Raw genomic sequence first — 57,671 nt, 5'->3', positions numbered from 1 at the left:
GCGTTGCTCAGCCATAAAAGAAGCCAGGCCGAACAAACCCAGGCAACTGATAAAAATGGCAAGGCCCGCAAAAACACTCGCCAGATTGCCAATCCGGTCTTCGTCACCAAATTTCTGTGCATACTCATCGCTCGCAAACTGGTAGGTAAATGGTGCACTTGGATTATACTTTCTGAATATAGGCGTTATCTTCTCAATGGCTAAATGGGCATTGACTTCCGGATTAAGCCTAATGGTATAGAAATTCACCCAATTGTAATTCAGTTTAAAGACCGTTTGTTTTACCGGCTCAAAAGGAGAGTTAGTAACCATATCTTTGACAACCCCAATGATCGTATAGGTTTCTCCCGACCACTTTATTCTTTGTCCAACAGGATTGCGCAAACCCATATATTTGATGGCACTTTCGTTCATGATCAAACCAACAGAATCGGTCGGGAAATCACGCGAAAAATCACGACCTTCCTTTATTTGCCAGCCAACAGTTTTGCCAAAATCGTGGGTACAGGCCACTACATCAAAATCGACCTGACGATTAACATCTCTACCGACCCAGTCCAGACTATAATCGCTTGAATAAACACCTGTAACAGGCATAGAGGATTCTGCCATCTGACTAACCATACCAGTCTGAAGCAATTCTTCACGTATCACTTCATAATGTTCAATTAAGTCGGCAGTATTAGTCCGTACACTCAACAAACCATCCCGATTATACCCAATTGGCCGATGCTGCACATACTGAATTTGCTGAAACACAAGCATTGTACCAATAATCAGGGTAATGGAAACGGTGAACTGGAACACAACCAGTACTTTACGTGGCATGGCTGCTAATCTTCCAAGTTCCATTCTAGCTGTTTTCAAGACTTTAATGGGCTGGAAAGAAGACAGATAAAAAGCAGGGTAACTACCGGCAATAAATCCGGTAAGCAGACTGAATCCGATAATTAAGCCTAAAAACCAAATGTTTGTCCAGGGTAGAGTCATTTGTTTATCAGCAATAGTATTGAACCATGGCAATGCCAGCGCTACAATTCCGATTGATAGAACCATAGCTAAGAAAACAACCAGAAATGATTCGATAAAAAACTGTGCGATTAAGTGCTTACGCAGTGAGCCCACTGCTTTACGGATACCCACTTCTTTGGCTCGCTTTTGAGAGCGGGCCGTAGAGAGGTTCATGAAGTTAATGCAGGCCAGCAGCAGTACGAAGACACCAATGCAACCAAATAACCACACAAACTGAACTCTCCCCCTAACCGGCAAGCCGTTTTCCCATTCTGAGTATAAATGCCATTTGCTCATCGGATGAAGAAACACACTGGGATTAAATTTAGCCTCTTCCGGTGCATGTTTTGCTTTGGTTAAAGCAATTCTGGCCGACACCCGTTCGAAATCAGTGTTGGGTGCTAATTTCACCAATATCTCAAAGGCGTTTAAAGTCCAGTTATTCTCAGCCCGTTCTACCCACCCCTGGTCAGAAACAAATTGTTGCCAGGGAAGCAGATAAGCATACTCATGAAACGATGAATTAGCGGGGAAATCCTCATAAACACCTGTTACCTTCACATTCCATTTGTTATTGATTTTTACAATTTGGTTGAGCGGGTCATTTTTCCCAAAAAGGGCTTGCGCCAGCGAATTTGATAGCACAATAGAATTCGGGTCTTTCAGTGCTGTATTACTCCCTCCCATCAGTTTTAGTGGCAACATTTCCAGAAATTCGGGCTCTACATAATTGCCTCTGCGAAGAAGTTGATTTGTGCCATTTACCAGAATTTGTTCACCGGTTTGATGCGCCAGTATAACATGGTTAAAATCACTGCCATATTCATTTTTCAGTGCAACAGCCAGCGGTCGGGGCGTCCATTCACTTGTAGCAATGGCTCCGTTATCCGTTTGGTGCAGTTCAACCCGGGCGATGCGGTCATAATCGGCAAATGATCTATCATAGAAAAGCTCATCATAAATCCACAACCCTATCAGTATAGCTACTGACATGCCAACGGCTAACCCGCCAATATTAATGAAGGAATAGATCTGTTTCTTAGTCAGATTCCGATAGGCAATTTTAAAGTAATTTCTTATCATAATTTTATATGTTTTTTGGTTAATGATGGTAGCAGCAAACGTAAGGCTTTGCATATGCAAAGCTTTACGCAGTAATGTTAACCGCGAATTTTGCAGAGGGTTACACAACTCTTAAAATATTTTTTTTCTGATAAAAAGCTTGGATAATGTTATCCGGAAATGAGCAATTGAGGTATTTATGAGGGCAGCATCTACTTACGTTTAAACACGTAGTACAACAAAAAAGAGATGCCGCGGTATCTCTTTTTTGTTGTATCGGAATCACAATACTATTTTATAACATTCGCTTGATTATATCCTCTACAGATACATGCTCAGCTTCTGCTTTAAAGTTTCTTACTACACGGTGGCGTAAAACAGCGATCGCCACTGCTTTTACATCTTCTATATCAGGTGAATACTTTCCGTTGATAAGCGCATTACACTTAGCAGCCAGAATAAGATTCTGCGAAGCACGCGGGCCTGCCCCCCACTCCAGATATTTATTGGTATCAGCAGATGCCAATTCTGAATTCGGGCGGGTTTTATGAACCAGACTTACTGCATATTCTACCACATTATCAGCAACCGGCACCCGACGCACCAGGTGTTGAAAATAAAGTATTTGATCACCGGTCAATATCTTACTTACTGTCTTTTTGGTATCTGAAGTAGTATTTTTTACAATATCCAACTCTTGTTTATATGACGGATAGTCTAAATGCACCATGAACATAAAGCGGTCTAATTGCGCTTCAGGAAGCGGATAGGTTCCCTCTTGCTCTATCGGGTTTTGCGTAGCCAGTACGAAAAACGGGCGGCTGATATTATGTTTTTGTCCGGCCACAGTTACGGCATATTCCTGCATGGCCTCTAAAAGCGCCGACTGGGTTTTAGGAGGCGTACGGTTAATTTCATCGGCAAGAATAATATTGGCAAATACAGGCCCCTTTATAAATCTGAAGTTACGCTCATTATCCAGGGTTTCCGAACCAACAATATCAGATGGCATGAGATCGGGTGTGAACTGAATCCGATTAAAGTCCAAGTCCAACGCCGAAGCAATCGTTTGAATTAACAATGTTTTTGCCAATCCCGGCACACCCACTAAAAGACAATGTCCCTGGCAAAAAATAGCTGTAAGCAACAGGCGAACTGTGTCATCTTGTCCTACAATTATCTGCCCGATTTCATTTTTTAAATCATTAAAAGAACTTTTGAGGGCATCGGCTGCTTCAACGTCTGAATTAAATTGAACTTTGCTCATTAAGGTATGGATGAAATATAAGTAAAAGAACCTCTGCTAGTTTCCGGTTTTTGCCTGACCAAAAATATTACAGGATTCGTACTCAGGGTCAATCTTTATATAAACATCTGCTATTGCTTTTTTAAACCATGCATCTATCTCTCTGCTTCGTTTTTCCATCATAGCAAATTCCTTTATTTTCTCAAAATCATCTTTCAGGCTGGCTACATGCGGAGCAAATTTCGCCTTATAGTAAATGATTCTGGAGCCGGTCTTGCCATCTTCGCTTCTATAGGGTACAGGTGGAGTAACGGCTCCTACTTTCATGCTATCAATAGTGAAGTAAAGCGTAGGATCCATTGACTGGTCTAATGGCAATTTAGATGCCCCCGTTTGCGGATCTGACAACATGCCACCGGCATCCTGTGTTTGCTTATCTTCAGAAAATTCTTTGGCCGCTTTTTCAAATTTAATACTGTCGCGGGCAATCTCTCTGCGAAGACTATCAAGGAATTTTGTAGGCTCTGCCAAATCTAAGCGATTATAATCCGGGCGCAACAAAATATGACGAGCGTGGAATTCCTGACCACGTATTTCAAGTGTCTGAATCAGGTGCAAACCAAAGTCTGACTCAACAACGTCTGACATTTCATTTGCTTTCAATTTCATGGCTACCGCCTCAAACTGTGGCACCATCTGGCCTCTTTTCGACCAGCCCAAATCACCACCATACTGACGGGAACCCGGGTCTTCAGAATATTCTTTTGCTAAATCTTCAAACTTTTCCCCGGCCAATACTCTCCGTTTATAATCCAATAAGCGCTCCGACAACTCAGTTTTCTGTGCCCGGGTTACTTTTGCAAAGCGTACAATATGCCCAATCTGCACTTCTGTCGGTACTTCAGGAATACTATCTTTAGGTATCTGATTAAAGAATTTCTTCACCTCATTGGGTGTAACTTTCAGGTTCTTTGTAATCTCGCTCTGCATCTTCTGTGCAGTAAGCTGCTCTTTCACCTGCGACCGCACTTCACCTTTCAGTGTCTCAAGAGATTTCCCGAACTGCTCAACAATGTTTTTCTCATTGCCGTAAAGCTGGATCATCTGTTGCATACGCCCTGTCAGTTGGTCATCTACCATTTTGTCATCAACAAGCACTGAATCTATTTCTGCTTTTGCAACTAAAAGCTTATTCACTACCATGCTTTCAAGTGCCTGGCATTTGGTAATGGGCTGCTGTTGCTGTACAGAACGCAGATACAACTGCTCTACTTCCGAACGAAGAACTATATAGTTATCGACTTTGGCAACAATTCTGTCAATGTTAATGGGTTTACTTTCCTGAGCAAATGCCAGCATCGGTAGACAGATAAATAAAATTAATTTCTTAAGCATATAATTGGGCGTCTGTTTTTTCTTTATTAGCAGTATTAAAATTTATTGTTTTCTAGTGTCTAACACTTTTTCTAATTCTTCTCTGTTTAGCTTAGCCGGATACCTTTGCTCCAGTTCTGCGTTTAGTTGATTCTCTAATTGTTTCTGATAGTCAGCTAATACTTGTCCACGGGCTTCACGTAAAGTTTTGTATCGCGAGGGTTCTATTTTCTCAATCGCCAGTTCAATATATTTACCGTCTTTTACAATTGTGTGGCTTCCCATTTCCCGCTTAAATGCATCTGCATACGGGTTATCACCCTTGTTAAAGTAACCTTCTTCAATTGTTACAATATCTGACTCTTTTCTATTGAACCGTTTTTCTACATCCTTTTTCGAATTACTGTAAAAAATAAAGGTTACCCTTTGGTTTTTGGTCCAGTCAAAACGGTCGGCAGGTTTTGTTTTTACGTAATCATTCTCAATAATCCGCTCAATGGGTAATCCGTTCAATATCAGAAAATTCTTTACCTTTTCAATCCTTTCTGCCGAGTTACTATTGTTTTCGTTGTGGTCTGCATAGCCACCTATTTCTACAATGTATCCCTTATTGGCGTGCATAATCTCAAGTAATCCTGCTAATACCTTTTTATGTTCTGCAGTTATATCGCTCGCGAATTTATCATAATACAAGGGAGTTCTCATTGTGCTGTTAAGCGGGTACGGAGTCCCTTTCACAAAAATATCCTTCACCTGACTTAGTGTTCTGGCATCTTTAGCCACTACCAGGCTTCCGTAAATCCGTTCAGGCATTCTGTAATTCCCTCTGTTTTTCTCATAGAATGCTCTTTGTCCCAGTGTATCTGCTATCGATTTTTCAAAAACCAGATCGTTCATCAGTTGAACTCTCAAAAATCCACTGGTATATTCTTGCATCATCGATTTAAAATCCGGGTTAATTTCTTCCAGATGCGTTTCAGCGTATTCCTTTACATTCTTGTCAACAAATTTTTTGTAAAAACTACGCATCCATACCGCAGGTGTATAGCCTGATGGAATTTTCTCGACCAACTGTCTTTCCATCACGTAATCAAAAAAAGCCTTCGCTTTAACCTCTGTATTGTTAAGCACGAAAATAGTACTGTTGGTAAGCGGACTACTCAACGAATACCCCCATCTTCTTTTTGTCAGACTCGAATCAGCTGCTTCAATGGCCCCTTTTACTGTTTCGGCACTTTCAATATAGTGCATGTCTCCTTTAAGCCGGGTCAATGCGTTTTCTCTGACCAAATCACCTCTCGAATCAGTCACTACCTTTTCTTTGAGCTTAGGCAGTAACTCTTCGTACGACTCCAACGTCATTTTTTTAGATAACCTGATTATATGCCACCCGGCCGTTGTACGTACAGGTCTGGAAACATCGCCTTCCTTTAAAGCAAAAGCGGCCTCTTCAAAAGCCGTCTCCTCTCTGGTTCCTATTCCAAATACAGGAAGGAACCCACCATTGTTTCTGGTCTTATAATCATCTGAATGTTTTTCACACAATGCCTCAAATACCGCACCATTGGTTAGAAGATTATACAAAGAATCTATTTCTGTCTTTGAACGCCTAACCAGAGAGTCGCTGGCATTAACAGGTGCCACTTTTAAAATGTGCTGAACTAGAACCTTACCGCTGTTCGGGCGGCGTTCATGTACTTTTATCAGATGATACCCGGCTTTGGTTCTGACCGGTAAGGAAACTTGCCCTACAGGTATATTGAAGGCTGCCTTTTCTAACGGATACACCAATTGCAGGGCAGTAAACCAACCTAATCCTCCGCCTTTTTCACTTGTCTTCTTATCGTCTGAAAACTGTCGGGCCAATACACCAAAGTCTTCGCCTTCAAGCGCTCTTCTACGAATATCCGTTAACCTGTTATAAACAGCAGCCGTGTCAGCAGGGCTGGCAAATTCAGGAATCTGATACATAATGTGTGAAGCCCTAACTTCTTGCAGCAACCAGTCGTAAGTTTCTTTTAAAAGATACTTGATAGTGGTGCTGTCTGTCAGATAAGCACCTGCCAATATGCTCTTGTAAGTCTGCAATTCCTGTTTGAAATCCTCCGACTTCTCGTATCCTCTTCTTTTCGCTTCCTGAATAATTCTCAGATCCTGAATTACTTGTTCCAATGCTTTTTCAACAGTCACAGAATCGCTCACTATCAGTTTTTCTACCTCTTTTTTCAGTTCAGATACCTTTACCTCCTGCCCACCTACAGTTAATCCGATTGGTTCCTGGCTTGCTGTATTAGTCAAGCTCGTCTGATCGGAAGAGGCTTGTACTGTACCCACCGGTCTGGAACCGGCTTTTGTTTCTTTTTCGGCAGGTGCTTTCCTGATAATCTGGCATGCAAACTGCGTTGATATAAGAAATATATATGGAAATATCTTGTAAAATCGCTTCATAAAAAATGCACGTGTCATTCATCTTAGCTGTACCTCAAAGGTGAGCCCTACTACTACAATAACTAAACTCTGAGCGTTTAAAAATTATTGTGATGAATATTAATTTTGTTAGGTTAACTCTTTGCCGGAATCGCTCTTTTCTGGCTCCTCATATACGAAGTACCAAAAATAACAGAAAATTCTGCTTTTTACGAAGTTTCGGCTATTATTTCTTCCACAACTGACTCACCAGAAGATAAATCTCCACTGGTCCATTGCCATTTTTCATACAAACGGATACGTCCGTCTGCCAATACTTCAGGAGTAGAAAGGCATTTTCCTGTCATCAATTCCCCCGATACATTCACATGCTCGTATCTCATATCTAAAGTATTGTTTTCCAATACTTTAGCAATAAGAAACCCTCTTACAACAGCCCCGCCATGGTACTCTGCCCAAACAACATTGCCCTCTTGCTGATAATAGAAAAGGGTTTGTTCTCCGACATCCCCATTAGTGGTGTTATGGCATGACCTGAATATTTTTTTATGAAAATTTAACATTTTACCACCTCAGACAATGGGTTCCTGCTGCGACAGGCAGTGAAAACTACCAAGCCCCCAGATAATCTCGGTGGCATCAATGCCTACTATTTTTCTATAAGGAAAACAGCCTTGTATAATATCCAATGCCACGTCATCTGTATCGCACCTATAGGTAGGTACAATAACCGACCCATTAGTTATCAGGAAATTGGCATAAGAAGCCGGTAAGCGCACGCCGCTGTCATACACTGCTTTGGGCATCGGCAACTCTTTGATGTTCAAAGATTTTCCGTTAAGCAATTGCATCTTACTCAGGTCTTCCAGGTTTTGTTTCAGCGGATGATAATTATCATCAGTTTTATCATGCTCTACAACTGTCAGTACCGAATCTTCATTATAAAACCGGGTGGTATCATCAATGTGGCCGTCTGTGTCATCGCCTACAATTCCATCCGTTACCCACAGTATCTGGTCTACACCATAATAATCCTGAAGATACTGTTCAATTTGCTGCTGATTAAGGTGAGGATTTCTGTTCGGATTCAACAGGCAGGATTTACTGGTTAATACCGTACCTTTACCATTGAATTCAACCGAGCCTCCTTCCATTATAATACCCGGCTCAACATATGGCAAACCAAGATATTGTGCTATTTTAACAGGTATTCGGTCATCATCATCATAAGGAGGATACTTGCCACCCCAGGCATTATAACCCCACTCCACAATCATCCGCTCTTTGGTTTCAGGGTTTATCAAAAACGCGGGGCCATGGTCTCTGCACCAGGAGTCATTCGAAGCATGCACAGGTATTTCAATCTGATTCGGGTCTATCTGATATTGCTCTATCAGTCTGGTAATCAATGCTTTTTGCTGTTCGTTAGTAGCATTGATGCCAACTTTCTCACTCTCCGCAATCGCCTTTATAAACGCCATATACGATGGATATATCCGCTCCAGTCTTTCGCCATAATCCCAGGAATCGGAACTCTGAGGAAAACTTAACCACGTTGCACGATGCGGATGCCATTCTGCAGGGAAGAAAAAACCTTGTTGTTTGGGTGTTTTAATCACTACCTTTCTCGTTTAATATGTGAATTGTTATCGTAAAAATTAAAAGGAGGGCAAAGTTACGGCTATTATTTAATAAAATGAACCCGAATGGAAATGATATTCCATAATTAACCATCGTGCCGCAAAATAATGGATTAATCAGACTCTTTTTAATATTCTGAAAACAAGGCCTTTAGCTTTCATTCAGTAGAAAGAAATGATAACGATCTACAACTGCCTATGAAGAAATATATAGAGAACAGCAATAGACAACTGTGTAGTGAAAACAATACAATATTGAAGCCATTACATTGAAAATCAGGCTTTGTCGATAAAAAAGCCATTCATGGTTGCAAAACTTACCAATCCGTAATTATTAGCTGTCAGGTAATTATATATTTCGTTTTCATTAATATTGGTGAGATCGGTACTGTGAATCTCAACCACGATGAGCTTTGGGCGATACACGTCTAAATCAATAGATTTAATTACATTAAAATCATTGCCCTCTACGTCTACCGTCATTAAATCTATTCTCTGTCCCTGGGGTAAGTGTTGGTCTAAAATTGAGGTTAAAGTCTGAGTTATCAGTTTTCGCTCGCTTCTAAAGTTGAACTTTTGCTTCCATTCCTGCAACATAGCCTCGTCCATCGTATTTACCTCACTCTCCTTAAACTCATAAAAAGTAACTTCTTTTACTTCATCTGATATCGCTGCCACAATTGCTGTATCATTTTTCCGCTTTTTTCTCCACTTCTCAATCAGAACCGGGTTTGCATCAATAGCTATACCCCGCCAGCCATTCAGATACAACTGAAAGGTATTAGAAATTTTGTATGGATGATGGCACCCCACATCTAAATAAAAGCCTTTCCTGATATCTTTCAATATCCACTGAATAATAATTTCTTCTCCGGTCTGTGAGAAAATCACCTTACCGAATTTAAAAATATATCTTCTTACAAATAATAATATACTAAGCCTGGCAGCATCAAAAAGAGGCAATAGCTTAAAGATAGTGCTATACATATAGCTTCAGTGTCTGTTCTTAATTTTTAATAAAATACTGTAACATCAGGAAAATATTCCTCGGGCTCAATTCTGCCAGTCGGCTTTTAAAGTAAATTTTTAAAGCTCCGACTCCCAAAGCCCTGTTGCTGGTGCATACCTTTATCCAACGGTGAGCCAATATGTATCGCAAGTCGCCGGTGTCAAATCTGCCGGTAATTTTATTCTGGTCTTCAATGCATTGCAGCCATTCAGCTACCCATTGCAGGAAATCGGTACTCTTCGCTTTTCTGAACGCAATTTGATAATGTCTATCAATTTCTTCTTTGCTAGCCTCAATCCCCAAACTTTCCAATTGAGTTTTATGGTTAAGTTTCACTCCGTTTTCAGACCTTTGCTGCTGTGTAGAGCTGGTATTTGTGGTATGAATGCGGTAATCAACCAATACCTTTGGCAATATAGCTACCTGATGCCTTGCAGCTATGCGTACCCAAAGCTCATAATCTTCTGCAGGCGGAAACTCGGGTCTGTAGTGCACCTCGGGGAGAAATTCTCTCCTGATCATGACACTTGACTGCACAAAGTAATTAACAAACAAAAGCAGTTCAGAAAGGTATCTGTCAGGAATGTACGACTTTATAAAATCGCCGGTTGCTTTACCGTCCGAATCCACCAGCCTTGCCCAACCGGCCACCAATGCGTGTGCCGGGTTATTCTCTAAAAAGCGGTACTCTTCTTCCAGCCTTGTCGGATACGCTATATCGTCGGCATCCAACCAGGCAATGTATTTACAGCCTGCTTCACTCAGTAACCGATTTCTCGAATAGGCCAGCCCCCGATTTGTCTCGTTCTCAATATACCGGATTCTGGAGTCCTGAATTGAAAGAACAATGCCTTTACTGGTATCAGTAGAGGCATCATTCAGCACAACCAGTTCAAAGTCTTTCAGTGTTTGATTCAAAATGCTTTTAATCGCTTCTTCCACGTACCTTTCTGCATTGAAAACAGGCATTAAAACTGAAACAACGGGCATATCTGATCTATTAAATTATTCTAACCGGCCCAAAACCAATTAAGCTTTTGATTCAGGTACAGTATTATTTTTTCTGTATTCCATTACGAAACCACCAATCACCAACAATACAAATATGATTGATGAGAAGAGGTCAATCTTGGTACCTATTACCACTGATTTCGGCTGAAACTTAAATTCTATTTTATGTTTTCCGGCCGGAACAACCATGGCGCGTAATACATAATTGGCTCTGAAATGCGGCGTTTCCACACCATCCACATACGATTTCCAGTCTTCGTTACCTCTGTAATATACTTCTGAAAATACGGCCACCTGATTGGTATTAGAGTTCGACTCGTACGTAAGCGCATTAGGCTTATACTCCGTCAATTGAATAGTAGCCGTAGTATCCTGCTTCAACGATTTCCCGTTCAGGTAACTGTTATACCGCTGGTCGACAAATGCAACTGTTTTCGGATTGAAATTACCAACCGATTTCAGTTCTTCATCGGCATTTTTTACCACTTTTATTTCATTAACAAACCATGCATTGCCCAGTGCGTCAGGATTACGTTGTGCAATTGGTTCGCCATTCTGACCGGGAGAAATAAAGTACTTTGTATTCAGCATGTTAAAAATTGACAGGTTCAGTCTGCCGTCTTTTATCATGGCGTTTTCGTACAGTTCCTGTGTGCGTTTAAGCTTCGCTCCATGATAACCACCTATTGACTTGTGGAAATACGAAATCTTTGCGTCGGCCCAGAAACCCTGATTGGTATATAAATCCAATACTCTGAAATCAGGGTCTTTATCCTGAAGAATCTGTTCGTCGGCAGGTGTAGCAATATATGACTGACTGAAGATAGACGACTTAGGCTGGAAATCGGCATTGTTAACATAGCGTTTATCAACCAATATCAAATCAAGAATCGTCAGCACACCCAATACAATCACAAATACATTGGCTTTAATTTTTTGGGTTGTAAACGCCCAAATCAGTCCGGCAGAGGCTGCCAGAAGAAACAATGAGCGCAAGATATCACTCAACACAACCGACTGACGGTCGGCAATGAGAGACGCCTGAAACGAATTGGCGAAGTCTTGTCCGTTTGCCTGAGCCATATTTTTTATCAAATCTTCATCACCTGGAGAACGGTAATCGATAATGAAATATCCTGCAATCATTAATGCTACTATTCCGCCCAGAGTATATAAAACCGGTCTCTTTAAGTCTTTAAAAGTGAGATTCGTGTCCACAATTTGTTTGATACCCAACATTGCCCCTGCAACCAGACACAAGTGTAACAGGGTGAGGATCATCTTGCTGTCTCTGAACTTATTGAAATATGGAAAGTACTCAAACATAAAGAAGTTAAATCCACTGAAATACCCACCCCAGGCAATAAATAAATAAATGACAGATGTAGCCAGCAATACATACTTGAGCCCGTCTTTCACAATTAATAAAGCCAGTAAAAAGAAAAACAAGACGATGATACCTGAGTAATTAGCACCCGATGTATACCCTTGCGGCCCGAAATACATAGGCAGACCCGAGCTAAAGTTCAGCGCTGCTGAGGCATCAACACCCTTGCCAATCATCATTTTGTAGGTTTCAGAGCTGGTACCAAGATTAGCAACTGAAGACCCTCCCACAAAATTGGGCGCTAGTAAGGTAAGGGTTTCGGTTTTGCTAAAGGCATAGTTTGCGCCAAAGGCATAGTCTCTGTCTAACCCATCTGACGAGCGGTTAACATTTCCTAAAGTAAGCTCTGATTTCCCGCGAGTAGTTTCTTTTGAATAAACCAGTGTATTCCAGATATACATACCCCGGGTCCCTACACCGATTGTCAAGGCAATCAATATGATTCCATAGGCTTTCAGTAAGCCAGAAAAATTCCCTTTTTTAACATGCAGGTAGCTTTCAAAAATGGTATAAAAACCAAGCAGGAAGAACAGGTAATAGGTTATCTGCGGGTGATTAGCATAAATCTCTAAAGCCATAAACAGCGTAGTAATAGCAACCCCTAACCAGTATCTGCCTCTAAAAATGGCTATAAAGCCAGCCAATACGCCCGGTGCAAATGCAACCGCAATATTTTTTGATATATGGCCTGCTTCCAGAAAAAGCATATTATAAGACCCGAAGGCATAGGCAACGGCTCCAAAAAAACTTAGCCACCGGTTTACTTTCAGTACCCGCATTAACACATAAAAACCTAACATCAAGGCAATGAACACATTGGCCGGTACCGGAAAAACACCTAAGAGCGTAGCTCCCAGCCAGCTCGACCAGCTGTTCGGATACCCGCCTACAATCATATAGCTGGGCATACCTCCAAACATTGAGTTTGTCCACCAGCCCCAATCACCTGTCTGTTTATGAAAATCGTTTAATTCCTTTGCAGCAGCAGATGCCATCTGAATGTCGTGTAATCCGAGTCGTTTTCCTTGCAAAAGCGGAGAAGCATATAAGAAACTGATCACAACAAAGCCGACAATTACAAGAATAGTAGGGATGAATTTTTTAAACATTTTTAAAGCGGATATGATGAAAATGAAATCAGTCAACGGTAGTTTTCATTGCAAAGAACGCAAAGAAAAATCAAACTCGGTAAGAATAAGACCAAATTTCTTTCCGAAATTTGCAAAACATTCTGATTAAATTTAAGATTAAATGCTCCTTTTTAATATCACCTTTAATATTGAAACCGGTATCCATCAACAATGGCTTCAATGGATGAAAAACCATTTTGTGCCGGCTGTTATGCAAACACAACTACCGGTTAAATTATCTATACTGCAGTTGTTAACAGAAATTGATAATGGCGGCAGCACGTATTCTCTCCAATTTCATTTCCGGAACATGGAAGATTTCCTGAACTTTGATTTAAATCACAAAGAACAGCTGCTGGAACGTCACAATATTTTTTTCAGAGGCAAATTTGTGCAGTTCAGTACACTTCTGGAAGAAATTGAGACCATAATCTTATAAATCATGGCCGAATAGCCGCGCAAATTTACCAGGCACTCCGGTCTCGAACCGTAGGTTCTCTTTTGTAACAGGGTGCTTAAAAGCGAGCACCCACGCATGAAGCCCAAGCCTGTCAATAGGGTTAGTTGTAGCCCCGTATTTCACATCACCCACAATAGGATGCTTCATATCCTGCGCATGTACACGTATCTGATTCTTTCGCCCGGTTTCCAGATTAAACTTCACCAATGAATATTTGCTGTTCCGGCGCAGCACTTCATAATGTGTAATTGCTTTCTGCCCTACCGCGGGGTTTGCGCTCGAATATACAATTAAAGCCTTGCTTTCAACCAGATACGAAACTATCGTTCCTTCATCATTTTCAACAGCACCTTCGGTTACTGCCAGATAGGTACGTTCTTCTATGCTATCGTTCCATGATTCCTGCAAAAGTTTCTGAACCTTTTCACTTTTGGCAAATATCATCAGTCCTGAGGTCTCTCGGTCAAGCCTATGCACTACAAAAATTCTGTTGGCAAGGTTCTGCTTTTTTACATAAGCACTTAATGTGCTATACGCATTATTGTCTTTTTGCTTTTCTGTAGCGATAGACAGCACTCCTTCCTGCTTGGCTATCACAATCAGGTGTTGGTCTTCAAAAACGATTGACAAACCTTTAAGCCTTTGTTCTTCAGGTGCTTTTTTCCATTTCACCTCTACAGTCTCTCCCACCTTCAATGGATGATTGAATTGTGTAACAGCCTTGCCTTCCACATAAATATGCTTGTCTCTCAGTAAAACCTTCACATCGTTTCTACTTTTGTTGATGCTTTTGAGTAAAAACACCAACAATTCTGTATCCTCGTTTACTGTCAATCTGGTTTCAGACGGTTTCTCTGTACGTTTCTGACTTTCACTTCCTTTCTTGAAATTCCCACGCATAATCGTTAATAATCTGATATTTATATAAGCAAAGGTATAGCATTATTAGCTGTATTGCAGCCAGTCTGATAAAATTGTTATGAATACCGGCGCCTTGTCTCCTTCTAAAAACCTCATAAAATATTCATTAGCGTTTTTTTCATTTTATATTTGTGTTTCAATCAAACTCCCGAAATAGTGAAACTCTGGCAAAAGGAAAGCAACAGCAATAGTTCTCATACGCAGGTAATAGAAAATTTTACGGTGGGCAACGATCGCGAAATGGATTTGTATCTAGCCGGTTTTGATGTACTTGGCTCTATGGCTCATGCCATCATGCTGCAAAAAATCGGTTTACTTGAAGCCGATGAATTAGATCGCCTTTTAGATGAATGCCGGAAGATTTATGCAACTATTGAAAACAACCAGTTTCAGATTGAAGATAGCATAGAAGATGTACACTCTCAGGTAGAATGGTTGCTTACACAAGCTTTGGGAGATACCGGCAAGAAAATCCACAGTGGGCGTTCAAGAAACGATCAGGTACTGGTAGACCTGAAATTATACATGCGCCACCAAGTACGTACGGTGGTTCAGAAAATAGAACTGGTGTTTCAGACATTGATAGAACAAAGCGAGTTGAATAAACACACACTGCTACCCGGCTATACGCATCTGCAAATTGCCATGCCTTCCTCTTTCGGTTTATGGTTTGGCGCATACGCTGAGAGCCTCGTAGACGACGTACACGTACTTCAGGGAGCTTATAAGGTAATTAATAAAAATCCTCTGGGCTCCGGAGCAGGCTATGGCAGTTCGTTTCCATTAGACCGTACACTTACTACACAATTACTGGGTTTTGACGACCTGAATTATAATGTGGTATATGCACAGATGACCCGCGGCAAAACAGAATATGTCACACTATCGGCACTTACTTCTCTGGCTACTACGCTTTCAAGAATGGCTATGGACGTATGCCTTTATAATTCACAGAATTTCGGATTCCTGACTCTGCCTGATGAGTTCACCACCGGCAGTAGCATTATGCCACATAAAAAGAACCCGGATGTGGCTGAATTACTCAGAGCCAAAACCAATCGCCTGAAAGGTTTACCTACCGAGCTGGCATTTGTAACCAGTAATCTACCGAGTGGGTATCATCGCGATATGCAGATTCTGAAAGAGATATTGATGCCCGCGTTTGATCAGATAACTGAATGTCTGGATATTGCTGCCATGCTGCTGGCGAATATTCAGGTAAAGCCCGATTTACTGTCCGATAAAAAATATGACCCGATTTTCTCGGTTGAAAGAGTGAACGCACTCGTAATGCAGGGACTACCATTCAGAGACGCCTATCTGCAGGTGAAAGATGAGGTTTTCGGTGGCACTTACGAAGCACCACGAGAGCTGAATCACACACTGGAAGGAAGCATAGGCAACTTATGCAACGACGCAATCGTAAAAATGATGGACACCGTAATCAAAAGCTTTGATTTTCAGAAAACGGATGCTGCTTTTGAAAAGCTATTGAATTGGGAGGTTTAAGAAATTAATCTTGAAGAGACCTCACCCTAACCCTCCCCAACAGTGGGGAGGGGAAAAAAGAGTCTCTCCCTATTCACTTCTTATCACTAACCGCTACCGCAATTTTTGAGTCTGCCGTGCCATAGTACAGAAACCATCGGTCTTTATAATTGACTAATCCTTCCATAAATACTACGTTATTTACCTGCCCTGTCAATTCATAAGGCCTGTCAGGCTCAAAGAAGAATGTTTTCGAACGGTCAATAATTTTCGTCGGGTCATTTACATCAAACAAGACCTGTCCGGCTCTGTAAGCATTTTTAGTATCGGTTGCCTTGTTCTGAAAACCCTTATTTGCACTATTGTAAATTAACAGAATGCCCTGCTCTGTTATAAAAGCAGGTGGGCCAGACTCAACGAGCCAGCTATCAAAATTATCGTCTCTTGGTTTTACAATCGGTTTGGGTTTGCCCGATTCATCCTCCAGTATCTTCCAGTCTGTCAGGTTGTTTGAGCTGGCCAGAAAAAGGTTAGTATCACCAAAATACATCCAGTATTTATCATTAATCTTTTTGGCAACAAACTTACCGTTCACTTTTTCGGTAATTATAGCTCCTGATTTTGACCACAGACTTTCATACTTAGCATCTTTAAAGGCTAATCCCTCTTTTTTCCAGGTCTGTAAGTCGGCCGATGAGGCTACACATAGTCGGGCAGTTTTTCCATCATAAGCGGTATAGGTCAGAATATATCTCCCGTCGGCCGTTTCAACCAATCGTGGGTCTTCACATCCCCCTGGATACTCATATTTCTTCATGAAGTCCTCATCCGGATAAAACACCGGTTTAGGCTGACGCTTGAAATGAATACCATCTTCACTGACAGCCAAACCCAGACGTGAGGTTCCGTCTACTACTTTCAATGTATCTTCAGCTCTGTACAGCAAAAATATTTTACCGTCTCTCACTACAGCCGAAGGATTGTAAACGTCTTTCGCTTCCCAGTTAATGCTTCTTTTCAGAATGGGGTCATCAAAAGTGGTGGAGTCGTTCGGCAATAACACCGGGTTATCGGCATCCTGTTTCACAAATGGGCCTAGTTGCCAGTCTTGTTCAGTCTCGTTTTTACAGGCTGCTGCCAACATGGTCAGAATAAGGAGATATTTTTTCATAGATTTGTATTTTCTGTTGTACAAATTAGGTTGTAACCCAAATATAGACAATATCAATAAAACTAAAATGATACGATTACTCTTTCTTTTTATTCTATTAAGCAATACTGTCGCATTGGCGCAGGAAAAACTATTAATTATAGGTGGTGGTAAACGCACGCCCGATGTAATGGCCAAATTTATAGAACAAAGTGGTGGGGAAACAGGGCAAATACTAGTAATTACCTGGGCAAGCGGTGAACCGGAAGAAAGCTTTAAGGCATTCAATAAAGACATAGAAGCATTATCAAAAATAAAGGTTGAAAAAGCCCCTTTTGCTCCTCTCACCTCTGAAAGCAAAGCCATATTGATAAACCAGCTAAAATCAGCCAAAGGGGTGTTTTTTACCGGAGGTGACCAAAACAGAATTATGACCGTGTTGCAGGATGAAGAATTGTTCAATACTCTGCATACCTATTATAGAAATGGTGTATTATTTGGAGGCACCAGTGCAGGAACGGCCATCATGACGCCCATCATGATTACAGGAGAGGGCGACTTCAAAGTAATTGACGGCTCGAAAGTGGAAGTAAAAAAAGGTTTAGGCTTGCTGCCTAATGTAATTGTAGACCAGCATTTCATTAAAAGGCAAAGACAAAACCGTCTGATAGGTTTGATTTTCAAAAATCCTGAGCAACTGGGTGTAGGTATTGATGAAAACACAGCTTTGTACATTGAAAACAATCGCGCTGCCGAAGTACTGGGCGAAAGCCAGGTGATGATTTTTGAAGCCTTGAAAAGCCGCAATGAGATGAAATTCCTGCTATTGGAAAAAGGAGAAAAATATGACCTGCAGAAAAGAAAACGAATAAAGTAGATTGAAAGGGCTGATTTATTTCGGCAGACCAAACACATTTTTCTTACCTTTGCAGCAAAAATAAATTATCGATGAGTACCGACCGTTATATGCAACGCGGCGTTTCAGCCGCTAAAGAAGATGTTCACAAGGCTATTGAAAAGCTTGACAAAGGATTATTCCCTAAAGCTTTTTGTAAAATCTCTCCTGATACACTCGGAGGTGATGCTGCCTATTGCAACATTATGCATGCCGACGGTGCCGGTACCAAAACCTCACTTGCTTATCTGTACTGGAAAGAAACAGGTGACTTATCGGTATGGAGAGGTATTGCACAAGACTCTATCGTAATGAACACCGACGACCTGCTGTGTGTGGGTTCGGTAGGGCCTATGCTTATTTCATCAAGCATCGACAGAAATAAAAATAAGATTCCGGGCGAGGTAATCGCTGAAATCATAAACGGTACAGAAGAGTGCCTGGAGATGCTTCGTAGCCACGGTGTTGAAATTTACAGCACAGGTGGCGAAACAGCCGATGTAGGTGATTTAGTAAGAACCATTGCCGTTAACAGTACGCTTATAGCGCGCATGAAACGAGCAGATGTTATTTCGAACGACAGAATTGCAGCGGGCGACGTGATTGTGGGTTTAGCGTCTTCCGGACAGGCCACTTACGAAAAACAATATAATGGCGGCATGGGTAGCAATGGACTTACCTCTGCCAGACATGATGTTTTAGGTAAGATTTATGCCGAAAAATACCCTGAAAGTTTTGATGGAGATATTGATTTTTCATTGGTCTATAGTGGTGAAAAATCACTGACTGATGCCACCGCCATTGAATCTTACAACGCAACACTTGATAAAGATACATTAGATGCCCTGCCGGACGTAGGCAAACTGATACTGTCTCCTACCCGTACTTATGCACCTGTGGCTAAGGTTTTTTTGGATGAATTCCGTCCATATATCCACGGAATGGTGCATTGTAGCGGTGGAGCGCAAACAAAAGTTCTGCACTTTATTGACCAGCTCCATGTCATTAAAGATAACCTTTTCCCGATTCCTCCTTTGTTTAAACTCATACACGAACAAAGCGGCACAAGCTGGCAGGAAATGTATAAAGTGTTCAACATGGGGCATCGACTGGAAGTGTACCTGCCTGAACAATATGCTCAACGCATTATTGAAATCGCTCAATCGTTCAATATTGATGCGCAGATTATCGGCCGCGTAGAAGCTTTTGAAACGAAACGAGTAACAATTCAGAGCGAGTTTGGGGAGTTTGTTTATTAATCTCAGAAGCATATAATTTAGCGCCTGTTTGAAAGACTTCAAACAGGCGCTGTCATTTATAAAATCTTAGCTATTTCAACAGCCCCGTTTTTCCCTTTTTCACCATATTTTTGTACTGACTGCTGAATACTTAATGCCTTTACCGAATATTGGTTATCCGAAAGCTTTATGTCTTTATCCAGCTGAACTTCCTCACCATCAATTAATAAGTAATATACTTCTCCTAAAAAAGAAACCGTACCCGTTGCGTTAAACTTGTCTTTTTCAAATTTAGCTCTCATGTTAATCCCCTTCATATAAACATTATGGTTTTTTGACGACCAGAGTATTTTAGAAGCATTGAAGGTCCCCTCTCCTTCTTTTCTTTTAACTACAAAATCATCTTTTTTCTCCTGAAACTGAACGCCGGGCAATTTCAAGCGTGAGTCGAATTTAGTTGCCAAATTTTTCGAAGAATCAAATCCCATACTGGCTCCTGCCAACAGAAGAGCGCCTACTGTGTTTAATCTTTTCATTTCTGTATTGTTTATATTGTTTTCATCAGCTATGATGACGTTATCAGAAATGGTTGCACTTGTAGTGTCAGAATTTTCAGGTTGAGTTGGGTATTGGTCTTCAATACTATCCGACTGATAAGTATCAGGGTTGCTTGCTATATTATGTGTTAATTGAACAGGAATTTGGCTCGTGATTATTTCTTTCTCATTTTCTAAATCAGGCTCCTGCTTTGAGAAAACTACAATTAATGCCAGACTAATGGCAATACCTCCAATTGCCACACCGGAACTGATGAAACCGTTTGAGATAACAGGGGAAGAATTAAATGCTGGTATTGATGAGTAATCAGTATCAATTTGCAACAAATTATCAGGCTTTATCTCAAAATTACGGAATGCCTTCCGGTATATACCGTCAATATTCCAGAGGAACAAGGGTAAAAAGAAAGGTAATACCCTATATTTTTTCTCCTCTTTCTCCAACAATGCTCTGATTTTCTTTCTTGCTCTTGCCAGATGTGATTTAGACGTGCCCTCGCTTATACCCAGTTCCTGCGCTATTTCAGCATGGCTGAATTGATCAATCACAAAAAGATTAAACACCATTTTGTGGTGCTCCGGCAATTGGTCGATAACTGCCAGTAGTTCTTCCTTTGTGAAATCTACGGCCAGTGCCTCCTCTTCTGCAGCCATCATTTCGCTTTCATACTGTAGCCATTCGTTATGCGCTTCCTTTTGCTTCCGGTCTCTCAGGTATTTCAAAGCTTCATTGATCACTATCTTTCTGAGCCAGGCATCAAAATGGCCTCTGCCTTCAAAACCCGAAACCTTATCAATAGCATTCAGAAAGGCATCATGCGCCAGATCTTCAGCAACCTGTTTGTCCCGCACATACCGATAGCAAATGCCAAGCATTTTTCCGATGTTTTGTTTATAGGCTGTTTCCCAGAAATTCTGCATCAGTTTGGTCATGTCATGAGTTTATTTTTGCTATGATGCACAAAGTTTGAAAGGTGGCAGTTTGATAGAATAATTATTTTAGATAATCTCATACAAAAACGGCTAAGAAGAATATCTCCTTAGCCGTTTTTGTTAGTACCCATATCTGTTAGATATTCATTTTTTTTAATTCATTTACCGCAAACTCTGCTGCGCGGGCGGTTAAAGCCATGTAAGTCAACGATGGGTTTACACATGAAGCAGAAGCCATTGCTGCACCGTCGGTCACGAATACGTTGGAAGCACCCCAAACCTGATTGTTACCGTTCAATACAGATGTTTTCTTATCTCTACCCATGCGGGCTGTACCCATTTCATGAATACCGATACCCGGATTCGGAGCCAGATTATTATAGGCATTGATGTTTTTCAAACCTGCTGCTTCCAGCATTTCGGCGGCTTCGTTCATCATGTCGATACGCATCTTCAAGGCATTTTCACCCCATGCAGCATCGAACTCAACAATTGGCAAGCCCCATTTATCTTTTTTACCTGAAAGCGTAAAGCGATTACTTTCATCCGGTAACGTTTCACCGAATCCGCCGATACCGAATGTCCATGCTCCGGGAGTAGTTATTGACTCTTTAAATTCAGCACCAAAACCATCTCTGGAGTTTCCTCTGCCCCAGCCTTCACGGCTTGCACCACCCTGATAGCCGAATCCTCTCACAAAATCTCTTTTCTTGTCTCCTCCCCAGTTTGCAAAACGAGGTATATAAACTCCATTGGCCCGGCGACCATAATAATACATATCTTCCATGCCTTCAAAAGTACCCGAAGCACCTACACTCAGGTGGTGATCCATGATGTTTCTTCCCAATTGGTCAGACTCGTTACCCAAACCGTTCGGATGCGTTTTAGATTTTGATTGCATCAATATCCAGGCCGAATTAATGGCTGAAGCATTCAGGAAAATAATTTTCGAGAAGAAATCCATCTGCTCATTGGTATTCTGGTCAATGGTTTTTACACCTACCGCCTTGCCTTTCTCGTCATCAAAAATTACTTCGTATACAATTTTATCGGCCATCAATGTCAGGTTACCTGTTTTATTGGCAGCAGGTAAAGTAGCCGACTGGGTGCTGAAATACGCCCCAAACTGACAACCACGCATACAGGCATTCTGGTACTGGCATGATGCACGCCCCAATTCTGTCTGTATCTGAGTCGGAGCTGTTAAATGCGCCGTACGCCCGATGGTTACATGGCGGCCATTGAATTTTTTCTGAACTGAAGTACGAATCTCTTTCTCCACACAGTTCATTTCCATACCCGGCTGAAAATTACCGTCAGGCAATACATCCAGCCCTTCTTTATATCCGCTTACTCCTATAAAAGTCTCTACGTAGCTATACCAGGGTGCTAAATCTTTATAGCGGATAGGCCAGTCAATCCCGTGCCCATCTTCCAGGTTAGCAGTAAAATCTTTTTCGTTCCAACGATAACTCTGCCGACCCCACATCAACGAACGCCCACCAACATGATATCCACGTATCCAGTCAAAACCACGTTTTTCAAGATACGGATGCTGTTTATCGTTTTCGAAATGATGGCGGTGTTCTTCATTGGCCGTGTAGCCCGTACGAACATTTGCCCAGTATTCTTCTCTCGCCATATTGTCTACTTTTCCACGGTGCGGAAACTCCCATGGGTTTTTGCCTGCTGTTTCATAACCTGTCACGTGCTTTATGTCACGTCCGCGCTCAAGCATTAAAACCTTGAGCCCTTTTTCGCACAATTCTTTAGCAGCCCAACCACCTGATATACCTGACCCTACAACGATTGCGTCGTAAGTCATTTGTTCTTTTGATTTTCCTTGAATATTCATTTGTCGTAGGTTGAATTTCTTTAGTTTTTATAAAGCCCAAACTTTTTGTCCCGGAGTCATCTTTACACACCCTTCATATCTGCCCGGTATAGCTACGTAAGCCAAAGCATTTTTAGCGCCCGCTTCTGAAGTAAAGTAGCCCAACAAAGTCAACTCCTTCATTAATTTGAAGAATGGTACCGGAGGGTTTTCCTTCTTTGTTTTTTCGCTTTTTTTAGGATCAGGATCTTTCGGATCTTTAATCAACCCTGTTTCGTTATCCACTATTTTTCTCGATTGCTCGCCTTGCTTTACTTCATCATTAGCCAGCTGCTCAAATTTTTTCAGAAGAGCAATCTGTTGTTCCGGCGTGCTTTCCAGAAATTTCCTTCCGTAATTTTTTTGAGAAGCCGCCTCCAAATCATCTAGTCCCTTCAGAAAGTGCGCCTGTTGAGCAGGAGTATAACAGTCCTTCAACATTAATTCAATGAACGGACCAACTCCGGCATCTTTGGCACCGGGTGTTGATGTCTTAGGAATGATTATTTCGGCAATTTCAGAAACTAAACTTTTGTAATCAGCAGAGAGAGAAAAATTTGAAACGGTTGCTTCAGTAGCCGTATTAGACTTACAACCTTCCAACATAGCAATCATTGTAGGGGCAGACAAAGCACCTCCCATCAGGAAGGCCACTCTTTGCATGGCGTCTCTTCTATTCAATGTCGTAGTAATTTTTAAGGGTTGCCAATATTTGGACAGTGAAATTACGAAAGAAAAAAATGCTTACGCAAGTTTGACCTCATGAAAATTCAGTTAAAAACGAAAATACAAATACGATTATTATGTTTTAAGATTCAATTGAGGTAACGGTGCCGGCATGATAGAGAGTGTGCAATTTTCAGGTAGCAGCAAATCATCATTAAGTTCAGACTTTCTGTCTCTATCGTCATTTAAAGCAGTTTTTTCTGTCATTCAATTATTGATACCGTTTACTAAAACAATAAAATACAGAGCAAAATAATAGACTTAAGAAAGGCCTTTGCCTGTTAAGTCTATTATTTTATGAAAAAACTTCACCTTTTAGTAGTTGCATATAAAAAAAAATATAACTTTACGACACGCTTATTCAAGCAAATAGGTGAATAACTATTTTTCAAAATTCTGAATAATTTATCTTATGAAAATTGCAGTTGTTGGAACAGGCTATGTTGGTTTAGTTACCGGCACTTGTTTTGCAGAAACAGGGAATCAGGTTACATGTATAGATATTGATAGCCGTAAAGTAGAAAAACTAACCAAAGGCAAGCTAACCATTTATGAGCCGGGCCTGGATGTTATATTTGAGCGCAATACCAAAGAAGGCCGTTTGAAATTCACGACCAATCTGGTTGAAGGTATCAAAGAAGCGCAGGTTATTTTCCTTGCATTGCCTACCCCTCCGGGTGAAGATGGTTCTGCCGACTTGAAATACATTTTGGGTGTAGCCAATGACCTCGGCCCTCTGTTAGAAAACTACGCTGTAATTATCGATAAAAGCACAGTACCTGTAGGCACTGCCGAAAAAGTACATGAGCGCATTGCTAAAAATGCTAAAGTTGAGTTTGACGTGGTTTCAAATCCTGAGTTTTTAAGAGAAGGGGTAGCGGTAGAAGATTTCATGAAACCAGACCGCGTAGTGATTGGTACAAGATCTGATAAGGCGAAGAAAGTAATGGAGAAACTTTATGCACCGTTGGTTCGTCAGGGGAATCCGATTATTTTCATGGACGAGCGCTCAGCAGAAATGACCAAATATGCTGCCAATGCCTTTTTGGCCATGAAAATTACTTTCATGAACGAAATTGCCAACCTTTGCGAAAAAACCAACGCCAATGTGGATGACATCAGAAGAGGAATCGGTACTGACAGCCGTATTGGTAAACGTTTCTTATTTGCCGGTATCGGTTATGGCGGCAGTTGTTTCCCTAAAGACGTGCAGGCACTGGAAAAAACCGCCACCGATTTTGATTATGATTTCAGAATTCTGAAATCGGTAATGAAAGTAAATGAAAAACAGAAAACCAAATTGATACCACAATTGAAGCAATACTTCAATGGCGATTTAAAGGGTAAAACCATTGCCTTGTGGGGTCTGGCATTTAAACCTCATACGGACGACATCCGTGAAGCGCCGGCACTATACAATATCAAAGAACTGAGAAAAGCAGGTGCCAAAGTAGTAGTATATGACCCCGAAGCTATGGAAAACGTACGCGGCGTGGTAGGGAAAAAAGTAAAATATGCTAAAAACCCTTATGAGGCAATTCAGGATGCAGATGCTTTAATGATTATGACCGAATGGCCGGAGTTCCGTACACCAGACTTCGAGAAAATGGATGGCAAGCTGAAAAATAAAGTAATTTTTGACGGCCGGAACTTGTATGAACTAAAAGATATGAAAGAATTGGGTTATACCTATTACAGTATCGGTAGAGAAACAGTTTAAGCCTTATCAGGAAACTATCAGGCTTAGCTCCCCTATCCGACTTAGTTATCCGACCAGAACGTAGCATCAAGGGGAAATTCAAAAATATTTATGAAAAGAGTACTCATTACAGGAGGTGCAGGTTTCTTAGGCTCACACCTTTGCGATAGATTCATCAAAGAAGGGTTTTACGTTATTGCTATGGATAATCTCATTACTGGAGATTTGCGCAATATCGAGCACCTGTTCAAACATCCGAACTTTGAATTTTATCATCACGATGTAAGTAAGTTTATCCATGTGCCGGGTAACTTAGACTATATATTACATTTTGCCTCACCGGCCAGCCCGATAGATTACTTGAAAATACCGATTCAGACCCTTAAAGTAGGTTCGTTAGGTATACACAATTGCCTGGGGCTTGCCCGTGTGAAAAAAGCCAGGGTGATTATCGCCTCTACTTCTGAGGTTTATGGTGATCCGCTTGTGCACCCGCAAACTGAAGAATACTGGGGGCATGTAAACCCTGTGGGGCCAAGAGGTGTATATGATGAAGCCAAACGTTTTCAGGAAGCCATGACTATGGCTTATCATACGTATCACGGTGTTGAAACGCGTATTGTACGTATATTCAACACTTACGGACCTCGCATGCGCCTGAATGACGGACGCGTATTGCCTGCTTTTATCGGACAAGCACTGCGTGGAGAAGATCTGACGATATTCGGCGATGGTTCTCAGACACGTTCTTTCTGCTATGTAGATGATCTGGTAGAAGGTATCTATCGTTTACTGATGTCAGACTACGCTTATCCGGTCAATGTTGGTAACCCTGCAGAAATTACTATCAAGCAATTTGCTGAGGAAATCATTAAACTGACAGGTACAGATCAGAAAATTGTGTACCAACCATTACCGAAAGACGACCCCAAACAACGTCAACCAGACATCACAAAAGCGAGACAGATATTAGGCTGGGAGCCAAAAGTGAGTCGTGCAGAAGGTCTGGCTATTACCTACGATTACTTCAGGAGTCTTCCGAAAGAAAGGCTTTATGATGAAGCCATTCATCGCGATTTTGAAAAGAAATAATAAACAAAACCGGAGGCTCACCCTCCGGTTTTTGTGTATTAATAGCACTTACCTACTAGTTTTATATGCTAACAGGCCTCTCGTCTCATGCTATAGTCAATCCTTCCTCTTCTGAATTTATTCACCTGTAGAAGCCTGATTACAACAATTTATTGAAAACTCGTACCTTTACAAACGTTTTCATCAGACAATCTGTTTTAGAATCAAAACCAGTATTATTATTACTAAATAGAATGAAATTAGACCGAATAGAAGATGCCATTGAAGATATCCGCAATGGTAAAATAGTGATTGTAGTAGACGACGAAGACCGTGAGAATGAAGGGGACTTTATATGTGCCGCTGAAAAGATAACTCCTGAAATGGTCAATTTCATGATAAAAGAGGGCCGTGGCCTGATGTGTACACCTATTACTGCCAAGCGTTGTGAAGAACTGCAATTAACTATGATGGTAGGCAAAAACACTGCCCAACATGAAACCGCATTTACAGTATCAATTGATTTATTAGGTAATGGCTGCACTACAGGTATCTCTGCCAGTGACCGTGCCAAAACCATACAGGCATTGGTAAACCCGGATACAAAACCGGAAGATTTCGGCCGGCCGGGTCATATTTTCCCACTTAGGGCGGTTGACGGTGGCGTTCTCAGGAGGTCAGGCCACACCGAAGCAACTATAGACCTGGCTACGCTGGCAGGCTTGAGCCCGGTTGGTGTTTTGATTGAGATTCTGAACGAAGACGGCACCATGGCAAGGCTACCCCAATTACGCGAAATTGCCGATAAGTTTAATTTAAAGCTAATCAGTATAAAAGATCTGATTGAGTACCGTTTAAAGAAAGAATCGCTGATTAAAAGAGAGATAGGCGTTGAAATGCCGACAGAGCATGGGTATTTTGACATGATAGCTTATCGCCAGCTTGATAATGAGCAGTTGCATTTAGCATTGATTAAAGGCACGTGGGAGCCTGACGAACCCGTAATGGTGCGTGTACACTCTTCATGTGTAACCGGCGATATTTTCGGCTCGTGCCGTTGCGATTGCGGCCCACAACTACACGCCGCCATGGATATGGTTCAAAATAACGGCAAAGGCATTGTGTTATATATGAATCAGGAAGGCAGAGGTATCGGGCTCCTTAATAAGTTGAAATCCTATAAATTGCAGGAAATGGGTCGTGATACCGTAGAGGCCAATCTTGAATTAGGTTTTAAAATGGACGAAAGAGATTACGGTGTCGGTGCGCAGATTCTGAGAGATCTGGGAGTGAAGAAAATAAAGCTCATATCAAATAATCCGAAAAAACGAGCCGGTCTCATAGGCTATGGATTGGAAATCGTAGAGAACATTCCTATCGAAATTTCATCTAATCCATATAATGAAAAATACTTGCAGACCAAACGGGATAAAATGGGACATAAAATTATGGGAGCTTAAAATATTAGGCATGCATAACAATTTCTTAATGCTGAAAAATAGTACTTAAATAATATTTTTCATTAAAAAAGATATAAAATACTAAAAACCAAGCACTTATGTGAACAAAACACATAGGTGCTTGTTTTTTTTAGGGAAAATTTTTAGACCTTTGTATTGGCAATATAATCTGCTTGATGATTTTACTTCAAACATTTCTAACTCCAAAAAAAACATGATGCAAAAATCTACTTTTTTGCGAGGAGCGTTTAGTCTCCTTGTTGGAATTCTATTTGCGTTTCAAGGCTTTGCTCAGGTTACCTCTTCATCCATTACGGGTGTTGTAACTGACAGCAAAGGTGAAACTTTACCTGGGGCAACTGTTGTTGCTGTACACGAACCTTCAGGTACTAAATACGGTACGGTTACAAATGCAACCGGTCGTTACGTTCTTCCTGCCGTGCGTATCGGTGGACCTTTCAAATTAACTGCAACTTTTGTTGGTTTTAAAGATGCTGTTAAAGATGGTATTATTACCAGTTTGGGTACAGCTTCTAATGTTGACCTTAAATTGGACGAAGAAGGCGCACTTCTTCAGGAAGTACAGGTAACTGCAGCAAGAAGCGACATTTTCAGTTCTGAGCGCACTGGTGCATCTACCACGCTCAACAATGAAAACATTGTTCGCCTGCCTACGCTAGGTCGTACGCTTAATGACATCACCAAATACAATGCGTACAGCAACGGTCGCTCATTTGGTGGACAAGACAGCCGTTATAACAACTTCACTATTGATGGTTCTGTATTTAACAATGGTTTCGGTCTTGGTAATCAGGCACAAGCCGGTGGCCGTACAGGTACTTCTGCTATCTCGTTAGATGCGATTGAAGAGGTTCAGATTAACATTGCTCCTTTTGATGTTCGTCAATCAGGTTTCGCCGGAGCAGGTATCAACGCCGTAACCCGTTCAGGAACGAACGATTTCTCGGGTTCAGCTTATACTTTCTGGAAAAACCAGAATCTGGTTGGTACAAAAGCAGCCGGAAACACAGTGCCTGTTCCTACATTTCAGGAAAACTCTTATGGCTTCCGTTTAGGTGGTCCTATTCTGAAAAATAAATTATTCTTTTTTGTAAACGGTGAAATGGTAAAAGGTACTCGTCCGGCTTTGGATTGGGTTGCTAACCGCCCGGGCGCAACAGGTAATATATCTCGTACTACAGCGGCTGATCTTGAAGATTTAACCAGCTTCATGAAAACCAATTTCAACTTCGATCTGGGTGCCATTGATGGTTATAACAATGAAGTAGAAAGTAAGAAGTTCCTTGCTCGTATTGATTATAACATCAACGACAATCATAAATTGACGCTTCGTTATTCTCACCACGATTCAGAATCAGACGCCTTAATCAGTAATAGTAACAGTTCGAACACAGCCGGTAACGGTAACCGTAACAACTTGGCGCTGGCTCTTTCTACTCAGAACTCAGGTTACAAAATTATGGACAACACCCGTTCATTTGTAGCAGAGTTGAACTCGACCTTCAAAAGTAAGTTTGCAAATAATTTCATTGCTACTTATAACAAGCAAATTGAAGACCGTAAATATCGTACTCAGTTGTTCCCGACAATTGATATCCTTAACAACGGTTCTACTTATACATCAATTGGTTTTGATCCGTTCACTCCTGATAACCGTCTGGATTATTCAACATTGAATATCACAGATAACTTCACTATTTTCGCAGGAAAACATACGCTTACTGTTGGTGCATCTTACGAACACTTTATATCAAATAACTTGTTCTTCTATGCTTCTAATGGTGTATGGACATTCAACTCAATTGCTGATTTCAAAACAGCAGCTTTAGCATATCTTGCTAATCCAAATCTTACTACTTCGCCGGTTGAAATCAACAGATTCAACTATCGCTATACTTTGTTGCCTGATGGCCAAAAACCTTGGCAGACATTGAAAGTAGGAACTACCAGCTTATATCTGCAAGATGATTACCAGGTAACCAATAACTTTAAAGTTACTTTGGGCTTAAGAGGTGACTACATTGCCATTGCTCCAACAGCAGTAGATTACGATAACAAGATTGTATCTGCCTTGAATTTCAAAAATCCTTTGGGTGGCGATTATAAAGTTAATACGGCTAACATGCCCAACTCAAGATTGTATGCTTCGCCACGTCTTGGTTTTAACTGGGATGTAAACGGTAATAAAACTACACAAGTGCGTGGTGGTACTGGTCTTTTCTTAGGTAGAATGCCATACGTATTGATATCTAACCAATTAGGTAACAATGGTGTAAACATCGGTTTGATTAACGTACAAGGTAGTGCAGCGACTAATTATCCGTTCACACTTGACCCTACCCGTTATACTCCGACTACTACAGACCTTACTAAAATTACAGGTTATAACGTAAACGCTTCTGACGAGAATCTGAAGTTCCCTCAAGTTTGGAAAACCAACGTTGCAGTCGACCAAAAATTACCGTTTGCAGGTTTGATATTTACGGCAGAGTTTATCTATAACAAAAACCGTAACGCCACTTATTATTTTGATGCCAACCTGAAAAATGCAGGTGGTACTAAATTTGTTGGTCCTGATACTCGTGACCGTTATCCTGCTTCAGGTTTATCTGGTACGGCTGCTAATACTGCCCGTTTCTATAATTCAGCTATCAACAGTGCTTATATCTTAAGTAACACTAATTTAGGATATGCAAACACCTTGACCTTCAAATTAGAGAAACCTATCAGCAAAGGTTTTGGTGGTATGATTGGTTATACCCGCGGATTGGCTAAAAACCTTTCAGAAGCAAACAGTACTGTAAATGCTAACATTCCTGCTGTAGGTGGTGTTAACTACAATACATTAGGATACTCTGATAACGATCTTCGCAATCGCTTCGTAGGTTATGCAAGTTACCGTATAGAATATGGTGGCAGATTCGGTGGTTCTACTATGTTCACTTTGGGTGGTACTTCACAAAGTGGTGGTAAAATCTCATATACTTATTCTAATGACATGAATGGTGACGGTCAGATCAACGACCTTATCTATGTACCGAAAAGCGCTTCTGAGTTAACTTTCACTTCTTTAACTGCCGGTGGTAAAACTTTCACTGCAGAAGAACAAGCAACTGCTTTAGATAAATTTATCAATAGCAACCCGTATCTTTCAACTCGTCGTGGACAATACGCAGAACGTAACGCCGGTTACTACCCATGGTTAACTCGCTTAGATTTCTCTGTGGAGCAAGATTTCTACGTGAAAGTGGGTAAAGCTAACAAGAAAAATATCATTCGTGTAAGAGCCGATATTTACAACGTTGGTAACATGGTTAATAACTCTTGGGGTGTAGGTAACTCTGCTACTTCGTTCAATCCATTGGTATTGGCAAGTGTTGCTACAAGTGGCGCAAGTGCTGGTGTTCCGGTTTACCGTATGAACACTCAGGTTATTTCAACCATTGGCGGTGATGGCAAAGCAGTTAATGAAACCATCTTGCTTCGTGATTCATTTGTTAAGTCAAAAACAATTGATGATGTATTCCAGGTGCAGTTAGGTCTTCGTTACATCTTCAACTAAGATTGACGGATTCTACATACAAGAAAGTCCTGCCTCGAAAGAAGCAGGACTTTTTTAATTCAAGAACGATTTGATAATCGTTCTCTTCTAATCCGTATCAAAATTCATTGGCATAAAATCTCATCCTATCGGGTAGGGTTCCGAATCCTGCATCGATTCAATTTATTGCTTTCTCAACGGCATCCTCACTAAATTTAGCGCCTACCGGAGGGCGATATTGCTGAAAAGGAATCTTCATTAAATTCCCTAACCTGTCGTTTTCTTCGGGTCTCATATGTGTATCAATGCCATAAACCAGCTTGTCACGGTCTAGTGTCATAAAAGTACCGAAGAGTCTGTCCCATATCGAGAAAATATTACCATAGTTAGAATCAGTATAGGGCTGTACATAATGGTGGTGCACCTTATGCATATCGGGCGATACCAGCACCCAGCTTATTGCGTTATCAAGCCATTTGGGTATTACTATATTGGCGTGGTTAAACTGTGAAAGCAGTACCGATATTGACTGATACATAAACACCAGCCACATGGGCGCGCCAGCCAGTACTACTCCTACTGTGGTAAATACAAACCTGAAAACGCTCTCACCCGGATGATGGCGGTTTGCCGAAGTAGTATCAACATGGGTATCTGTATGATGTACCAGATGAAAACGCCACATCCATTTAACCTTATGCTCGGCCCAATGCACCAGCCAGGCGCCTATCAGGTCTAAAAGCAATAAACCTGTAATAGCAAAAAGCCACAGGGGCATTTCTGGCAGCCATTGCAGAATACCGAAATGATTAGCCACTGCCCAGTCGGCCGATTTTAACAGTATAAAGGCCAAAACAAAATTGATAACAACCGTAGTAAGTGTAAAAAAGATATTGATACCTGCGTGCTTAATTTTACTATATTTAAAACTAAATAGCGGAACCGCACTTTCAACCATCCAGAAAAGCGCAATACCGCCTACCAGTATGATACTCCGGTGTAACGACGGAATTGTTCTGAAATATTCAACAATTTGATCCATAATGCAGTAATTTAAACAGAGGTAGAGTTAATAAGGAAAACTGAAAGAAATTTAATGAGAAATTAAAATTTTACAAAATTTAAGCTACAATTTATTATATTTTTTCTTTAATTTGTAATATTAAACATTCACACATTACTAACCTAATTACATTATATGCAAAAGTGTATTTTCCTCGATCGTGACGGAGTACTCAATGAAGATCGAACGGACTATGTTTATAAAGTAGAAGACTATATCATACCCGATGGGGTGATAGACAGCTTAACCCTGCTAAAAAAGGCTGGTTATTTACTGATTGTAGTTACTAACCAGGCAGGTATTGCCAAAGGAATTTATTCTCATGAAGACGTACTGAATTGCTATGATTATCTGCAGAGCCGTTGCGGCGGTGTTATTGACGATATTTACTTCTGCAGGCATCATCCACAATATACCTCTGAGTCATTACTGCGCAAGCCGGACTCTCTCATGCTTGAAAAAGCCATAGCCAAATATAATATCGATACCTCACATTCATATATGATTGGCGACGCCGAAAGAGATGTAAAGGCGGGAATAAAGGCAGGAGTAAAAACCGTGCACATTGCAACAGGCAAAGAAAACACCAGACTCGCCGACTACCAGTTCAGCAATCTGTTGGAAGCTTCAAAATTTATCATCGGCAATCCGGTTTAATAATAAAATGTGTGGTTCATGGTGGGTATCATGAACCACATTTATTACTAACAATGTCTCTTCTCTATTATTTTATCAGGTGATGTTTTTCCATAAGCAGGACATTGCTGACGACGGCATGAGGTCAACATTACACCTGTTAAAAGGAAAAGAATCAATAGTTTAAATTTCATTATGCATTAATTTCGGTTCTAATTAAAACGTTTACCGGTTTACTTTATTTTATACCAACGCATCTTCTGCTGTTTTCTTATTCTTTTTTGTCGAACCATTGCCTGGTATGGTATGTAATTCTTTCTTTTTCTGCGATTTATAACCCAGTATCTCCATCATTGAATTACTATCCTGCTCGTCTGCAAAAAGCTCGGTTGTAATATTACCTTCTGCATCCAGATTAACCAGCACATGCTGTGGCGCAGGAATCAGGCAGTGCTGAATACCGCCGTATCCACCCAAAGATTCCTGATAAGCACCGGTATGGAAGAAACCAATATACTGATCTTCGCTTTCAATATCAAATATCGGCAGATATAAGTCTTCCGAATGCGCCTCTGTATTATAGAAATCCTGTGAATCACAAGTCAACCCTCCGAGGTTCACCTTTTCATAAGGGCTGTCCCAGTTATTGACAGGCATCATGATGTACTTCTGTCCTATCCCCCACGAATCAGGCAATTGCGTAATAAACGAGCCGTCAATCATATACCACAGCTCACGGTCGTTCTGTTGTTTTTTGTCAATTACTTTATAAATAACAGCGCCACTCTCTCCCACCGTATAGCTACCGAATTCGGTAAAAATGTGCGGCACAGGTACGTTATTTTTATTGCATATCCATTGAATATTCTCAATGATTTCATCAATCATTGCCTGATAATCGTAGTTGAATACAAGAGAAGTCTGAATCGGCAAGCCTCCACCAATATCAATCGAATCAAGATCAGGGCACATCTTCTTCATTTCACAATACTTGAACATGAAGCGTGTCAGCTCTGACCAGTAATAAGCATTATCTTTAATACCTGCATTGATAAAGAAATGCAGCATTTTTAGTTTAAAATTCGGGTTCGGTTCTATTTTTTCTTTATAAAGATCATTGATATCGCTGTATCTGACACCCAGGCGTGACGTATAGAATGCAAAATTAGGTTCTTCGTCGGTTGCGATTCTGATACCAATATTTACGGTTTCCGCCTTCGAATGTTGCAGATAATAATCAATCTCTTTCAGGTTATCTAAAATCGGGATACAGTTAACGAAACCGTCGTTATGCAGAGCGGTTATGCCTTCCAGATATTTCGGGCGTTTGTACCCATTACAGATAATGTATGTGTTCTGATTGATTTTCTCTTCCTCATACAAAGACCGGATAATATCAATATCAAACGCCGATGAGGTTTCGAGATGTACGTTGCTTTTAATAGCCGTTTCTATAACAAACTTAAAGTGCGACGATTTTGTACAATAACAATAGGTGTAGCTTCCTTTGTAGTTGTATTTTTTCATAGCGTTTCTGAAAAGCAATTTAGCGTTTTCTACATGCTCTGAAATCTTGGGCAAGTAACTGATTTTGAGTGGCGTACCATACTGTTTGATAATATCCATCAATGGTACATTGTTAAACATCAGTGTATGTTCTTCATCCACACCAAACTCCCTGGTTGGGAATTCGAAAGTTTGTTCAATAAGGTCTATATAACGTTTCATCTCTATGTAAAATGCATAAAAACTTTTAAGATTTTGTAACCATAACAGCTATCTCTGTTTAAAATAGCGTGCAAATGTGACATAAATTTAACAACTTTGCAACTGATATTTGTAACACAGTTTTTATGTCTGTGGTTCAGATATTTTTATTACTTTTATTTTTTGCAATTATTAGACAAAACCCGGAAAATACTGCTTAAAAGATGTCGGGTTTGTGAAATACTTAATTATAAATGAGCCAAAAAATTCATTTCATTGCTATAGGTGGTGCTGTGATGCACAACCTGGCACTTGCACTTCACAAAAAAGGATATATCGTAACAGGTTCAGACGACGAAATAAACGACCCATCGAAAAGCCGTTTGGCCGAAGCAGGAGTTTTACCTGCCGAGTTGGGATGGTTTCCAGAAAAAATAACGAAAGACCTGAACGCTGTGATATTAGGCATGCATGCTTTTTCTGATAATCCGGAATTAGCCAAAGCGCAGGAACTCGGCATAAAAGTTTATTCTTTCCCTGAATACATCTACGAGCAAAGTCTGAATAAGTTAAGAGTTGTAATTGCAGGAAGCCACGGAAAAACAAGTATCACCAGCATGATTCTGCACGTGCTCAAATATCACAACAAGAAATTTGATTATCTGGTTGGAGCACAGATTGAAGGCTTTGATATCATGGTGCAGTTGAATGATGATTCACCGGTTATTATTATTGAAGGTGATGAGTACCCCGAATCGAAAATCCATTTAAAATCGAAGTTTCTGTTCTATCATCCGCACGTTTGTCTTATCAGCGGTATCGCATGGGATCATTTCAATATATTTAAAACATTTGACAGCTACGTACGTACATTTGAAGAACTGGCCGATGAACTGCCTAAAGCCGGGGCTATCATGTATGACGAAACAGATGATATCGTAAAAGTAATAGGAGAAAAAGATCGTACTGATGTAGGTAAATTTCCGTATAAGGCACATCCGTATAAAGTTGAAAACGGCAAATGTATTCTGCTCGACGGAAAAACTGAAATACCGCTAGAGATTTTCGGAGAACACAACATGAAAAACCTGAATGGCGCCAAGCTTATTCTTGACCGCCTGGGTATCACCGACGAGCAGTTTTATGAGGCTATTCAGCATTTTAAGGGAGCCTCGAAACGCCTGGAAAAATTAGGTGAGAATAGCAATACACTCATATTCAGAGACTTTGCGCATGCGCCTTCTAAATTAAAGGCAACTACCCATGCAACCAAAATGCTGTATACCAATCGCCGTCTGATTGCCTGCTATGAATTGCATACCTTTAGTAGTCTGAACAAAGATTTTCTGCCACAGTACGAAGGTACTATGGACGATGCTGATACAGCCGTTGTTTTTTATTCTCCTCATACGCTCGAAATGAAACGCCTCCCGGCTATTACGCCTGAAGAGATCAAAAAAGCTTTTGGTGATGACAAACTATTGGTGTTTACAGAGAAAGAACAAATTGTAGAATTTCTGATGGAACAGAACTGGTATCAGAGCAATCTGCTGATGATGTCTTCGGGCACTTTCGGTGGTCTGGTTTTGCCTGAACTGTCTGACAAAATATTAGAAAAAGAAGTAAAAGAAGAGTTTCCGAAAGTAAAAGTGATTGACCAGGGTAAAGAAACCAAGTCATGGTCGGGATTACTTTCTTCGTTCAAAAAAGTATTCGATAGCGAATAATGCTTTTCATAAAGCCCCGGTAACTGCTGGGGCTTTACCTATATCTTATAAAAGCCCACCATTTCCTCTGTCCGAGGTAATCAGGATTCCCTTCATTGTCATAGGCCTCTTTTTCAAAACTTATTCTTCTGTAAGCTGTCCACCATTGCCTGCATTGGCTATAATGATATGCCCATTCGGCCACATACCAGATATAGAACGGCACCACCAGCAATTCTAATTGTTGACGAATGTGGATACGCTCATGATTAATCAGGACTTCATCCGGATTTTTGGGTCTGATAAGGATAAACGGGAAGAGTGCAATTCCGTTTATTTTTTTGAATGGTATTCCTTTGACAATTATCATATTTCCCAAAAATTAGTAAGTTTTCTGCAAATCTACAAATCAGATGACCACCGGTAATCAGCGAAAATTAACAAATGGTTCATATCCGATTATCACAAAGTATTTGGAAACCAGCAAATCCTTTTACACCTTTACAACAGTTTTAAACCCATTAACTATAACTAATCAATGAAAAAATTAAGCCTATTCTTATCAGCATTATTGATAAGTACCTTATCTTTTGCCCAAAACGCTGAAGAAGTACTGAATAACTACGTAAAAGCAATTGGCGGTAAAACAGCTATATCAAACCTGAAAGATTTAACCATGACTATTTCAGGCGAGGTTCAGGGAGCCAGCATCGAAGTTATCATCCAGAAAAAAGCCCCCAACAAGTTTTCGCAGGTAATCAATGTGGTAGGCATGGGCGAAGTACAAAAACAGGTATTTGATGGCACAAAAGCCCGCTCAAGTGGTATGCAGGGCAGTGAAGACATTACCGATCCTGAAAAAGTAAAAGCGGTAGCTTTACAGGCATTGATAGCCCCTGAAGCAGAATATGTTGCACTAGGTGCTAAATTAGGTTATGCAGGCAAAGAAAAAATCAATAATGCAGATGCACACAAAATTACGGTAGAAATAGGCTCAGTAAAAATGACCGAATACTATGATGCTGCTTCTGGCTTAAAGGTTCGTCAGATAGTTACTGCCGATACCCCTATGGGCTCGCAAACCATCACTACCGACTTCAGCGATTACAAAGACGTAAATGGCGTAAAAATGCCCTACAAACTGAATCAGGATACAGGAATGGTACAATTGGAGTTGAAAGTTGAGAAAGTTCAGGTGAATACTAATCTGGCAGATACTCTGTTCGAAATTAAATAAAGAATGTCTATTGAATTATATAAAAAGAGGAATAGCCTGATAGGCCTATTCCTCTTTTTTTGGAGTTATGCCACCTATGGGCAAACCCGATTTGAGTTCACACACCCGCAAATGGGCACCTTATTCAGAATCATTTTGTATGCCCCAGACTCCACACAGGCCGCCGCAGCTTCACAAAAGGCTTTCCAACGTTTAGATACGCTTAATCTCATATTGAGCGATTACAGGGAAGACAGTGAAATTAATCGTCTTTGCCAAACGTCAGGAACGGGAGAATACATAAAAGTGAGTAACGATTTATGGAAAATCATGCAGGAGTCCATCAAGGCTGCAAAGCTCACTGACGGTTATTTTGATATAACTATAGGCCCCATGACCCAACTGTGGCGGCGCATGAAGCGACAGAAAGAGCTACCTTCTGATAAACTTATCAGCGAAGCGAGAGCTAAAGTAGGTATTGAGAATATTCTGTTAAACAACCAAAGCAGGTCTGTTTTGCTAAAGAAAAAAGGAATGCGCATCGACTTTGGCGGAATAGGAAAAGGCTATGCAGAAGACGAAATGATGAAAGTACTTCGGCAGGAAGGAATCTCATCTGCCATGATTGAGGCCGGAGGGAATATTGTAATTTCTGCCGCACCACCAAAAGAAAAAGGCTGGAAGGTTATCATCAACAATAAAGATTATTACCTTAAAAACTGCGGGATATCTACCTCCGGCGACAGATATCAGTTTGTTGAAATTGATGGCAGGAAATACTCGCATATACTGGATCCCAAAACCGGAATCGGTACGGAGGAATCAAAACAAATAACCGTTATTACAAAAGACGGCACGAGCTCTGAATGGCTTTCGAAGGGAGTATACTTAATGCAAAAGGAAAAAGCAGAAAAACTTGCGCGTAAACTGAAAGCAAGCGTCTTTTAGCTTTATTGTTTCCTGTCTTTTAATGAGTACGTCAATTTATTAATCGTAAATACCTCTCGGTTGGTCAAATTATCCCTTCTGATAGTCTGGTATCCATAGACCAGAAAGCTGTGTCCATACCAGGCTATCAGACTTGTGCGGTCAGTATCTGTTATTTTTTCGGCTACAGTACCCGTTTTCAGATCAAAGTTCTCAAGATCTTTTATTTTTTCATCCTTTCTGACAATTACAGTCTTAATCAAATCTTCATCAGGGTATGCCAGAACATGAAAATCATCCTGATTGGTTATCTGCACTTTAGGGTTCAATTCACCCGACTGCACATCTTTGAGGGAAACGCTGTTATCCCACAATAATTTACCTCTTTGATCAAATCCGCAGATGATGGCATGTGTAAATCTGAAATTATTGTATACATCATTTCCAATGCGGTAATTGCGCCACGTACTAAAATTACCATTGGAAGGTGGTGACTTATATTCGGGGTAAAAAATCTCGGCAATCATTACCCATCCTTCCGACGTTGCCACTATATCATGCAACAATAGCCGGTTGCGCAACTTCACTTCCTTACCCCGTTCTTTTCTCAGCCTGATTTTTGTCTTTATTTTCTCTTCTTTTCTGGCACTCATAAAACTGAAAAAATTGTCCAGATCAGAGAAATCGATGTATTGCGTTTTAGATTCGCTGTCAAGGCTCTGAAGATAGATGCCGATGGAAAGAGGTGAGCACCCTTCGGCATAGTTTCCCAGCAGAAGTGGCGACCCATCGGCCATGGTTAATATTTTACCAGAAATAGGTGTTTTTTGCTTATCACCAAGATTGATGGTGTTCAGGTGTTTGCCTTCGTATGAATAGGTCTTAATAATATACTGGCAATTCCGGTCATTTTTCAGCATTACATAAACTACTCCGTGCTGAATACTGACATCCATCTCATTAATCAGTAAATGGTTGGCATGCAGTTCCGGCAGTACCTTTGAAGTTTTATCAAAGAAATTGAACATAACCACCACGGGCCTGTCGTTATACTTACCTCCGATAAACGCCTTACTCTGCAATACAGTAAAATGCTCGATGTCCATATTCGTAAGCAAATCACCTTCTATATAAGTTTTGTCGCCGTTTTCCAAATCCAGCCGAAGCACACCGATATTGGTTTTCTCCTTTTTTTTGAAGAGAATAAATAGAAAGCGTTCATTCTGATAAGTCTTTGTCAGTGCAAATTCTTCTTCCGGCACAAAGGCGCTTTTCCAAACGTCAGTAAGCGTACTATCATATTTAACGAAATCAATCGTCATTTTGCGGCGATAAAAATCTTCTCTCGAATGAAACAACAAAACCCCTTGCTCTTGTAGTGAAAACAGTTGATGGTCTTCGTCCATGCTGTTATTCAGTTCAAGCTCAATTCTTTTTCCCTGCACCAATTGTGCCGATACTGCGAACGGCAATAAGTACAGAAGAACAACAAACAACAGATGGGGTTTACAGATGTTTTTCATAATAGCCAATCTTAAGAGTCAACGGCTTACCTGCCCTCGTTTGCCTAACTCCACAACCCCTAAGTTATGTATTTTTCGATTATCAAGAGAAAATTTCAACAAAGTTTTTACTTTATGAAAACCCTCGTTACCGGCCGCTCCCGGATTCAGGTAAATCATATTATTTCTTGCCTCATCTTTCATAACACGCAGAATATGAGAGTGCCCGCAAATGAAGATATCCGGTATGGCTTTCTTCAATTGTTTCTTTACCGCCGCATTGTAGTTGGGAGGTGCGCCTCCGATATGGGTCATCCATATATTGAACCCTTCCAGAACGAAAAACTGATGCTCAGGCAATTGCCACTGTATTTCTTTTGAATCGATATTACCGAACACAAACCGGGTTGGTTTAAAAGCCTGCAAGCGTGTTATTATTTCCACCGAGCCTACGTCGCCCGCATGCCATATTTCGTCACAATCTTTAAAGTGCTCAAATACACGTTCATCCAGGTACCCGTGTGTATCTGATATAAGTCCGATAGTTGTCATTGAAAATTTTTAATCTGGTAGTGATCCGGAGGTATTTTGTAATTCTCTGAGTTTAACGTATTTCAGACTTGCATAAACTGCCTGAGTAAATGCCCACACGAACCCGGCATAACCGTTAAGAAAGTTCAGCCGGATAAAATACTCAACAAAAAAACTTACCGGAAGTTTAGTTATTACTTTAAAAACCGAAGTGCGCTTACCTTTTTTGAATAATTCGATAGCACTTCTGGACGAATAGTCGTTCATTTTACCGAAAAACTCGGCTATGTCTGAAAAACTGTAATGCAGCATGCTGTTTTTCAATGTCAGAATTTTACCATCCAGTATCACATCCTCATGCACATTGTTGGTATTGAAATTACCGAAGTTTCTGTTGAAGATCCTCAATGTTGGCAGTTTTGATTCCCGTCCGTATTTCAGGTGTTTACCCAGAAAAATCAGCACTCTGGGTACTTTAAAACCATGGTATTCGTTTTCGGGTGTCAGGCAGGTATCAATTTCATTCTTTAGTGCCGGAGTAACTACTTCGTCTGAATCTACTACAAATACCCAGTCATTTTTTGCCTGTGCAACAGCATATTGTTTCTGGTTACCAAATCCATCAAATTTTCTGAAATAAATCTTACACCCAAATTCCCGGGCAATCGTCAGGGTTTCGTCGGTACTGCCACTGTCTACTATTACCACTTCTTCAGCCCAACCGGTCACTGCTTCTAAAACTTGTCTGATCGTACGGGTATTATTGAAGGTAAGAATTACAACTGAAAGATTCATGCGGATATGCTTTTAATTTCAAAAGTAATATTGTTTGCAGTTTTAACATCGTAATTTTGCAAAAAATTTGAGACTTGAATGATTGAAACCCACGCGCATATTTATGATGAGCAATTTACAGCTGACAGACCCGCAATGCTTGAAAGAGCATTTGCAGCCGGCGTGAAACAAATCTGGATGCCTAATTGTGACCATGAGACCATTGACGGAATGCTGACATTAGAACAACAATATCCGGGTATTTGTCTGCCGATGATGGGTGTGCACCCCTGCTACATTAAAGAAGATTTTAAACAGGAATTAAATACCGTAGAAAACTGGCTGGCAAAGCGGCCATTTGCCATGATTGGTGAAATAGGCATTGACTTTTATTGGGATTTAACCTTTGTGCCTCAGCAGGAAGAGGCTTTTCTGGCACAATTACGCCTGGCACAGCAATACGACCTACCCATTTGTATTCATTCACGCAATTCTAAAAGCGGAGAACTCAACGCCATAGTAAGATGCATTGAATTAATAGAACAGTTTGGATGGAGTGGTCTGAGAGGGATATTCCACTGTTTTTCGGGTACTCTGGAAGAAGCACAAAGGGTAATTGATCTCAATTTTCTGCTGGGTATAGGAGGCGTAGCTACTTTTAAAAATGGTGGCTTAGACAAAGTGTTGCCTTATGTGGGTTTAGATAATCTGGTTCTGGAAACAGACACCCCTTATCTGGCTCCCGTGCCTTACAGAGGTAAAAGAAACGAAGTAGCCTACATTGAACTGGTGGCGCAAAAAATAGCCGGGCTAAAGCAAGTATCGTTTGACGAAGTAGTGCAACAGACTACCGAAAATGCCTTAAAACTGATTAACAAATAATATCTGAGCATTGAATCTGAAACTTCTCTTATTGGGCTTACTATTTGCTGCATTGTGGGCTTCAGCCTCTGCAGCTGCCAAATTCGGGGTTCGCTCGGTTGAGCCTCTGGTACTTTTTCAGATACGCTTTCTGGCTGCGGGTATTATTCTGCTGGGGTACTCGTTTCTGGTACAAAAAGACAGAATACCTAAAGGAAAAGAATGGCGGGAACTAAGTATCTTTGGCTTGCTCAATGTAACCTTGTATCTGAGTTTTTTCGTATTGGGCATTAAAGAAGTGGCCGCCGGAATCGGTAGTTTATCTACGGCTACTAATCCTTTGTTCATTAGCATTTTATCAGCGTTCTGGATAGGCCGGCACGTAAAAAGGGCCGAATGGCTGGCTGTATTTCTGGGCCTGATCGGAGTGGCTGTGGCCACTTATCCGCTTTTTCAAAAAAGCTATGCTACACCACTGGGGCTCTTTTACATGTTTCTGAGCATGCTTTCGTATTCAGTCGGCACCATCTATTATTCCAATATTGACTGGAAGCTGTCCAGAACAGCTATCAATGGCTGGCAGGTATTTATAGGAGGTATTTTTCTGTTGCCATTCACTTTCTTACTACATAAGGAATCCAACAATTATGATCTTACCTTTACCTTATCAGTTCTCTGGCTCATTTTGCCGGTTTCTATATTTGCCGTACAGTTGTGGTTATACTTACTCAAAGTAGACCCGGTAAAAGCCTCTCTGTTTTTGTTCCTGTGTCCTATTTTCGGTTTTGTATATTCCTATTTTCTTCTTGATGAACCCATCACCTACCATACTTTCATCGGCACCGCGCTGGTTATAGCAGGCTTGTATGTCGGGCAGAAAGAGAAGGCGCAATAATTATTACTTCCAGTTATTATCATAAACAAAAAAGCCTGAAAATAATTAAATTTTCAGGCTTTTGAGTGTTTTACGATTCTACTTCAATTCGTAGCTGACCGTAAAAAGAAAGAGCATTACTAGAATATCTAACACAGGCACCATGCTTACTTTAAAAGCAAAATCATAGTTTTGGCGTACAAACGCAATCCATGAAATGATCTGTGTTGAGATAATGAGAATAGGTAAAGCAACTAGTGTTCCGAAAATCAACGATGCCTGTTCACTTGTTCCGGTGTTGAATACAAAAGGCGACATGACGGCGCCAAATGCAGCAGGAACCAGTATGACCAGCATGATGATGTTGGCAATTAAACTGCACGTTTTCATACAGGTTAGTATTTAAAGGGTACAATATTAACCAAATATAAAAAATATTCGGAGAAATTCTATATAACTGACACTAAAAAAAGCACGAAGCCTTACGACCCCGTGCTTTTATCTTTATCATTATTCGAAGTATTACTTCGCAATTTCCATACTTACCTCACGTGCATTGATGGTCTTGCCTTGCATGCCATCTAATACTTTTTTCACGTCTTGTTGAGGAATCTCAACAAAACTGAATTTGTCATAAATATCGATTTGTCCGATAGCACGGCCTGCAATGCGGGCTTCAGAAGTAATGGCACCTACAATATGGTTAGGAGCAACATTATCTTTGCGCCCTACGCTGATAAACAAGCGTACCATATCTGCTCTGCCAGAACCACGGCTACCAGTTTCCTGACGTCTGTCTCTTGGTTCGAAACGACGCTCTCCTCCGCGTTGTTGGTCTCTTCCACCAAGCTCACGGCGTCCGGCATCTCTGCTACCAAAGCTGCCTCTTGAATCCTTTCTTTCAAATCTTGAATCCTGAGTTCTAGGCTCACGATAGCTATCAGATAGCTGCGCGTCAGAGAATTCGCTGTTCACACTACCTACCTGCATTTTAATCAATGCGGCCATAATCTGTGCGTCAGAGTATCCTTCTTCGCTCAATTCGCCTACGATATCTTCATAGAAATTATCAACTCCTGCAAGTAGGGATTCTCTTACCTGCTCCAAGAATTTACGATGACGTGTCTTAACTAATTCATTGAAGGTAGGAATCGTTCCTTGTTCAATTTTTACTTTGGTATAGTTTTCAATGTCGCGCAGACGGTATTTATCACGACCTGAGATAAGCATAAAAGCTTTTCCGGTTTTACCTGCACGGCCTGTACGACCAATACGGTGTACGTAATATTCCAGGTCTTGCGGTACATCAAAGTTAAATACGGCATCAACACCCGATACGTCAATACCGCGCGCGGCTACGTCAGTAGCTACCAGAATAGTGGTTACTCCCGCACGGAACTTACTCATTACCTGTGAACGCACCTGCTGACGCATATCGCCATGAAGCCCTTCTGCTGCATAGCCGCGTACTTGCAAATCACTCACGATTTCATCTACTTTCGACTTGGTATTAGCAAACACCAGCATCAATTTCAAATCATATACATCTATCAGGCGGGTCATCACTTCCATTTTAGCTTCTTTACGCACGGCAAAGAAAAACTGCTCAATGTTGGCGTTCGAAACCTCTTTTTTCAATGTCTTTATGATTTCAGGAGTTTTCTGAAAACGTTTGGTAATTGAAAGGATTTCGGGTGACATAGTAGCCGAAAACAATAATGTTTGTCTTTCAGTTGGTGCGAATGACAAGATTTTTTCTATATCTTCACGGAAACCCATATTAAGCATTTCATCGGCTTCATCAAGGATAGCCATTTTTATATTGCTCAAAACGAGTGTTTTACGCTCAATGTGGTCCATAATACGGCCGGGCGTACCTACTACAATCTGTGAACCTTTTTTCAAGGCAAGAAATTGGCGTTCATACGATTCACCGCCATAAATAGCAGCTACGTTTAACCCTTTTTTGTACTTCGCCAGTTTCTGAATCTGCTCTTTTACCTGCAATGCCAACTCACGCGTTGGGCACATAATCAAAACCTGGGTGTTTCTGTCTGTTTCATCAACTGCTTCTATGGCCGGTATACCAAAGGCTGCAGTTTTGCCTGTACCTGTTTGCGCCTGACCAATTACGTCACCACCTCGCATTGCAACAGGGATAGCGGCTGACTGTATAGGAGTAGCATACTCAAAACCTAATTCTTCAATTGCACGAAGAACATACTCCGAAAGCGGAAGCTCGGAAAATTTTACTGATTCCATTAAGGATAAGATGTTTTTAGTCGGAACCTACACTGCCGTTCTCACGCAAAACCGTGAATTGCCCCGAATGCCGAAAAATAATAAAGCGAACGATGAGAACCATCCGTTGCCTGCTCTGAAAGGAATTTGAAAGAAAGAGAAACTCTTTGTGTCGAATTTTTATTAACGCAGAGGCCCAATCGGATGTGCCTTTTATAAAACTTATGCAAAACTAATATAAAACTTATTATTTACCAACTATTTCGCCAAAATAATTGTATTTTTTCTAGAATAGTGACCTTCCAATGTCCGGAAAATCACTATTCCAATATCAAATATTATTTATCCAATTAATTCAGTTTTGTAATGGCCTGATAAACCAGCACTTTAAATTTCTCTCCTAAATCTGCATAGCTGTTCGGCACCTTCTGGGTCATAATCAAACCGATGATTCCTTCTTTGGGATCAGCCCAATAAGTAGTGCCGTAATACCCACCCCAGTCAAAAGTACCTGCCGACGGCGGAACCCTGTTCGCTTCTTTTTCTGTAGTAAGGGCAAAACCCAGACCGAACTTTTTATACCCCAGATTAATGTCTCCGATCTGGTTATGAATCATCATGTTAACTATAACCGGGCTTAGCAATTGCTGTCCGTTATATTTACCGCCATTAAGCACCATTTGCAGAAAAATAGCGTAATCTGTCACGGTTGATACCAAACCACCACCACCAGAAAAATAAGTACCCTTCAATTTAGAATAGGTCCCCACGGCCTCAGGTGCTTTTATTACTTTTTTGTCTTTGTCTTCCGTGTTTAATGTAGCCAATCTGTTGAATTTCGACTCCGGCAGATAAAAATAAGTATCATTCATACCCAAAGGTTTGAAAATCCGGGTACGCAGAAACTCATCGAAACTCACACCCGAAAGTACCTCTACTAAATAACCGAGCACATCTGTATTCAGACCATAAGTGAATCTTTCTCCCGGGTTGTGTGCTAAAGGCAATTTTGCCAGCCTGTTGATTGCATCTTTCAACGTGTTAAAGGGGGTGTCAACCCCACTGGGAATATTATTCTTAGCATAAATGGCTACAGCTTCTTTTGAACCAATTACCGGATAACCAATACCTGAAGTATGTGTCAACAAATCTCTGATCGTGATTTCTCTTTTGGCAGGCGTTGTGGTGTAGCTGCTGTCTTTTTCATTGAACTTATCAACCAACACCGGATTTTTGAAAGACGGTATGTATTTTGAGATGGGGTCGTCAAGCAGAAATTTACCTTCTTCATACAACATCATGACAGCAACACTGGTAATGGCTTTGGTTTGGGAGGCTATCCGGAAAATGGCATTTTTGTCCATAGCCGTTTTCGCAGAAATGTCGTCGTAGCCATAGCCTTTATGATAGACCGTTTTGCCGTTTCGTGCTACCAGAACCACTACTCCTGCCATATACGATTTGTCGACATACTCGTTAATTACTTTGTCCATCCTTTGTAATCTTGTTGAACTCATGCCCTGGCTTTCGGGAGTGCCGGAAGTTAAAGTTTGTGAAAAAACCAATTGATTCAATAACACAATCAATGCAAGAGAATAGAAATATTTCATAGTAATTCAGGTTTAGAATAGATAATCATAGGTATATAAGCTTTTAAAAACAAATATAAAATTTCCTGATGATTATACTAACAAACCTAACCTATTTTGCATACGGATATACCCGGGTTTACTACTGTAACCCTTAAATTATTCAAAGAATTTGAATACATTTGAATCAGATAAACAACCCTGACATGATTCGCGAATCTTTTTTCGAGACCGATAACAAAAAGCGTAATATTTTTTATCAGAAATGGTTACCGGAGCAGAACACCAAAGGGATCATCGCTCTGGTACATGGGTTGGGTGAACACAGTGGCCGCTATGAACATGTAGCTGAGTTTTTCACTATGCATAATTATGCAATGATTGCCGTTGATACCTACGGCCATGGCCAGACCTCGGGCAAGAAAGGCCATGCCGACTCAATGGAAAGCTATATGGAGCAAATCGACCGCCTACTTGAACTGGCCCGACAATCTGCACCCGACAAACCAGTTTTTCTATATGGCCATAGTATGGGTGGCACCCTGGCACTCAATTACTTGTTCAGGTATAAACCGGCAGTTGCCGGTGTTATTGCTACTGCACCGGCTGTTCGTCCAGGTTTTGCGCCACCCAGATTATTGCTGGCCATCGGCCGGATCGCCAGACTGATCGCACCTTCTTTCACTCAGGCTAATTCACTGGATTTAAACAACCTGTCGCACGACCCACAGGTAATTGCTGCGTATAAAGCTGACCCACTGGTGCATAATCAGGTCTCCGGCACTGTCGGGCTTGGTCTCATAGAATGGGGAGAATGGTTACTCAATCATGCAAAGCACTCCCCTGCCCCATTACTGATTATGCATGGCACCGAAGACAAACTAACCAGTTATACTGCCAGCAAAGAATTAGCAACGAAGCTTTCGGGTGACGTTACTTTTAAAAGCTATGAAAAACTTTATCACGAGCTGCACAATGAGTATGAAAAAGCAGTTGTATTCAATGACTTGTTAAATTGGATTGAAACCCATACCTGATGCTCAAGTGAATGCAGCTATGGCATGGCTTTTTCATTTATTACACACACAACCTTTCTGATAACACAACAAAATTTATACTTTAGATGAAACTCTCAGTCAGTTGCCGGCTTGATTATGAAACAGAGCAGAATACACCGCTCATATTAATGCTTCGGCCCCGAAGTGGCTATGGGCAGTGGATAATTAAGGAGGAATACCTGCTGCAACCGGCTGTGCCTGTTACCGAGTACACCGACCTTTACGGTAATCTTTGCCAGAGGATATTTACGCCTGACAGTAATTTCACGATTCAGACATCGGCCATTGTAGAAGTAGCCGACCAGATTGACGTAGATTTTAATGCTAACTATGTACCCGTACAAGAACTACCACACGACACACTGATTTATCTGTTACCGAGCCGCTATTGCGAGTCGGACAAGCTGGGTAATTTGTCGATTTCAATTGTAAAAGATCAAAACACAGGTTACGAACAGACGGAGGCAATCAGACAATGGATAAATGAGAACATTCGTTATGAATACGGGCATAGTACGGCATCTACCTCTGCACAGAATACGGCTGACAGCCGGATAGGCGTATGCCGCGATTTCTCTCATCTCGGTATAGCCCTCTGCCGGAGTATTAACATCCCCGCGCGCCTGGTTGTAGGCTATTTATATGACCTGAAACCAATGGATTTACACGCCTGGTTTGAAGCCTATTTAGGCGACAGATGGTATACATTTGACGCCACACAAACCAACCCCAAGGGCAACCGGGTAGTATTAGCCTATGGGCGTGACGCCGCAGATGTCGCTCTGGCAACCCAGTTTGGTAGCATGAACCTGACTCAGATGCAGGTATCGGTAGAGCCGGCTTAAGAATAACGATTCCCCTAAACACCCTATGCATGTCTCGATTTAATATATACAGTTCTTCTGCCGGGTCGGGAAAGACCTTCACTTTAACCAAGGAGTACCTCAAACTTGTACTCGGCACCGAACGCCCATATTACTTCAAACAGATTCTGGCTATCACTTTTACCAATGATGCAGCAACAGAAATGAAAGATCGTATTCTGGATGCATTGAAAGATATCAGTGATGAAGAACATTTCGGAGAAAATGCCAGATACTGGACAATGTTCCTCATGATTGTAGAAGAGACAGGCCTGCCGGAAGAAGAAATCAGGAAAAGAGCCGGTATTGTGTTTAAGAATATCATTCAGGAATATTCAGATTTTGCTGTAAAGACTATCGACAGTTTCGTCAATCAGCTCGTCAATGCATTTACTGAAGAACTGGGTCTGCCTTACAATTACGAAATTGTACTGGATACCGACAGGGTGATGACCGAAGCAACCGAACGATTGATTGAAAAAGCAGGGAATGAAGAGTATGCCGATGTAAGCCTGATTCTGGAGAACTTCATCAAAGACAAAATAGGCGATGGCCAGAGCTGGAACTTCGTAACTGAAGAACTGGCAAAGTTTGGCAGTCACCTGATAAACGACCAGTTCTATTCATTACTGATTAAGCTTGACGGACTAAGTGATAACGACTTCTCAGAAATTTCGAACAATATTCATAACTACCTCAGTTGGTTTGAAAATACTATCAGAGGTCTGGCTACAAACGGTATCCGGTTAATTGAAGGACAAGGCCTTACTCCGGACGATTTCACGCAGAAAGGTAAAGGCATTGGTGGCTATTTCTATAATATGCATGACGATTTTGAGAATGAATATTATACCAAAGGCTCACCAAACAGTTATCACTGGGCAGCTATCAGAGATGATAAATGGTATAGTGCCAAAGGCACACCTGCTCCGGTACAGGCAAGTATTGACGGCATCAAAGAAGACCTGAAAGAAGTTTTCTATGAAATGCAGGATTTCAAAGATAAAAATCTAAAAAAATACACGCTCTATAATCTTCTTCGGCCGAACCTCCGGAAGCTGTCTTTGCTAAAGAAAATCAAAGACGAGTTTGACGAGGTTTTACAGGAGAAAAATCAGGTGTTTATTGCAGAATTTAACCGAAAAATTCTCCATATTATTCTGTCAGAACCTGTACCTTTTATTTATGAGCGCATTGGCGAAAAATACAAGCATCTGTTGATTGATGAGTTTCAGGATACATCAGACATGCAGTTTTATAACTTGTTGCCACTCATCGAAAACTCCCTTGCCGGTAATAATTTTAACCTCGTTGTAGGTGATGCCAAGCAGGCCATCTATCGCTGGCGTGGAGGAAAAATGGAACTGATTGTACATCTGTTTAAAGGTAATGTAGGGGCATTGGTTAAAAGTCCGCTCGTTCAGATGTATCAGGTAGAACAATTTGCTGCTATCAGCAATTTTTTATCTCCTCAGTCGCTTAACACCAATTATCGAAGCGCTCAGGAAATAATCGACTTCAATAACCGGTTCTTCGAAGCTGCCCTAGAAAGATATACTCCAGAATTTCAGTTTCTTCCGCAAGTATATGAAGATTTCAGGCAGGAAAAACCTGCGCACGCTCCTGTTGGTGGACACGTTCAGCTCGAATTCCTTGAATATACCAAGGGAAGCGATACCATGCTGAACTGCATACTCGACCTCATTGTGCAGGTATTGCAGCAAGGCTACAGCCTTGGTGATATTGCTATTTTGTGTCGCCGAAACCGGGAATCTGCTGCGGTAGCGGACTACCTGACGCAAGCCGGGTATCAGATTATATCCCGTGACTCCCTCCTACTCAAAAACTCCCCATTTGTGCGTCTGCTGATTGCGTTCATGCGCGTAATTAATCAACCTGATAACCGACTCGCAAAATCTGAGGCGGTCTATTTGTTTTACCAGACCATTCTGAACAAAATCCCGGACAGCGAAGCAAACGCTGAATTACAGGCGCTGGCTGAAAACCCCAATTCAAGGGCATTTTATCAGATTTTTTCCCGGCATGGCTATACACTCGACTCCCTGATGTTAATAAAATCGGGGCTTTATGAACTAACCGAAAAAATTATTGATGCGTTCGACTTATTCAATCGTACCAATCATAAAAACTATCTTTTCAGATTTTTGGATGTCGTGCTTAATTACAGCTTAAGAGAGAACAATCATTTGCAGGATTTTCTCACTTATTGGGAAGACAAAAAAGACAGTTCTGCCTTATCGGTCAAATCACCTGCAGAACAGGACGCCATCACCATTACCACTATTCACCGTTCGAAAGGATTGGAGTATCCTATTGTTATCATTCCATACGCGCATTGGTCTATGCGCCCGCAAAGTCAATCAGAAATATGGACAGATCTCGAAATGCTGGCTTATGAAGAATTAGTTCACCAATCTGAGCAGAAAAGTGTAAGATTACTTTCGGCTCCGGTTAAGTTCAGCGAGAAGTTGAAAATGACCGAGCTCACCGACCAGTATAACCAGGAAATGCAAGCCACTTTTCTTGAAAACCTGAATATGCTCTATGTAGCTTTTACAAGATCAGCCCACCAATTATATGTTATATCACAGAAAAACTTTCATGGTAAAATCCAGGGAGTTGGTGAGCTGATACGTGATTATCTTCAGACTGAAGGCATTTTTAATAGCGAATTGAATTTCTACGAAATAAATAAGGGTCAGTTCATAAGAAAACACGATAAGAAACCGGCTGCCGACGATACGCTCCTATTGAACAAGATAATCAGCGAAGACCGAAGTGATCGCTTACGATTAAGAAGACTATCTGAGAAAATATTTGACACTGAAACATTGGATAAAACCAAGGATAAATACAATAAGGTACGCGCTGCGCTTGCCAAGATATTCACGAGGAATGATATCCCTAATGCCCTCAGAGAATTAGAATTTGAAGGAATCATCACCAGAAATGATTATAAAACAATACAGGAAGCAATAGAAAGAATTATCGACTTACCGGCCTTATCTTCTCTTTTTAAAGAGGGGCTGAGCATAGAAAACGAAAGAGAGATTCTACAACCCAATGGCGACATCAAACGCCCTGACAGGGTAGTTTTAAAAGATCATGGGGTGTATATTATAAATTATAAAGCTTATGGAAGCCTTGAGGCGTTAAAAATTGAGAGAGACAGCAAAGAGATAAAACAAATAGGAAAACTTTACCAGCAAATGGGCTATGAGAACCTCAAACTGATGCTTGTTTATCTGGAATCGGGAGAGGCGGTAGATGTGCTATTATAAAATAAGCCGGATATCAAGTAATGAAACTGATTAAAAACAGGAGGCAGTACGAATATCTGCCTCCTGTTTCCTTTTTATTCCTAAAATAAGTAATGCCTATTCTTCTCTCTCCGCACGTCTTCCCCATCTGTGGCGCATTCTGTCTTTGAATAAATCTCTTTCTTCTGGGCTCATTCTTTCCAGCCGTTCTGCCATTCTGTTTTTCCAGAAATGTCTTCCTCCTTCAAAACCACCCCAACGACCACCACGAAATCCGCCAAAAAGTATTTTAGATAATGCTAGCAAACCTAAAGCCTGAGTAAAGCCTATTACATCGAGCCCGAATATATCAGGTATGAGCCAGTTCCATAAACTCATTACCACAAATCCGCCGAGCAATATAAACCCTGCTACAAAAGCAAACCCTTTTAAAAACCATAATCTTCTCATTTCTGTGTTCATTTAATATTTTAAAATTTGTTTTTCTAATTTTTTCAAACTGTTTTTACTCGCCTCTGCTTCAAATCAGTGTCGTTTTAACTAATCGTCAAATAAGTCTTCATATAAATACCTGAGTCTTTCCCGCAGATATAAAACGGCCTTCCTTTTTTCTGAAATCAGAACACTCTCTTTTACTGCGGTTATGGCCGAAATCTCTTTGAATGATTTGTCTTCCAATTCGTGCATTTCAAATACAAACCGCTGATGACCGGGTAACTCCTCCAACGCATCTGAAAGAGCCTCCAGAATGGTTTCCTGCATCATGGGATCCCTCGTTGAAGAATCGTTCAGCACATCAAACAATGACAACTTCTCGTCTCCTTCTTCGGTCTCATTCATTATTTCTTCCAATGCATCGGTTCTCTTTCTTCTGTAAAAATCGTTAATTTTATTTCGGGCGACAGTAAAGAGCCAGGAAACAGTCTGATCAATAGGCTTGGTCAGTCTGTACATTTCCACCAGTTCATAAAAAACATCCTGCAGCACATCTTCAGCGTCAGACAGTGAAGGCACCCGCTGCCGGATAAATCCCAACAGTCTCTGCCTTTCGCCTTTGATGGTTTGCTGTATTTCTTTATTTTGTTCGGTGGTTGTCATCAATTATCTAACATTGCCTTTTGATTCTGTAGACGCCCGGCATTATTTTTTATTAAATTTTAGTGAAGAACGGCTCGAATTGTATTTAAATGGTAAATAATTAAATACATTTGTAATATACTTCACCTGACTCTAAATGCTTTGTATTTATGAGAAGAATCATCGTCTGCTGCAGTTTAATTATTTCTTTAATCAGTTGTCAATCAGAAAATTCTGAAAGGCAACAGGCCGACAGTTCTATAGCTTACCCCGATAGCGTACTTATCGAGAAAATTACCGTTGATACTTTATGCTTTGAAGAAAAGATAGGAAAAGACATAACCAACGTCAGGCTGATTATCAGTGGAGATTCTATCACCGGAAACATGGAATGGTTGCCATGGGAAAAAGACCGCGCAATAGGTACTCTGAAAGGCAAAAAGAATGGCAATGAAATAATTGCCGATTACGATTATATGATTGAAGGCTCTAAACAATTAGAAGAAAAGATTTTCATTTTGGAGGGTGATAAACTTTTGGTAAAAGGCGGAGAACTGGAAGAGAAAAATGGCAAACTGATTATGAAAGACCCCGCCAGAGCCACCATAGCACAAACGCTTACCAAACAGGCTTGCCAATAAAAAAGGGGTATTAATTACCCCTTCATCGTTTATTCTCCGAAAAGATTACTGCTTAAGTAACGGTCGCCTCTATCGCAGCAGATAAAGACAATCGTACCGCTATCCAACTCCTGTGCTAATCTGATAGCCGCTGAGGCCGCACCTCCACTGCTCATACCTGCAAAAATGCCTTCGGTTTTAGCCAGCTGACGAGCCATATCAGTTGCCTCGGCTTCCGAAATATCCATAACTCTGTCTACCCGCTTCGGGTCAAAAATCTTTGGCAGATAGGCTTCCGGCCATCTTCTTATACCCGGAATCGACGAGTTTTCAGTAGGCTGGCAACCGATAACCTGTATATCAGGGTTTACCTCTTTCAGAAACATGGAAGTACCCATAATGGTACCCGTTGTACCCATAGAACTCACAAAGTGGGTGATTTTCTGCGCTGTATCGCGCCATATTTCGGGGCCTGTAGTTTTATAATGCGCCAGATAATTATCAGGATTAGCAAACTGATTCAATAAAAAGTATTTACCTGTGCTTGCCTGTGCTTCTGCATAATCTCTGCATTTTTCTATGTTATCAAGCAAAATCACTTTTGCGCCAAAGGCTTCCATTGTGAGGGTCCGCTCACGGGTAGAGTTAGACGGCATCACTAATTCAATATCCAGGTCGAACAAACGGGCAATCATCGCCAGGGCAATACCCGTGTTGCCACTGGTAGCTTCAATCAGTTTTATACCCGGTTTAATATCACCACGTTCTACCGCACTCCTGATCATATTCAAGGCAGGGCGATCTTTCACACTTCCGGCGGGATTATTCCCCTCCAGTTTACCATAAATCTTTACGTCAGGATTTGGATTCAGTTTTGTTAACTCTACTAATGGGGTATTTCCTACCAGGTCAATAATGGTCGCCATTCCAAACTATTTTATGTCTTCAGGTTTGCTGTACTATCAGTTATTTCAAGAAACGTGGAGACTAGACAACTTCACGCTCTACTACTTTTATTTCGGGCTTATGATAAACCATTGAGTAGGCAGGTACCGATCGGGTAAGCCACACGTTACCACCTATAATAGAATGCTCACCAATAACCGTACTCCCTCCCAGAATAGTGGCCCCTGAGTAAATTACCACGTGGTCTTCCACTGTCGGGTGGCGCTTGGTGTTTACCATTGACTTATCGACACTCAAAGCACCCAACGTAACACCCTGATACAATTTTACATGCTTGCCGATAATACTTGTCTCTCCTATTACCACTCCTGTGCCATGGTCAATGAAAAAGTGCGCGTCTATCTGTGCTCCTGGGTGAATATCTATCCCAGTTTTTGAATGGGCATATTCTGTCAATATACGCGGTAACAAAGGGATTTGCAGCAAATGCAACTCGTGCGCGAACCGGTAAAACGAGATTGCATAAAAACCCGGATAAGCTCTCACTACTTCAAACTCGCTTTTGGCGGCAGGGTCACCGTTCAGAATTGCCTGTATGTCCGTTTTCAGGACTTCGTATATATCAGGAATCTTCTCAAAAAAATCGCTTGCTTTCTTCTCTGGATTACAATCTTTGCATTGATAAGTGGAAAGCAGAATATTTCTCAGCTCCAACTCAAGATTCTTGAATTGAATTTCAATCTCTTCTCCCGACCGGAAATACTCCTTGGTTTGCTCCGGAAAAAGCAAACGTATAATCCGCAAGGCCCATGCAGAAATATCCTTGGTTGGCGGCACCGGCTCTGTATCCTGATGCTTATCAAAAATATGTTGGAAGAAAAGCTTATTCATAAGCAAATGATAAAATCTTGTCTGATAGATTAGCGAATATCAGCATAACATCCAAAATGATGCCGCTGTTCCTGATAGTAACGAAATTGATTAAAAAAGAGTAAAAGTAAATTTAGGTATTTTTTTGACACGATAATCAGTTACCGTCTTTTTTACGCTGGTGCATGGAGTGTTCTGCACTGCATTACTGCCAATATGTCAGATTAAGGTTATTTTTTAGTCTCTTGGAATATTAATTGTAATAATCAGAACATTGTCTTAAAACCAACAAATAATACATATAATTATGGTAGCTGAAAAAGGTACAATTTCGATTAACACCGAAAACATTTTTCCCATCATCAAAAAGTTTCTTTATTCTGACCACGAGATATTTCTCCGTGAGTTGGTTTCTAATGCTGTCGACGCCACACAAAAGCTTAAAAAACTAGCCTCAATAGGTGAATTTAATGGTGAACTAGGCGATTTAAAAGTGACAGTTTCGGTCAATAAAGAAGCTAAAACTATTACCATTTCAGATAAAGGTATTGGTATGAGCGCCGAAGATATCAAGAAGTACATCAATCAGATTGCTTTTTCGGGTGCCAAGGAGTTTCTTGAAAAATATAAAGACACACAAGATACGAATCAGATTATCGGTCAGTTTGGCTTGGGCTTTTATTCTGCCTTTATGGTGGCTCAGAATGTGGAGATTATCACCAAATCGTTCAGAGACGAACCGGCAGCCCGCTGGATATGTGACGGTAGCACCGAATTTGAAATTACTGAAGTCGATAAAGCTGAACGCGGTACAGATATTATCCTGCATATTGCCGCTGATTCGGAAGAGTTTCTGGAAAATTACAGAATCAGCCAGATTCTTGAAAAATATGCCAAGTTCCTTCCGGTTGAGATTGAATTTGACGGAAAAGTAATCAATAATCCTAACCCGATCTGGGCAAAATCGCCTTCTGAACTAACAGAAGAAGACTATAAAAGCTTCTATAAGGAGTTATATCCATTCAGTGAAGATCCGTTGTTCTGGATTCATCTGAACGTGGATTATCCTTTCAATCTGACCGGCGTTTTGTATTTCCCTAAAATCAAAAAGGATTTCCAGCTGAATCGTGAAAAAGTACAACTATACAGCCGTCAGGTATTTATTACTGACGATGTGAAAGATGTAGTTCCGGAATTCCTGCAAATGTTACATGGGGTGATTGACTCTCCGGATATTCCGCTGAACGTATCGCGCAGTTACCTGCAGGCAGATGGTAATGTAAAGAAAATCAACTCTCACATTACTAAAAAAGTTGCTGATAAGCTACAGGAACTGTTCCGCAACGACCGCAAAGGCTTTGAGGAAAAATGGGAAAGCGTAGGAATATTTGCAAAATACGGCATCATTTCAGACGATAAATTCTACGACAGAGCCAAAGAGTTTACGCTTTTGAAAAATGCCGACAACCAGTATTTCACATTGGATGAGTACCGCGAAAAAGTACAGGCCAACCAAAGCGACAAAGATGGAAAAGCAGTATTTTTATATGCCACTGATACCAACCAGCAGGATGCTTTCATTGCTTCTGCCAGAAAACGTGAATATGACGTTTTAGTGCTTGACTCACCTTTAGATGCACACTTTGTGAATACGCTGGAGTCTAAGCTCGAAAAAGTAACTTTCAAAAGAGTAGATTCAGACAGCATAGAAAAACTGATTGACAAAGGCCTGAATGTAGAAAGTGTACTGAACGAAGACGAGAAAAAACAAATAGAAGAGGTGTTTAAAGGTCTGGTTGGCGCCAATACCGTACAACTGGAATCGCTTCCAACAGATGAACTGCCGGTAACGATTATTCAGCCGGAATTTATGCGTCGTTGGAAAGACATGTCACGCGTGAGTGGTCAGAACGATATGTTCGGTATGATGCCTATGGGCTTTAATGTGGTTGTGAATACCAATCATACCCTGATAGACAAGTTGATAAAAACAACAGATGAAGACGGCAAAAAACAATTGGCCAAACAATTGTATGACC

At 40.9% G+C, this 57,671-nt stretch carries 46 protein-coding genes (2 of these 46 only partly in view); 19 read left to right on the top strand and 27 right to left on the bottom strand.

Going from position 1 to position 57,671, the window contains the following annotated elements; translation table 11 throughout:
• The 9 genes from AC1RRY_RS05640 to AC1RRY_RS05600 all read right to left on the bottom strand — a co-directional run.
• Positions 1–2,094: the 5' portion of an ABC transporter permease gene (locus tag AC1RRY_RS05640; protein ID WP_492817564.1), read on the bottom strand. 291 nt of this gene lie to the left of the window's left edge; 2,094 of the gene's 2,385 nt are visible here — the first part of the coding sequence; its start codon is at positions 2,092–2,094; its stop codon lies beyond the left edge, outside the window.
• A gap of 274 nt (positions 2,095–2,368) precedes the next feature.
• Positions 2,369–3,340, bottom strand: a complete 972-nt coding sequence (locus tag AC1RRY_RS05635) for an AAA family ATPase (protein ID WP_492817566.1) — start codon at positions 3,338–3,340, stop codon at positions 2,369–2,371.
• A gap of 36 nt (positions 3,341–3,376) precedes the next feature.
• Positions 3,377–4,714 carry a peptidylprolyl isomerase gene (locus AC1RRY_RS05630; protein WP_492817568.1) on the bottom strand — a complete coding sequence of 446 codons (1,338 nt, stop codon included), beginning with the start codon at positions 4,712–4,714 and terminating at the stop codon, positions 3,377–3,379.
• A 42-nt stretch (positions 4,715–4,756) separates the two neighbouring features.
• On the bottom strand, positions 4,757–7,141 hold the full coding sequence (locus AC1RRY_RS05625; protein ID WP_492817569.1) for a peptidylprolyl isomerase: 2,385 nt from the start codon (positions 7,139–7,141) through the stop codon (positions 4,757–4,759).
• A gap of 188 nt (positions 7,142–7,329) precedes the next feature.
• Positions 7,330–7,683 carry an avidin-fold protein gene (locus AC1RRY_RS05620; RefSeq protein ID WP_492817571.1) on the bottom strand — a complete coding sequence of 118 codons (354 nt, stop codon included), beginning with the start codon at positions 7,681–7,683 and terminating at the stop codon, positions 7,330–7,332.
• 9 nt (positions 7,684–7,692) lie between these two features.
• Complete coding sequence (locus AC1RRY_RS05615) at positions 7,693–8,739, bottom strand: agmatine deiminase family protein (protein ID WP_492817573.1); 1,047 nt, start codon at positions 8,737–8,739, stop codon at positions 7,693–7,695.
• A 297-nt stretch (positions 8,740–9,036) separates the two neighbouring features.
• A complete protein-coding gene (locus AC1RRY_RS05610; RefSeq protein ID WP_492817575.1) occupies positions 9,037–9,747 on the bottom strand; it encodes an FkbM family methyltransferase in 711 nt (236 codons plus the stop codon).
• Between the two features lie 19 nt (positions 9,748–9,766).
• The gene (locus tag AC1RRY_RS05605; RefSeq protein WP_492817576.1) at positions 9,767–10,759 is read right to left on the bottom strand and encodes a glycosyltransferase family 2 protein; all 993 of its coding nucleotides are present in this window, start codon (positions 10,757–10,759) and stop codon (positions 9,767–9,769) included.
• Between the two features lie 39 nt (positions 10,760–10,798).
• Positions 10,799–13,276 carry a hypothetical protein gene (locus AC1RRY_RS05600; protein WP_492817577.1) on the bottom strand — a complete coding sequence of 826 codons (2,478 nt, stop codon included), beginning with the start codon at positions 13,274–13,276 and terminating at the stop codon, positions 10,799–10,801.
• A gap of 142 nt (positions 13,277–13,418) precedes the next feature.
• On the opposite strand from AC1RRY_RS05600, the gene AC1RRY_RS05595 reads away from it, so the two are divergent.
• Positions 13,419–13,736: a DUF4286 family protein gene (locus AC1RRY_RS05595; RefSeq protein ID WP_492817579.1), complete on the top strand. Its 318-nt coding sequence runs from the start codon at positions 13,419–13,421 to the stop codon at positions 13,734–13,736.
• Here AC1RRY_RS05595 and AC1RRY_RS05590 read toward each other — a convergent pair.
• On the bottom strand, positions 13,731–14,657 hold the full coding sequence (locus AC1RRY_RS05590) for an RluA family pseudouridine synthase (RefSeq protein ID WP_492817581.1): 927 nt from the start codon (positions 14,655–14,657) through the stop codon (positions 13,731–13,733). The genes AC1RRY_RS05595 and AC1RRY_RS05590 overlap by 6 nt on opposite strands.
• A 177-nt stretch (positions 14,658–14,834) precedes the next feature.
• Here AC1RRY_RS05590 and argH point away from each other — a divergent pair, with 177 nt between their 5' ends.
• Positions 14,835–16,187 (top strand): argininosuccinate lyase, encoded by a 1,353-nt coding sequence (gene argH, locus AC1RRY_RS05585; RefSeq protein ID WP_492817583.1) that lies wholly within the window; start codon positions 14,835–14,837, stop codon positions 16,185–16,187.
• A 73-nt stretch (positions 16,188–16,260) separates the two neighbouring features.
• On the opposite strand, the gene AC1RRY_RS05580 is transcribed toward argH, so the two are convergent.
• Entirely contained in the window at positions 16,261–17,337 is a 1,077-nt protein-coding gene (locus tag AC1RRY_RS05580; RefSeq protein ID WP_492817585.1) for a glycoside hydrolase family 130 protein, read from the bottom strand.
• A 67-nt stretch (positions 17,338–17,404) separates the two neighbouring features.
• Between AC1RRY_RS05580 and AC1RRY_RS05575 the strand changes: the two genes are divergently transcribed.
• Both AC1RRY_RS05575 and AC1RRY_RS05570 read left to right on the top strand, forming a co-directional pair.
• Positions 17,405–18,193: a cyanophycinase gene (locus AC1RRY_RS05575; RefSeq protein WP_492817587.1), complete on the top strand. Its 789-nt coding sequence runs from the start codon at positions 17,405–17,407 to the stop codon at positions 18,191–18,193.
• 71 nt (positions 18,194–18,264) lie between these two features.
• Positions 18,265–19,470 (top strand): AIR synthase related protein, encoded by a 1,206-nt coding sequence (locus tag AC1RRY_RS05570; RefSeq protein WP_492817589.1) that lies wholly within the window; start codon positions 18,265–18,267, stop codon positions 19,468–19,470.
• A gap of 56 nt (positions 19,471–19,526) precedes the next feature.
• Here the strand turns inward: AC1RRY_RS05570 and AC1RRY_RS05565 are convergent, their stop codons facing one another.
• From AC1RRY_RS05565 to AC1RRY_RS05555, 3 genes are all read right to left on the bottom strand, one after another.
• The gene (locus AC1RRY_RS05565) at positions 19,527–20,939 is read right to left on the bottom strand and encodes an RNA polymerase sigma factor (RefSeq protein ID WP_492817591.1); all 1,413 of its coding nucleotides are present in this window, start codon (positions 20,937–20,939) and stop codon (positions 19,527–19,529) included.
• Between the two features lie 136 nt (positions 20,940–21,075).
• Positions 21,076–22,794, bottom strand: a complete 1,719-nt coding sequence (locus tag AC1RRY_RS05560) for a GMC oxidoreductase (protein WP_492817593.1) — start codon at positions 22,792–22,794, stop codon at positions 21,076–21,078.
• A gap of 27 nt (positions 22,795–22,821) precedes the next feature.
• Positions 22,822–23,493, bottom strand: coding sequence for a gluconate 2-dehydrogenase subunit 3 family protein (locus AC1RRY_RS05555; protein ID WP_492817595.1), 672 nt, complete (start codon positions 23,491–23,493; stop codon positions 22,822–22,824).
• Positions 23,494–23,950: 457 nt separating this feature from the next.
• Between AC1RRY_RS05555 and AC1RRY_RS05550 the strand changes: the two genes are divergently transcribed.
• The 4 genes from AC1RRY_RS05550 (at position 23,951) to AC1RRY_RS05535 (ending at position 31,351) form a co-directional block, all read left to right on the top strand.
• Positions 23,951–25,258, top strand: a complete 1,308-nt coding sequence (locus AC1RRY_RS05550) for a UDP-glucose dehydrogenase family protein (RefSeq protein WP_492817597.1) — start codon at positions 23,951–23,953, stop codon at positions 25,256–25,258.
• Between the two features lie 90 nt (positions 25,259–25,348).
• Complete coding sequence (locus tag AC1RRY_RS05545) at positions 25,349–26,329, top strand: UDP-glucuronic acid decarboxylase family protein (protein WP_492817599.1); 981 nt, start codon at positions 25,349–25,351, stop codon at positions 26,327–26,329.
• Between the two features lie 233 nt (positions 26,330–26,562).
• Positions 26,563–27,768: a bifunctional 3,4-dihydroxy-2-butanone-4-phosphate synthase/GTP cyclohydrolase II gene (locus tag AC1RRY_RS05540; RefSeq protein ID WP_492817601.1), complete on the top strand. Its 1,206-nt coding sequence runs from the start codon at positions 26,563–26,565 to the stop codon at positions 27,766–27,768.
• A gap of 214 nt (positions 27,769–27,982) precedes the next feature.
• Positions 27,983–31,351 (top strand): TonB-dependent receptor, encoded by a 3,369-nt coding sequence (locus tag AC1RRY_RS05535; RefSeq protein WP_492817603.1) that lies wholly within the window; start codon positions 27,983–27,985, stop codon positions 31,349–31,351.
• A 157-nt stretch (positions 31,352–31,508) separates the two neighbouring features.
• On the opposite strand, the gene AC1RRY_RS05530 is transcribed toward AC1RRY_RS05535, so the two are convergent.
• Positions 31,509–32,372, bottom strand: a complete 864-nt coding sequence (locus AC1RRY_RS05530) for a sterol desaturase family protein (protein ID WP_492817605.1) — start codon at positions 32,370–32,372, stop codon at positions 31,509–31,511.
• Positions 32,373–32,528: 156 nt separating this feature from the next.
• Between AC1RRY_RS05530 and AC1RRY_RS05525 the strand changes: the two genes are divergently transcribed.
• Positions 32,529–33,050, top strand: coding sequence for a D-glycero-alpha-D-manno-heptose-1,7-bisphosphate 7-phosphatase (locus AC1RRY_RS05525; RefSeq protein ID WP_492817607.1), 522 nt, complete (start codon positions 32,529–32,531; stop codon positions 33,048–33,050).
• A 222-nt stretch (positions 33,051–33,272) separates the two neighbouring features.
• Here the strand turns inward: AC1RRY_RS05525 and AC1RRY_RS05520 are convergent, their stop codons facing one another.
• Positions 33,273–34,757, bottom strand: a complete 1,485-nt coding sequence (locus tag AC1RRY_RS05520) for a type III PLP-dependent enzyme domain-containing protein (RefSeq protein ID WP_492817609.1) — start codon at positions 34,755–34,757, stop codon at positions 33,273–33,275.
• A 233-nt stretch (positions 34,758–34,990) separates the two neighbouring features.
• On the opposite strand from AC1RRY_RS05520, the gene AC1RRY_RS05515 reads away from it, so the two are divergent.
• Positions 34,991–36,463: a UDP-N-acetylmuramate--L-alanine ligase gene (locus tag AC1RRY_RS05515; RefSeq protein WP_492817611.1), complete on the top strand. Its 1,473-nt coding sequence runs from the start codon at positions 34,991–34,993 to the stop codon at positions 36,461–36,463.
• Positions 36,464–36,497: 34 nt separating this feature from the next.
• Here AC1RRY_RS05515 and AC1RRY_RS05510 read toward each other — a convergent pair whose 3' ends face one another.
• On the bottom strand, positions 36,498–36,812 hold the full coding sequence (locus AC1RRY_RS05510) for a hypothetical protein (RefSeq protein WP_492817612.1): 315 nt from the start codon (positions 36,810–36,812) through the stop codon (positions 36,498–36,500).
• 168 nt (positions 36,813–36,980) lie between these two features.
• Between AC1RRY_RS05510 and AC1RRY_RS05505 the strand changes: the two genes are divergently transcribed.
• Together AC1RRY_RS05505 and AC1RRY_RS05500 are read left to right on the top strand one after the other, a co-directional pair.
• Entirely contained in the window at positions 36,981–37,679 is a 699-nt protein-coding gene (locus AC1RRY_RS05505; protein ID WP_492817613.1) for a hypothetical protein, read from the top strand.
• A 3-nt stretch (positions 37,680–37,682) separates the two neighbouring features.
• Positions 37,683–38,606, top strand: coding sequence for an FAD:protein FMN transferase (locus AC1RRY_RS05500; protein ID WP_492817615.1), 924 nt, complete (start codon positions 37,683–37,685; stop codon positions 38,604–38,606).
• Between the two features lie 2 nt (positions 38,607–38,608).
• Here the strand turns inward: AC1RRY_RS05500 and AC1RRY_RS05495 are convergent, their stop codons facing one another.
• The 3 genes from AC1RRY_RS05495 to AC1RRY_RS05485 are packed head-to-tail and all read right to left on the bottom strand — an operon-like array spanning position 38,609 to position 41,413.
• Positions 38,609–40,108: a hypothetical protein gene (locus AC1RRY_RS05495; protein WP_492817616.1), complete on the bottom strand. Its 1,500-nt coding sequence runs from the start codon at positions 40,106–40,108 to the stop codon at positions 38,609–38,611.
• A gap of 18 nt (positions 40,109–40,126) precedes the next feature.
• Positions 40,127–40,639: a metallophosphoesterase family protein gene (locus AC1RRY_RS05490; protein WP_492817617.1), complete on the bottom strand. Its 513-nt coding sequence runs from the start codon at positions 40,637–40,639 to the stop codon at positions 40,127–40,129.
• A 9-nt stretch (positions 40,640–40,648) separates the two neighbouring features.
• Positions 40,649–41,413, bottom strand: a complete 765-nt coding sequence (locus tag AC1RRY_RS05485; protein WP_492817618.1) for a glycosyltransferase family 2 protein — start codon at positions 41,411–41,413, stop codon at positions 40,649–40,651.
• A gap of 78 nt (positions 41,414–41,491) precedes the next feature.
• Between AC1RRY_RS05485 and AC1RRY_RS05480 the strand changes: the two genes are divergently transcribed.
• Both AC1RRY_RS05480 and AC1RRY_RS05475 read left to right on the top strand, forming a co-directional pair.
• Positions 41,492–42,274 (top strand): TatD family hydrolase, encoded by a 783-nt coding sequence (locus AC1RRY_RS05480; RefSeq protein ID WP_492817619.1) that lies wholly within the window; start codon positions 41,492–41,494, stop codon positions 42,272–42,274.
• A gap of 10 nt (positions 42,275–42,284) precedes the next feature.
• Positions 42,285–43,148: a DMT family transporter gene (locus tag AC1RRY_RS05475; RefSeq protein WP_492817620.1), complete on the top strand. Its 864-nt coding sequence runs from the start codon at positions 42,285–42,287 to the stop codon at positions 43,146–43,148.
• A gap of 78 nt (positions 43,149–43,226) precedes the next feature.
• Here the strand turns inward: AC1RRY_RS05475 and AC1RRY_RS05470 are convergent, their stop codons facing one another.
• From AC1RRY_RS05470 to AC1RRY_RS05460, 3 genes are all read right to left on the bottom strand, one after another.
• Complete coding sequence (locus AC1RRY_RS05470; RefSeq protein ID WP_492817621.1) at positions 43,227–43,517, bottom strand: hypothetical protein; 291 nt, start codon at positions 43,515–43,517, stop codon at positions 43,227–43,229.
• A 132-nt stretch (positions 43,518–43,649) separates the two neighbouring features.
• The gene (locus AC1RRY_RS05465; protein WP_492817622.1) at positions 43,650–45,389 is read right to left on the bottom strand and encodes a DEAD/DEAH box helicase; all 1,740 of its coding nucleotides are present in this window, start codon (positions 45,387–45,389) and stop codon (positions 43,650–43,652) included.
• A gap of 329 nt (positions 45,390–45,718) precedes the next feature.
• Positions 45,719–46,978, bottom strand: coding sequence for a serine hydrolase domain-containing protein (locus AC1RRY_RS05460; RefSeq protein WP_492817623.1), 1,260 nt, complete (start codon positions 46,976–46,978; stop codon positions 45,719–45,721).
• A gap of 185 nt (positions 46,979–47,163) precedes the next feature.
• Between AC1RRY_RS05460 and AC1RRY_RS05455 the strand changes: the two genes are divergently transcribed.
• The 3 genes from AC1RRY_RS05455 to AC1RRY_RS05445 all read left to right on the top strand — a co-directional run bounded on the left by AC1RRY_RS05455 (position 47,164) and on the right by AC1RRY_RS05445 (position 52,180).
• Positions 47,164–47,994, top strand: a complete 831-nt coding sequence (locus tag AC1RRY_RS05455; protein ID WP_492817624.1) for an alpha/beta hydrolase — start codon at positions 47,164–47,166, stop codon at positions 47,992–47,994.
• Positions 47,995–48,080: 86 nt separating this feature from the next.
• Entirely contained in the window at positions 48,081–48,860 is a 780-nt protein-coding gene (locus AC1RRY_RS05450) for a transglutaminase domain-containing protein (protein WP_492817625.1), read from the top strand.
• Positions 48,861–48,889: 29 nt separating this feature from the next.
• Complete coding sequence (locus AC1RRY_RS05445) at positions 48,890–52,180, top strand: UvrD-helicase domain-containing protein (RefSeq protein ID WP_492817626.1); 3,291 nt, start codon at positions 48,890–48,892, stop codon at positions 52,178–52,180.
• Positions 52,181–52,276: 96 nt separating this feature from the next.
• Here the strand turns inward: AC1RRY_RS05445 and AC1RRY_RS05440 are convergent, their stop codons facing one another.
• Positions 52,277–52,609, bottom strand: coding sequence for a hypothetical protein (locus AC1RRY_RS05440; RefSeq protein ID WP_492817627.1), 333 nt, complete (start codon positions 52,607–52,609; stop codon positions 52,277–52,279).
• 90 nt (positions 52,610–52,699) lie between these two features.
• Positions 52,700–53,257, bottom strand: coding sequence for an RNA polymerase sigma factor (locus AC1RRY_RS05435; RefSeq protein ID WP_492817628.1), 558 nt, complete (start codon positions 53,255–53,257; stop codon positions 52,700–52,702).
• A 149-nt stretch (positions 53,258–53,406) separates the two neighbouring features.
• On the opposite strand from AC1RRY_RS05435, the gene AC1RRY_RS05430 reads away from it, so the two are divergent.
• Positions 53,407–53,877 (top strand): hypothetical protein, encoded by a 471-nt coding sequence (locus tag AC1RRY_RS05430; protein WP_492817629.1) that lies wholly within the window; start codon positions 53,407–53,409, stop codon positions 53,875–53,877.
• Between the two features lie 29 nt (positions 53,878–53,906).
• On the opposite strand, the gene cysM is transcribed toward AC1RRY_RS05430, so the two are convergent.
• The gene (gene cysM / locus AC1RRY_RS05425; protein ID WP_492817630.1) at positions 53,907–54,782 is read right to left on the bottom strand and encodes a cysteine synthase CysM; all 876 of its coding nucleotides are present in this window, start codon (positions 54,780–54,782) and stop codon (positions 53,907–53,909) included.
• Between the two features lie 61 nt (positions 54,783–54,843).
• Positions 54,844–55,653: a serine O-acetyltransferase EpsC gene (gene epsC, locus AC1RRY_RS05420; RefSeq protein WP_492817631.1), complete on the bottom strand. Its 810-nt coding sequence runs from the start codon at positions 55,651–55,653 to the stop codon at positions 54,844–54,846.
• Positions 55,654–55,939: 286 nt separating this feature from the next.
• Between epsC and htpG the strand changes: the two genes are divergently transcribed.
• Positions 55,940–57,671: the 5' portion of a molecular chaperone HtpG gene (gene htpG / locus AC1RRY_RS05415; protein WP_492817632.1), read on the top strand. Its footprint extends 77 nt past the window's final position; only the first 1,732 of its 1,809 coding nucleotides appear in the window; its start codon is at positions 55,940–55,942; its stop codon lies beyond the right edge, outside the window.

This window comes from Emticicia sp. GW821-FHT11C11 (genome assembly GCF_058808615.1).
The sequence above is the reverse complement of the archived record's forward strand: the minus strand, read 5'-3'. Positions and strand labels throughout refer to the sequence as shown.

Excerpts from the sequence above, each read along its gene's own strand:
- AC1RRY_RS05495 (WP_492817616.1), bottom strand. The coding sequence starts at position 40,108 with ATGAAAAACATCTGTAAACCCCATCTGTTGTTTGTTGTTCTTCTGTAC.
- AC1RRY_RS05440 (WP_492817627.1), bottom strand. The coding sequence starts at position 52,609 with ATGAGAAGATTATGGTTTTTAAAAGGGTTTGCTTTTGTAGCAGGGTTT.
- AC1RRY_RS05560 (WP_492817593.1), bottom strand. The coding sequence starts at position 22,794 with ATGAATATTCAAGGAAAATCAAAAGAACAAATGACTTACGACGCAATC.
- AC1RRY_RS05545 (WP_492817599.1), top strand. The coding sequence starts at position 25,349 with ATGAAAAGAGTACTCATTACAGGAGGTGCAGGTTTCTTAGGCTCACAC.
- AC1RRY_RS05455 (WP_492817624.1), top strand. The coding sequence starts at position 47,164 with ATGATTCGCGAATCTTTTTTCGAGACCGATAACAAAAAGCGTAATATT.
- AC1RRY_RS05500 (WP_492817615.1), top strand. The coding sequence starts at position 37,683 with ATGTCTATTGAATTATATAAAAAGAGGAATAGCCTGATAGGCCTATTC.
- AC1RRY_RS05600 (WP_492817577.1), bottom strand. The coding sequence starts at position 13,276 with ATGTTTAAAAAATTCATCCCTACTATTCTTGTAATTGTCGGCTTTGTT.
- cysM (WP_492817630.1), bottom strand. The coding sequence starts at position 54,782 with ATGGCGACCATTATTGACCTGGTAGGAAATACCCCATTAGTAGAGTTA.
- AC1RRY_RS05430 (WP_492817629.1), top strand. The coding sequence starts at position 53,407 with ATGAGAAGAATCATCGTCTGCTGCAGTTTAATTATTTCTTTAATCAGT.
- AC1RRY_RS05460 (WP_492817623.1), bottom strand. The coding sequence starts at position 46,978 with ATGAAATATTTCTATTCTCTTGCATTGATTGTGTTATTGAATCAATTG.
- AC1RRY_RS05480 (WP_492817619.1), top strand. The coding sequence starts at position 41,492 with ATGATTGAAACCCACGCGCATATTTATGATGAGCAATTTACAGCTGAC.
- AC1RRY_RS05435 (WP_492817628.1), bottom strand. The coding sequence starts at position 53,257 with ATGACAACCACCGAACAAAATAAAGAAATACAGCAAACCATCAAAGGC.
- AC1RRY_RS05465 (WP_492817622.1), bottom strand. The coding sequence starts at position 45,389 with ATGGAATCAGTAAAATTTTCCGAGCTTCCGCTTTCGGAGTATGTTCTT.
- AC1RRY_RS05525 (WP_492817607.1), top strand. The coding sequence starts at position 32,529 with ATGCAAAAGTGTATTTTCCTCGATCGTGACGGAGTACTCAATGAAGAT.
- AC1RRY_RS05570 (WP_492817589.1), top strand. The coding sequence starts at position 18,265 with ATGAGTACCGACCGTTATATGCAACGCGGCGTTTCAGCCGCTAAAGAA.
- AC1RRY_RS05580 (WP_492817585.1), bottom strand. The coding sequence starts at position 17,337 with ATGAAAAAATATCTCCTTATTCTGACCATGTTGGCAGCAGCCTGTAAA.
- AC1RRY_RS05490 (WP_492817617.1), bottom strand. The coding sequence starts at position 40,639 with ATGACAACTATCGGACTTATATCAGATACACACGGGTACCTGGATGAA.
- AC1RRY_RS05565 (WP_492817591.1), bottom strand. The coding sequence starts at position 20,939 with ATGACCAAACTGATGCAGAATTTCTGGGAAACAGCCTATAAACAAAAC.
- AC1RRY_RS05530 (WP_492817605.1), bottom strand. The coding sequence starts at position 32,372 with ATGGATCAAATTGTTGAATATTTCAGAACAATTCCGTCGTTACACCGG.
- AC1RRY_RS05620 (WP_492817571.1), bottom strand. The coding sequence starts at position 7,683 with ATGTTAAATTTTCATAAAAAAATATTCAGGTCATGCCATAACACCACT.
- AC1RRY_RS05510 (WP_492817612.1), bottom strand. The coding sequence starts at position 36,812 with ATGATAATTGTCAAAGGAATACCATTCAAAAAAATAAACGGAATTGCA.
- AC1RRY_RS05605 (WP_492817576.1), bottom strand. The coding sequence starts at position 10,759 with ATGCCCGTTGTTTCAGTTTTAATGCCTGTTTTCAATGCAGAAAGGTAC.
- AC1RRY_RS05630 (WP_492817568.1), bottom strand. The coding sequence starts at position 4,714 with ATGCTTAAGAAATTAATTTTATTTATCTGTCTACCGATGCTGGCATTT.
- AC1RRY_RS05625 (WP_492817569.1), bottom strand. The coding sequence starts at position 7,141 with ATGAAGCGATTTTACAAGATATTTCCATATATATTTCTTATATCAACG.
- AC1RRY_RS05470 (WP_492817621.1), bottom strand. The coding sequence starts at position 43,517 with ATGAAAACGTGCAGTTTAATTGCCAACATCATCATGCTGGTCATACTG.
- AC1RRY_RS05445 (WP_492817626.1), top strand. The coding sequence starts at position 48,890 with ATGTCTCGATTTAATATATACAGTTCTTCTGCCGGGTCGGGAAAGACC.
- AC1RRY_RS05485 (WP_492817618.1), bottom strand. The coding sequence starts at position 41,413 with ATGAATCTTTCAGTTGTAATTCTTACCTTCAATAATACCCGTACGATC.
- AC1RRY_RS05595 (WP_492817579.1), top strand. The coding sequence starts at position 13,419 with ATGCTCCTTTTTAATATCACCTTTAATATTGAAACCGGTATCCATCAA.
- AC1RRY_RS05635 (WP_492817566.1), bottom strand. The coding sequence starts at position 3,340 with ATGAGCAAAGTTCAATTTAATTCAGACGTTGAAGCAGCCGATGCCCTC.
- AC1RRY_RS05590 (WP_492817581.1), bottom strand. The coding sequence starts at position 14,657 with ATGCGTGGGAATTTCAAGAAAGGAAGTGAAAGTCAGAAACGTACAGAG.
- AC1RRY_RS05610 (WP_492817575.1), bottom strand. The coding sequence starts at position 9,747 with ATGTATAGCACTATCTTTAAGCTATTGCCTCTTTTTGATGCTGCCAGG.
- AC1RRY_RS05540 (WP_492817601.1), top strand. The coding sequence starts at position 26,563 with ATGAAATTAGACCGAATAGAAGATGCCATTGAAGATATCCGCAATGGT.
- AC1RRY_RS05575 (WP_492817587.1), top strand. The coding sequence starts at position 17,405 with ATGATACGATTACTCTTTCTTTTTATTCTATTAAGCAATACTGTCGCA.
- epsC (WP_492817631.1), bottom strand. The coding sequence starts at position 55,653 with ATGAATAAGCTTTTCTTCCAACATATTTTTGATAAGCATCAGGATACA.
- AC1RRY_RS05550 (WP_492817597.1), top strand. The coding sequence starts at position 23,951 with ATGAAAATTGCAGTTGTTGGAACAGGCTATGTTGGTTTAGTTACCGGC.
- AC1RRY_RS05515 (WP_492817611.1), top strand. The coding sequence starts at position 34,991 with ATGAGCCAAAAAATTCATTTCATTGCTATAGGTGGTGCTGTGATGCAC.
- AC1RRY_RS05450 (WP_492817625.1), top strand. The coding sequence starts at position 48,081 with ATGAAACTCTCAGTCAGTTGCCGGCTTGATTATGAAACAGAGCAGAAT.
- AC1RRY_RS05520 (WP_492817609.1), bottom strand. The coding sequence starts at position 34,757 with ATGAAACGTTATATAGACCTTATTGAACAAACTTTCGAATTCCCAACC.
- AC1RRY_RS05505 (WP_492817613.1), top strand. The coding sequence starts at position 36,981 with ATGAAAAAATTAAGCCTATTCTTATCAGCATTATTGATAAGTACCTTA.
- AC1RRY_RS05535 (WP_492817603.1), top strand. The coding sequence starts at position 27,983 with ATGATGCAAAAATCTACTTTTTTGCGAGGAGCGTTTAGTCTCCTTGTT.